The 56,847-nt window shown below is 51.9% G+C and carries 55 protein-coding genes (2 of these 55 running past the window's edge); 31 read left to right on the top strand and 24 right to left on the bottom strand.

Annotated features, from left to right (window positions below; genetic code table 11):
• A protein-coding gene (locus A0G03_RS11675) for a M16 family metallopeptidase (protein WP_048263185.1) crosses the window boundary here: on the top strand, positions 1-674 show its final stretch. 823 nt of this gene lie to the left of the window's left edge; only the last 674 of its 1,497 coding nucleotides appear in the window; the start codon falls outside the window, past its left edge; it ends in the stop codon at positions 672-674.
• Positions 675-746: 72 nt separating this feature from the next.
• Here A0G03_RS11675 and kdgK read toward each other — a convergent pair whose 3' ends face one another.
• Both kdgK and yhjD read right to left on the bottom strand, forming a co-directional pair.
• Positions 747-1,679, bottom strand: coding sequence for a 2-dehydro-3-deoxygluconokinase (gene kdgK, locus A0G03_RS11670; RefSeq protein WP_048263184.1), 933 nt, complete (start codon positions 1,677-1,679; stop codon positions 747-749).
• A 168-nt stretch (positions 1,680-1,847) separates the two neighbouring features.
• Entirely contained in the window at positions 1,848-2,864 is a 1,017-nt protein-coding gene (gene yhjD, locus A0G03_RS11665) for an inner membrane protein YhjD (RefSeq protein WP_048263182.1), read from the bottom strand.
• A 137-nt stretch (positions 2,865-3,001) separates the two neighbouring features.
• Here yhjD and A0G03_RS11660 point away from each other — a divergent pair, with 137 nt between their 5' ends.
• Positions 3,002-4,204, top strand: a complete 1,203-nt coding sequence (locus A0G03_RS11660; protein ID WP_048263180.1) for an MFS transporter — start codon at positions 3,002-3,004, stop codon at positions 4,202-4,204.
• A gap of 35 nt (positions 4,205-4,239) precedes the next feature.
• On the opposite strand, the gene A0G03_RS11655 is transcribed toward A0G03_RS11660, so the two are convergent.
• Both A0G03_RS11655 and A0G03_RS11645 read right to left on the bottom strand, forming a co-directional pair.
• Positions 4,240-4,806, bottom strand: coding sequence for a DcrB family lipoprotein (locus A0G03_RS11655; protein ID WP_011095818.1), 567 nt, complete (start codon positions 4,804-4,806; stop codon positions 4,240-4,242).
• Between the two features lie 300 nt (positions 4,807-5,106).
• Positions 5,107-5,784, bottom strand: a complete 678-nt coding sequence (locus tag A0G03_RS11645; protein WP_048263178.1) for a 7-cyano-7-deazaguanine/7-aminomethyl-7-deazaguanine transporter — start codon at positions 5,782-5,784, stop codon at positions 5,107-5,109.
• Positions 5,785-6,000: 216 nt separating this feature from the next.
• On the opposite strand from A0G03_RS11645, the gene tusA reads away from it, so the two are divergent.
• Positions 6,001-6,246: a sulfurtransferase TusA gene (gene tusA / locus A0G03_RS11640; protein ID WP_011095816.1), complete on the top strand. Its 246-nt coding sequence runs from the start codon at positions 6,001-6,003 to the stop codon at positions 6,244-6,246.
• 201 nt (positions 6,247-6,447) lie between these two features.
• Here the strand turns inward: tusA and A0G03_RS11635 are convergent, their stop codons facing one another.
• Both A0G03_RS11635 and A0G03_RS11630 read right to left on the bottom strand, forming a co-directional pair.
• Positions 6,448-8,814: a zinc/cadmium/mercury/lead-transporting ATPase gene (locus A0G03_RS11635; protein ID WP_048263176.1), complete on the bottom strand. Its 2,367-nt coding sequence runs from the start codon at positions 8,812-8,814 to the stop codon at positions 6,448-6,450.
• 91 nt (positions 8,815-8,905) lie between these two features.
• Complete coding sequence (locus A0G03_RS11630) at positions 8,906-9,535, bottom strand: lysoplasmalogenase (protein WP_048263174.1); 630 nt, start codon at positions 9,533-9,535, stop codon at positions 8,906-8,908.
• A 192-nt stretch (positions 9,536-9,727) separates the two neighbouring features.
• Between A0G03_RS11630 and A0G03_RS11625 the strand changes: the two genes are divergently transcribed.
• On the top strand, positions 9,728-10,048 hold the full coding sequence (locus A0G03_RS11625; protein WP_011095813.1) for a DUF1820 family protein: 321 nt from the start codon (positions 9,728-9,730) through the stop codon (positions 10,046-10,048).
• Positions 10,048-10,407 carry a DUF2500 domain-containing protein gene (locus tag A0G03_RS11620; RefSeq protein ID WP_048263172.1) on the top strand — a complete coding sequence of 120 codons (360 nt, stop codon included), beginning with the start codon at positions 10,048-10,050 and terminating at the stop codon, positions 10,405-10,407. The genes A0G03_RS11625 and A0G03_RS11620 overlap by 1 nt, the downstream gene beginning before the upstream one ends.
• 3 nt (positions 10,408-10,410) lie before the next feature.
• Here A0G03_RS11620 and A0G03_RS11615 read toward each other — a convergent pair whose 3' ends face one another.
• Together A0G03_RS11615 and rsmD are read right to left on the bottom strand one after the other, a co-directional pair.
• Positions 10,411-10,686, bottom strand: a complete 276-nt coding sequence (locus tag A0G03_RS11615) for a DUF1145 family protein (RefSeq protein WP_167389298.1) — start codon at positions 10,684-10,686, stop codon at positions 10,411-10,413.
• A gap of 29 nt (positions 10,687-10,715) precedes the next feature.
• A complete protein-coding gene (gene rsmD / locus A0G03_RS11610; RefSeq protein ID WP_048263168.1) occupies positions 10,716-11,291 on the bottom strand; it encodes a 16S rRNA (guanine(966)-N(2))-methyltransferase in 576 nt (191 codons plus the stop codon).
• 349 nt (positions 11,292-11,640) lie between these two features.
• On the opposite strand from rsmD, the gene ftsY reads away from it, so the two are divergent.
• The 4 genes from ftsY (at position 11,641) to rpoH (ending at position 15,862) form a co-directional block, all read left to right on the top strand.
• On the top strand, positions 11,641-13,038 hold the full coding sequence (gene ftsY, locus A0G03_RS11605; RefSeq protein WP_048263167.1) for a signal recognition particle-docking protein FtsY: 1,398 nt from the start codon (positions 11,641-11,643) through the stop codon (positions 13,036-13,038).
• 5 nt (positions 13,039-13,043) lie between these two features.
• Positions 13,044-13,715, top strand: a complete 672-nt coding sequence (ftsE, locus tag A0G03_RS11600; protein WP_039294328.1) for a cell division ATP-binding protein FtsE — start codon at positions 13,044-13,046, stop codon at positions 13,713-13,715.
• Positions 13,705-14,673: a permease-like cell division protein FtsX gene (ftsX, locus tag A0G03_RS11595; protein WP_011095808.1), complete on the top strand. Its 969-nt coding sequence runs from the start codon at positions 13,705-13,707 to the stop codon at positions 14,671-14,673. Before ftsE ends, ftsX begins: the two co-directional genes overlap by 11 nt.
• A 331-nt stretch (positions 14,674-15,004) precedes the next feature.
• Positions 15,005-15,862, top strand: coding sequence for an RNA polymerase sigma factor RpoH (rpoH, locus tag A0G03_RS11590; RefSeq protein ID WP_048263165.1), 858 nt, complete (start codon positions 15,005-15,007; stop codon positions 15,860-15,862).
• Positions 15,863-15,951: 89 nt separating this feature from the next.
• Here rpoH and panM read toward each other — a convergent pair whose 3' ends face one another.
• A complete protein-coding gene (panM, locus tag A0G03_RS11585) occupies positions 15,952-16,398 on the bottom strand; it encodes an aspartate 1-decarboxylase autocleavage activator PanM (protein WP_011095806.1) in 447 nt (148 codons plus the stop codon).
• Between the two features lie 404 nt (positions 16,399-16,802).
• Here panM and A0G03_RS11580 point away from each other — a divergent pair, with 404 nt between their 5' ends.
• The 6 genes from A0G03_RS11580 to A0G03_RS11555 all read left to right on the top strand — a co-directional run bounded on the left by A0G03_RS11580 (position 16,803) and on the right by A0G03_RS11555 (position 22,963).
• Positions 16,803-17,915, top strand: a complete 1,113-nt coding sequence (locus A0G03_RS11580) for a branched-chain amino acid ABC transporter substrate-binding protein (RefSeq protein ID WP_048263406.1) — start codon at positions 16,803-16,805, stop codon at positions 17,913-17,915.
• Between the two features lie 156 nt (positions 17,916-18,071).
• Positions 18,072-18,998 carry a high-affinity branched-chain amino acid ABC transporter permease LivH gene (gene livH, locus A0G03_RS11575; protein ID WP_011095804.1) on the top strand — a complete coding sequence of 309 codons (927 nt, stop codon included), beginning with the start codon at positions 18,072-18,074 and terminating at the stop codon, positions 18,996-18,998.
• Complete coding sequence (locus A0G03_RS11570) at positions 18,995-20,269, top strand: high-affinity branched-chain amino acid ABC transporter permease LivM (protein ID WP_048263164.1); 1,275 nt, start codon at positions 18,995-18,997, stop codon at positions 20,267-20,269. The genes livH and A0G03_RS11570 overlap by 4 nt, the downstream gene beginning before the upstream one ends.
• Positions 20,266-21,036 (top strand): high-affinity branched-chain amino acid ABC transporter ATP-binding protein LivG, encoded by a 771-nt coding sequence (livG, locus tag A0G03_RS11565; protein ID WP_048263162.1) that lies wholly within the window; start codon positions 20,266-20,268, stop codon positions 21,034-21,036. The genes A0G03_RS11570 and livG overlap by 4 nt, the downstream gene beginning before the upstream one ends.
• Before the next feature lie 5 nt (positions 21,037-21,041).
• Positions 21,042-21,743 (top strand): high-affinity branched-chain amino acid ABC transporter ATP-binding protein LivF, encoded by a 702-nt coding sequence (gene livF, locus A0G03_RS11560; RefSeq protein WP_048263159.1) that lies wholly within the window; start codon positions 21,042-21,044, stop codon positions 21,741-21,743.
• A gap of 29 nt (positions 21,744-21,772) precedes the next feature.
• A complete protein-coding gene (locus A0G03_RS11555; RefSeq protein WP_048263157.1) occupies positions 21,773-22,963 on the top strand; it encodes an aminotransferase-like domain-containing protein in 1,191 nt (396 codons plus the stop codon).
• Positions 22,964-23,052: 89 nt separating this feature from the next.
• On the opposite strand, the gene A0G03_RS11550 is transcribed toward A0G03_RS11555, so the two are convergent.
• The 9 genes from A0G03_RS11550 to ltnD form a co-directional block, all read right to left on the bottom strand.
• Positions 23,053-24,699, bottom strand: a complete 1,647-nt coding sequence (locus A0G03_RS11550) for a methyl-accepting chemotaxis protein (RefSeq protein ID WP_048263156.1) — start codon at positions 24,697-24,699, stop codon at positions 23,053-23,055.
• 595 nt (positions 24,700-25,294) lie between these two features.
• Positions 25,295-26,965 carry a methyl-accepting chemotaxis protein gene (locus tag A0G03_RS11545; RefSeq protein ID WP_048263154.1) on the bottom strand — a complete coding sequence of 557 codons (1,671 nt, stop codon included), beginning with the start codon at positions 26,963-26,965 and terminating at the stop codon, positions 25,295-25,297.
• Positions 26,966-27,681: 716 nt separating this feature from the next.
• Complete coding sequence (locus tag A0G03_RS11540) at positions 27,682-29,352, bottom strand: methyl-accepting chemotaxis protein (protein ID WP_048263152.1); 1,671 nt, start codon at positions 29,350-29,352, stop codon at positions 27,682-27,684.
• A gap of 277 nt (positions 29,353-29,629) precedes the next feature.
• A complete protein-coding gene (locus A0G03_RS11535) occupies positions 29,630-31,309 on the bottom strand; it encodes a methyl-accepting chemotaxis protein (RefSeq protein WP_048263150.1) in 1,680 nt (559 codons plus the stop codon).
• 294 nt (positions 31,310-31,603) lie between these two features.
• Positions 31,604-32,962, bottom strand: coding sequence for a GntP family transporter (locus A0G03_RS11530; RefSeq protein WP_048263148.1), 1,359 nt, complete (start codon positions 32,960-32,962; stop codon positions 31,604-31,606).
• A gap of 191 nt (positions 32,963-33,153) precedes the next feature.
• Positions 33,154-33,942 carry a 2-oxo-tetronate isomerase gene (gene otnI, locus A0G03_RS11525; protein WP_048263147.1) on the bottom strand — a complete coding sequence of 263 codons (789 nt, stop codon included), beginning with the start codon at positions 33,940-33,942 and terminating at the stop codon, positions 33,154-33,156.
• 33 nt (positions 33,943-33,975) lie between these two features.
• Positions 33,976-34,632 carry a 3-oxo-tetronate 4-phosphate decarboxylase gene (gene otnC, locus A0G03_RS11520; RefSeq protein ID WP_048263145.1) on the bottom strand — a complete coding sequence of 219 codons (657 nt, stop codon included), beginning with the start codon at positions 34,630-34,632 and terminating at the stop codon, positions 33,976-33,978.
• Entirely contained in the window at positions 34,629-35,903 is a 1,275-nt protein-coding gene (gene otnK, locus A0G03_RS11515; protein ID WP_048263143.1) for a 3-oxo-tetronate kinase, read from the bottom strand. Before otnK ends, otnC begins: the two co-directional genes overlap by 4 nt.
• Positions 35,900-36,814, bottom strand: a complete 915-nt coding sequence (gene ltnD / locus A0G03_RS11510; protein WP_014917036.1) for an L-threonate dehydrogenase — start codon at positions 36,812-36,814, stop codon at positions 35,900-35,902. Before ltnD ends, otnK begins: the two co-directional genes overlap by 4 nt.
• Positions 36,815-37,150: 336 nt before the next feature.
• Between ltnD and ygbI the strand changes: the two genes are divergently transcribed.
• The 3 genes from ygbI to A0G03_RS11495 all read left to right on the top strand — a co-directional run bounded on the left by ygbI (position 37,151) and on the right by A0G03_RS11495 (position 40,096).
• Positions 37,151-37,912 carry a DNA-binding transcriptional repressor YgbI gene (gene ygbI, locus A0G03_RS11505; protein ID WP_048263139.1) on the top strand — a complete coding sequence of 254 codons (762 nt, stop codon included), beginning with the start codon at positions 37,151-37,153 and terminating at the stop codon, positions 37,910-37,912.
• A 338-nt stretch (positions 37,913-38,250) separates the two neighbouring features.
• Entirely contained in the window at positions 38,251-39,192 is a 942-nt protein-coding gene (locus A0G03_RS11500) for a retron St85 family effector protein (protein WP_048263137.1), read from the top strand.
• On the top strand, positions 39,182-40,096 hold the full coding sequence (locus tag A0G03_RS11495; protein WP_048263135.1) for a retron St85 family RNA-directed DNA polymerase: 915 nt from the start codon (positions 39,182-39,184) through the stop codon (positions 40,094-40,096). The genes A0G03_RS11500 and A0G03_RS11495 overlap by 11 nt, the downstream gene beginning before the upstream one ends.
• Positions 40,097-40,143: 47 nt before the next feature.
• On the opposite strand, the gene A0G03_RS11490 is transcribed toward A0G03_RS11495, so the two are convergent.
• The gene (locus tag A0G03_RS11490; RefSeq protein WP_048263132.1) at positions 40,144-40,335 is read right to left on the bottom strand and encodes a toxin-antitoxin system HicB family antitoxin; all 192 of its coding nucleotides are present in this window, start codon (positions 40,333-40,335) and stop codon (positions 40,144-40,146) included.
• Between the two features lie 130 nt (positions 40,336-40,465).
• Between A0G03_RS11490 and A0G03_RS11485 the strand changes: the two genes are divergently transcribed.
• The 10 genes from A0G03_RS11485 to A0G03_RS11440 all read left to right on the top strand — a co-directional run bounded on the left by A0G03_RS11485 (position 40,466) and on the right by A0G03_RS11440 (position 48,449).
• On the top strand, positions 40,466-40,684 hold the full coding sequence (locus A0G03_RS11485; RefSeq protein WP_053075327.1) for a SymE family type I addiction module toxin: 219 nt from the start codon (positions 40,466-40,468) through the stop codon (positions 40,682-40,684).
• Between the two features lie 103 nt (positions 40,685-40,787).
• Positions 40,788-41,204, top strand: a complete 417-nt coding sequence (locus A0G03_RS11480) for a hypothetical protein (RefSeq protein WP_048263403.1) — start codon at positions 40,788-40,790, stop codon at positions 41,202-41,204.
• 109 nt (positions 41,205-41,313) lie between these two features.
• Positions 41,314-41,592, top strand: a complete 279-nt coding sequence (locus A0G03_RS11475) for a type II toxin-antitoxin system TacA family antitoxin (RefSeq protein WP_039521400.1) — start codon at positions 41,314-41,316, stop codon at positions 41,590-41,592.
• Complete coding sequence (locus A0G03_RS11470) at positions 41,583-42,065, top strand: GNAT family N-acetyltransferase (RefSeq protein WP_048263129.1); 483 nt, start codon at positions 41,583-41,585, stop codon at positions 42,063-42,065. Before A0G03_RS11475 ends, A0G03_RS11470 begins: the two co-directional genes overlap by 10 nt.
• 133 nt (positions 42,066-42,198) lie before the next feature.
• Positions 42,199-43,533: a sn-glycerol-3-phosphate ABC transporter substrate-binding protein UgpB gene (gene ugpB, locus A0G03_RS11465; RefSeq protein ID WP_048263127.1), complete on the top strand. Its 1,335-nt coding sequence runs from the start codon at positions 42,199-42,201 to the stop codon at positions 43,531-43,533.
• 71 nt (positions 43,534-43,604) lie between these two features.
• On the top strand, positions 43,605-44,492 hold the full coding sequence (ugpA, locus tag A0G03_RS11460) for a sn-glycerol-3-phosphate ABC transporter permease UgpA (protein WP_005976454.1): 888 nt from the start codon (positions 43,605-43,607) through the stop codon (positions 44,490-44,492).
• 26 nt (positions 44,493-44,518) lie between these two features.
• Complete coding sequence (ugpE, locus tag A0G03_RS11455; protein WP_048263400.1) at positions 44,519-45,364, top strand: sn-glycerol-3-phosphate ABC transporter permease UgpE; 846 nt, start codon at positions 44,519-44,521, stop codon at positions 45,362-45,364.
• A gap of 25 nt (positions 45,365-45,389) precedes the next feature.
• Positions 45,390-46,463, top strand: coding sequence for a sn-glycerol-3-phosphate import ATP-binding protein UgpC (locus tag A0G03_RS11450; protein ID WP_048263125.1), 1,074 nt, complete (start codon positions 45,390-45,392; stop codon positions 46,461-46,463).
• A complete protein-coding gene (gene ugpQ, locus A0G03_RS11445; RefSeq protein ID WP_048263122.1) occupies positions 46,463-47,212 on the top strand; it encodes a glycerophosphodiester phosphodiesterase in 750 nt (249 codons plus the stop codon). The genes A0G03_RS11450 and ugpQ overlap by 1 nt, the downstream gene beginning before the upstream one ends.
• Positions 47,213-47,492: 280 nt before the next feature.
• Positions 47,493-48,449 carry an AEC family transporter gene (locus tag A0G03_RS11440; RefSeq protein ID WP_048263120.1) on the top strand — a complete coding sequence of 319 codons (957 nt, stop codon included), beginning with the start codon at positions 47,493-47,495 and terminating at the stop codon, positions 48,447-48,449.
• 15 nt (positions 48,450-48,464) lie between these two features.
• Here A0G03_RS11440 and A0G03_RS11435 read toward each other — a convergent pair whose 3' ends face one another.
• The gene (locus A0G03_RS11435; protein ID WP_048263398.1) at positions 48,465-48,761 is read right to left on the bottom strand and encodes a hypothetical protein; all 297 of its coding nucleotides are present in this window, start codon (positions 48,759-48,761) and stop codon (positions 48,465-48,467) included.
• A gap of 309 nt (positions 48,762-49,070) precedes the next feature.
• On the opposite strand from A0G03_RS11435, the gene A0G03_RS11430 reads away from it, so the two are divergent.
• Complete coding sequence (locus A0G03_RS11430) at positions 49,071-49,535, top strand: tRNA (cytidine(34)-2'-O)-methyltransferase (protein ID WP_039307864.1); 465 nt, start codon at positions 49,071-49,073, stop codon at positions 49,533-49,535.
• A 34-nt stretch (positions 49,536-49,569) separates the two neighbouring features.
• On the opposite strand, the gene A0G03_RS11425 is transcribed toward A0G03_RS11430, so the two are convergent.
• From A0G03_RS11425 to cpxR, 4 genes are all read right to left on the bottom strand, one after another.
• On the bottom strand, positions 49,570-50,379 hold the full coding sequence (locus A0G03_RS11425; protein ID WP_048263118.1) for a DUF3142 domain-containing protein: 810 nt from the start codon (positions 50,377-50,379) through the stop codon (positions 49,570-49,572).
• Positions 50,349-52,523, bottom strand: coding sequence for a PA5441 family protein (locus A0G03_RS11420; protein ID WP_048263117.1), 2,175 nt, complete (start codon positions 52,521-52,523; stop codon positions 50,349-50,351). The genes A0G03_RS11425 and A0G03_RS11420 overlap by 31 nt, the downstream gene beginning before the upstream one ends.
• A 164-nt stretch (positions 52,524-52,687) precedes the next feature.
• The gene (cpxA, locus tag A0G03_RS11415) at positions 52,688-54,058 is read right to left on the bottom strand and encodes an envelope stress sensor histidine kinase CpxA (RefSeq protein WP_048263114.1); all 1,371 of its coding nucleotides are present in this window, start codon (positions 54,056-54,058) and stop codon (positions 52,688-52,690) included.
• Positions 54,055-54,753 carry an envelope stress response regulator transcription factor CpxR gene (gene cpxR / locus A0G03_RS11410; protein ID WP_048263111.1) on the bottom strand — a complete coding sequence of 233 codons (699 nt, stop codon included), beginning with the start codon at positions 54,751-54,753 and terminating at the stop codon, positions 54,055-54,057. Before cpxR ends, cpxA begins: the two co-directional genes overlap by 4 nt.
• 153 nt (positions 54,754-54,906) lie before the next feature.
• Here cpxR and cpxP point away from each other — a divergent pair, with 153 nt between their 5' ends.
• Together cpxP and A0G03_RS11400 are read left to right on the top strand one after the other, a co-directional pair.
• Positions 54,907-55,431: a cell-envelope stress modulator CpxP gene (gene cpxP / locus A0G03_RS11405; RefSeq protein WP_048263107.1), complete on the top strand. Its 525-nt coding sequence runs from the start codon at positions 54,907-54,909 to the stop codon at positions 55,429-55,431.
• A gap of 393 nt (positions 55,432-55,824) precedes the next feature.
• Positions 55,825-56,847, top strand: partial view of a sugar transporter gene (locus A0G03_RS11400; RefSeq protein ID WP_011095773.1) — the 5' portion only. 165 nt of this gene lie beyond the right edge of the window; 1,023 of the gene's 1,188 nt are visible here — the first part of the coding sequence; its start codon is at positions 55,825-55,827; its stop codon lies off the right edge, out of view.

Below are 56,847 nucleotides of genomic sequence, written 5' to 3'. Positions count from 1 at the left end.
TGTCGCTGATGTGGGATACGCCATGGCATCCTATTCGTGAATCGCAGGCACTGGTTCGCTACTGGCTGGGCGACATGACGCGGGAAGCGATGTTCTGGCATCTACAGCAGGCGCTGGAGAAGAGCCCGCTGAAGGGCAACAATCTCCGTTTCGACTGCAATGTGTTTTATACCCGTTCTCAGTGCGCGATTCATATGGATGTTCCGGGTAGCGGGGGTGTGGAGCCGGGCGTGACGTTTATGGCGCGTGAGCTGGCGACGCTACGTGAAAAAGGGCTGACACAGCAAGAGTTTGATGCGCTGATTGCGCGCAAGACGGACGAACTGAACAAGCTGTTCGCCACCTATGCACGAACCAGTACGGACATCCTGATGGATCAGCGTTTGCGCTCCCAGCAAAATGGCGTCGTGGACATTGCACCCGAGCAGTATCAGAAACTGCGCCAGACTTATCTGTCCGCGTTGACGCTCGATATGCTGAATCAGGAACTGCACCAGCAACTGGTACAGGATACGACGCTGATGCTGATCCAACAGCCCGGTGAGCCAGAAGCGAATATGAAGGCGTTGCAGGAGACCTACGACCAGATTATGACGCCAACTGCCGAGCCTGTTGCTAGCGCAGCGGCACCTGAAGGAACAAAACCACAGGAAACCGCGCCCGCTGCACAGTAAATCCGTTATCAGTAATAGAAATAGAAAAGGCCGCGATTGCGGCCTTTAACTTATTATCACGCTACGTATGGTTTACGCAGGCATTGCCTCAAGCGGGATAATCGCGCCACGGTATTGAATGACCGTGCTGGCCGTCAAGTGACCGCGCTCTGCGGCTTCCTGCGTGCTGCCGCCATTCAGACGAACAGCCAAGTAGCCTGCGCTGAAAGAGTCGCCTGCTGCGGTGGTATCGACCACTTTCTCTTTTGACAATTTTATCGCTGGAACATCGACCAGCGCTTGTCCGCGTTCTGATACTATGCAGGAATCAGCACCGCGTTTGATGACGACTTCGCTAACGCCCAAACCGTGCGTCCGCTCCAGCACCGCTTCCAGCGGCTTCGTGCCCCACAGCATGTCTTCATCATCCAGCGTCAGGAACGCGATATCCGTACAGGACAAGATGTCGGTGTAGGACTGCTGCGTTTCTTCCTTGCTCTGCCACAAACGTGGACGGTAGTTGTTATCAAAAATCACTTTACCGCCGTTGGCGCGGCAAGCACGCAGCAGTGCAAGGAGACGTTGACGGCTTTCAGCGTTCAGAATCGCCAGACTGATGCCGCTTAGGTAAAGGTAGTCAAACTGTGCCAGCGCCTGACCGATTTTTTCTGCTTCCGGGCTGTCCAGCCAGTAGCGAGCAGCGGCGTCATTGCGCCAATAGTAGAACGTACGCTCGCCGCTATCGTCGGTTTCAATGAAGTATAAACCGGGCAATTTATTGTCCAGTCGCTGGATCAGGTCGGTTTTCACCCCTTCGTTTTGCCAGGCGGCAACCATCTCGGTACTGAAGCTGTCGGTGCCTAGCGCGGTCACATAATGTACGCCCAGCTTATCGGCATTGACCTGACGGGCAATATAAACAGCGGTGTTCAGCGTATCGCCACCAAATCCACGGTTAAGATCCGTGCCCTTCTGCGACAGTTCGATCATGCATTCGCCGATTACGGCAATGTTAGTAGTTGTCATCACTTTTGGCCTGTTTGAAAAGGTACCCTGCACCTGATGTTTGTTGGGTATAAAAAACGCGGAAATTAACGTCAGTCTCAACATTACGTGAGACTGAGTCAATAGTCTTGAAACGATGTTTTATTTTTTCATGACGCAGATCGGAAAACCAGTGCTTTCCCTCTGCTTTTAGCGATTAGGGGATGGTTCTTTCTCCTGATCATTCTTGTCTGTCGAGATGTCGCCTTTATAGTTCGCTGTCGCGATCCAGGCGGCGCAAAAGAGCGTCAGACGGGCGAAGAAATAGAAGAATGCCATCAGGCCAATAACTGAACCGAACGCGGCGCCAGAAGGCGAACTGGCCAGTTTAGGCAGCGCGACAGTCATGGCGAACTTGATGGCTTCAAAACCGACGGCGGCAATCAGCGTGCCGCGAAAGAGCGCTTTACGCTTGGGTTTATGGCGCGGTAAGACGAAAAATATCCACAGGAATAACAAATAGTTGGCGAAGATGGAGATTGACAGCGCAATCAGCGTCAATGCGGGACGCAACCACTCGATGCCATCCAGCCCCAGCGCGGTTACGATCATGTTTTGCGCGGTGCCAGCAACAGAGGTCAGGAAAAGCGTGATAATTAGCGCAATCACCAAGCCCGTCAGCGACAGGAAATCCCGCGTGTACTGAAAGTAAATCTTCTCTTCATCTTTCGGGTTCCTTTCCCAGACGTCGCGCGATTGGGCGCGAATGGCTTCACGCAGGTTTCCCATCCAACTGATGCCGGAATAGAGAGCGATCAGTAACCCAGTAAGCCCGACGGTGGTACGCTGCTGTACGGCGGTGTTGACGGTACTTTTCAACGTATTGGCCAGATTAGGATCGCTGATACTGTTGACGATACGGTTAATCAGCCCCGTCAGCAGGTCGGGGTTTGAGGCCAGCACGAAACCCACGGCGGCAAAAGACACCATGAGAATAGGGATCAGCGACAGAAAGGAAAAATAGGTAATGGCTGCGCCAAACTGATTGCCCATTCGATCGTTGAAACGTTCGCCCGCTCGAATCAGGTGCGCGACGCTGGGGATCGCCTGAATCCGTGCGGCCAGACGTTTGCTCTTACCCAGAAATGAGAGGGATTTTTGCGGTGATTTATTCCCTTCTGGGGTGGACGATGTTGATTGGCGATCCGGGTCTGCCGGTACAGGCATTGCGTTTCTCCTGTGTTCGGGATTAGTTTATTGAGAGACAAGATATAAGTTTGATTATAACCAACAATATAAGAATGTGACTTTTCGATATTTTTTGAACGTACGTCATACACGGACGTTAAGCGAGTGAATTTTCCATGCCAACACCTTCCCCATCCGAACCGGCGCTGAGCGGCCTGCGCCTTAATTTGCGCATCGTTTCCGTTGTGGCGTTCAACTTTGCCAGCTACCTGAATATTGGCCTGCCGTTGGCGGTGCTGCCGGGATATGTACACGATCATCTTGGCTATAGCGCGTTCTGGGCTGGGCTGGTGATCAGCCTGCAATACTTCTCCACGCTATTGAGCCGCCCGCATGCAGGTCGTAGCGCCGATGAAAAAGGGCCGAAAAAGATTGTCGTCTGGGGACTCGCTGGCGTCATGCTGAGTGGGGTGTTTTACCTGCTGGCTGCTTTTAGCGATGCGTCGCCTGCGATCACGCTGCTGCTACTGTGTCTCGGGCGTGTCGTGCTGGGTGCCGGACAGAGCTTTGCTGGTACAGGTGCAACGCTCTGGGGCGTTGGTGTGGTGGGCTCCCGACATATCGGACGCGTGATTTCGTGGAATGGCATTGCGACGTACGGTGCGATGGCGATTGGTGCGCCGCTCGGCGTCTGGCTGAACCATATCGGTGGGCTAAAGCTGCTCTCTGTGTGCATTATTCTGATCGCAGCCGTGGCGATTATCTTCGCGCTGCCGCGTCCGGCAGTGCAGGTCGCGCCCGGTAAAAAGATTCCCTTCCGTGAAGTGCTGGGGAAAGTCTGGGTTTACGGCATTATTCTGGCGATCGCCTCTGCGGGTTTTGGTGTGATCGCTACCTTTATCACGCTGTTTTATGCCGATCACAACTGGGAAGGTGCAGCGCTGACGCTGACCATTTTCAGTTGTGCTTTTGTCGGTGCGCGGCTGGTTTTCCCCAACAGCATTCAGCGGTTTGGCGGGCTGCGCGTAGCCATGGCGTGCTTTGTGGTTGAGATCGTGGGTTTACTGCTGGTGTGGGGCGCGACGCAGCCGCTAATGGCGGAAGTGGGCGCATTCCTCGCGGGGGCAGGTTTCTCTCTGGTATTCCCGGCATTAGGCGTCGTTGCCGTTAAAGCCGTATCACCACAGAATCAGGGCAGTGCGCTGGCAACCTATACGATATTCCTCGATCTGTCGCTAGGCGTCGTCGGGCCGGTGGCTGGCGTACTGATGGGCTATACCGGAATCGCCTCTATTTATTTGGCAGCGGCGTCGCTGGGGCTATGCGGTCTGGCGCTGACATGGCGACTGACTCAGCGTCCTGTCATCGAACAAGAGTAGCCACCGAAGTGGCTACTGTCAGACGATAACGCCGATTATTTCAGCTTCAGCGTGTGGATGATGCCTTCTGCTTCGCTCTGTGCCTGTTGCTGATTGCTGGCTGGCAGCGTGATCTGCAAAGTCAGCAGTTGGTTTTCCACTTTTCCCAACACCACGGATGAATAAGCCTGCTGTCCGCTGCTGGTGATAATGCTGTCGAGCTGTTGCAGCTTCTTGCCGTCAACGTCGATGGTTTTGTTGGTGACAACCTGAAGGTTGGCGTCACGCGTGCGTTGCTGATCTTCCAGACGCTGCGCCAGCACGGTCAGCTCTTCCGTGGTGTTATCGCCCAGAATCACGATGACCGCTTTCTGCCCGTTGTCATTGGCGTAAACGTGCATGTTGTTCGCCTGTGTGCCCACTTTACCGCTTTGGTCACGCATATCGGCTGGCAGAGTAAACGCAACCTTCCCATCCATTAATTCAATGTTCTGGCTCGCGGTGGCTTCTGCGGCAGGTTTATCTTGTGCGCCCGCTTTTGCTGCGTCATCCGTTTTGCCATCACACGCGGCAAGCAGACCGACAAGCAAACCGACACCGAGGTATTTGATTACATTCGACATGGGATCCCTTTCTCTCGTTTTTTAACAGGTAATATTTTTAAACAGGTAATAACAGTATGGCACCCTATTCAGGTAGCAAAAACAAGCATTTTGTTGTTGCAAACCGTTGTTGGAGCCTGCGTTATTTTTACAAAACGATGAGTGTATGCCCTAAATAATTCGAGTGGCGTGAAGGCGGCAACTGCATGAATCCCCAGGAGCTTATATGAGTAAGTGACTGGGGTGAGTAAAGGCAGCCAACGCACAAGCAGCTTGAAGTATGACGGGAAAAAGGCGGTGTGGATCACCGCCCGATAGGCATTAGTGATGGTTGCTGACGGAGTGATAGTCGGCCGCGCCTTTCTGCTCGCTCAGACGTTTGAGCACCATGTTCAGCATGACGCCGTACATCGGCAGGAAGAACGCCAGACTGATCAACAGCTTGAAGGCATAATCCACCATCGCAATTTCGACCCAGTTTGCTGCCATGAAAGCATCGGTACTGCGGTAAAACGCGATGAAGAAAAAGGCCAGCGTGTCGCTGAAATTACCAAACACGGTTGAAACGGCTGGTGCCACCCACCACGCGCGCTTCTGACGCAGTCTATTGAAGACGTGGACATCCAGAATCTGGCCGAGAACATAAGCCATGAAACTGGCGCAGGCTATACGTGCTACGACGATATTCACCTGGCTTAACACCCCGAACGACTGCCACGAGCCCTGATAAAACAGTGACGAAACCAGATAGGAAATCACCAACGCAGGCACCATCACGGTCAGAATGATACGACGCGCCAGCGGCGCACCGAAAACCCGAACCGTCAGGTCAGTCGCCAGAAAAATAAACGGGAAGGTAAACGCGCCCCAGGTGGTATGAAAACCGAAAATCAATACCGGGAGCTGGACCAGATAATTACTCGACGTAATGATCAGGACATGGAACAACGATAGCCAGATCAGCGCCGTAAGCCGCTGTTGGGGAGTAAAACGATACATAATGTGACCTTTTTGGTTATTGGGGTTAGGGAACCCAAGAAATAACGTGCAGATTTATGCTGCAACGCGGCGGCATAATACGCAATTGTTTCGCTAATGCAATGTGTTTTGCCGAGAAAGGATGGTTGTTTTATGCGCAAACGTTGTCGTCGCTTGCGTAGGGGAATCCTCCGCGTAAACTAAGGCAGTTTTTTGATTCCAGCACTGAGAACGTTGATGACCGATCCCTTTACCAACCCAGATAAAACCCTTGATGCTCAGGGGCTGCGCTGCCCTGAGCCTGTTATGATGGTGCGTAAGACAGTACGCCAGATGGAAACCGGGCAAACGCTGCTGATTATTGCCGACGATCCGGCTACCACTCGCGATATTCCCGGTTTTTGCGTGTATATGGAGCATGAGCTTCTGGCGCAAGAGACTGAACAGGTTCCCTATCGGTATCTGCTGCGCAAGGGCCAATGATACTCGTCATACTTCAAGCCGCAGGTGCGTTGGCTTCTCTTACTCACCCCAGTCACTTACTCGTGTAAGCTCCTGGGGATTCGTGCGATTGCCGCCTGCCTGCAACTCGAATTATTTAGAGTATAAGAGTTACTCAGTGCGTTATTCTGCACGCTGTAGTGTGTTTCTCGATCCTTCAACCAACAGCCAGCAACGGTAATGTTAGTCCTGTTTTCTCAGCAGCCGTAGCGCGTTGGCGGTGACTAACGCCGTTGCGCCGGAATCCGCCAGCACCGCCAGCCACAGTCCGGTAATGCCCAGAATACTGGTGACCAGAAATACCGCTTTCAGCCCCAGCGCGATGGTAATGTTCTGACGAATATTACGCTGCGTCGCCCGCGACAAGCTGATCATGGCTGCCAGTCCAGTCAGGCGGCTGTGGGTTAATGCCGCATCGGCGGTTTCCAATGCCACATCCGTACCGCTTCCCATCGCGATGCCGATAGTTGCGGCTTTCATTGCTGGCGCGTCGTTGATGCCGTCGCCCACCATTGCCACGGGATGCTGTTTACCCAATTCGCTGACCGCTGTGACCTTATCGGCAGGGAGCAGGCTGGCTCGGTAATCGATCCCTAATGTTGCTGCAATAGCCGCTGCTGCGCGGGGATTATCACCTGTGAGCATGACGCCACGAATCCCCAACTGCTGCAAGGCATCCAGCGCTTCACGCGCATCGTGGCGCAGCGTATCGCTCAGCGCCAGCAAACCGAGTAGGGTGTCGTCTTCTTGCACCACCACGACGGTTTTCCCTTCGTTTTCCAGCACATCAATTCGTTGCAGCCAGTCGGCGTCAAGCAAACCGGGCGCGACGCGAGTCGGTGCGCTAACCTGAATCCGCTTGCCGCCTATCGTGCCTTCAACGCCGACACCCGCCAGTGCTTTACGGTTTTCTGCCATCGGGAGGAATGTGCTGCTGGATAACGCATGTTGGACGATGGCCTTGGCGAGCGGATGGTGCGAACCCGACTCCACTGCGGCGGTGCGCGTCAGCAACGCCGTTTCGCTAATGCCCGCTACGGGTAACACGTTTGTCACCTGCGGTTTGCCTTCCGTCAGCGTACCCGTCTTATCAAACGCAATAGTCTTGATATTGCCAAGCGACTCCAGCGCTGCACCGCCTTTAATCAGTGCCCCCCGACGCGTTGCCGCAGCCAACCCAGACGTAATCGCCGCAGGCGTTGAGATCACCAGTGCACACGGACAGCCGATTAACAGCAGCGTCAGGCCGCGATAAATCCACTCTTGCCACGGCTGTGCCAGCAGCAATGGTGGAATCAGAATTACCAACAGCGCCAGCAGCATGATGGCTGGCGTGTAATAGCGGCTGAACTTATCGAGGAAGCGTTCTATCGGCGCGCGGCGCTCTTCTGCTTCTTCTATCAGTTGCAGAATGCGGTCGATGGCGCTGTTGCCCGGCAGTGAAACCACCCGCAACTGTACGACCCGATCGACACACAGGCTGCCAGCGGCAATTTTTTCACCGGGCGTGCGTTCAACGGGAACCGATTCGCCGGTCAGGGCGCTTTCATCAAAGCTGGCATCGCTGTTCAATAGCTCTGCATCGGCAGGGAGCCGTCCACCGGGGGCGACTTCAATAACATCGCCGGGAACCAGACTTGCAACGGGAACGAGGCGTCGCTGCCCGTTGCCGATAACCGTTGCGTCTTCAGGAAGCAGCGCCATCAGTGCCGTTACGCCCCGTCGTGCGCGGTTTGCCGCGTAAGACTCGAGATGTTCGCCCAGCATAAACAGCAGCAAAATGACCGTGGCTTCGGTGGTGGCGCCAATCAAGAGCGCGCCGATGGAAGCTACGCTCATCAGTGTTTCAATCGCGAAGGGCGTACCTGTGCGAATGAGCTGCACCGTTTTTTTCAGTATCGGAATCAGCCCGACAATGGTGGTCGCGATAAACGCGATCTGCCCGCCACGCTCGCTTAACAGGGAGAGTCCCCAGCTTGCAGCAGCCAGCAAAGTGAAAAGTATTAAGAAACCATATTCATGCACGAAACGACGTACGGTAGACGTGTCGGATGGTGCGATGGGGAGTGCGGTGTCCTGCAAGGTGAAGCCAGCTTGCTGAACGGCATGTTGAACCTGAGGGCGAATATCTGTGTAGGCGTCAACAACCAGTTTTTCGGTGGCGAACAGCACTTTGGCCTGTTCAATTCCGGTGAGATTTTTTACTGCATTTTCGATTTTACGTGCGCAGCTGGGACAATCCATCCCGCTGACTTTCCAACTGAAACGCTGGTGGGATCGGGGCCTGTCGCTGTCTCCGCCGTCGGGGTCGTCTGAATCAGCGCTACCGCCGCTGTCTGACGAATGTTGCTCTGTGCCACACGCGGTCTGAACCGAGGCATCGGATGTGTGCTTGGTTGAACAGCAGCTGTGGTCTGCGTGGTTCGAATGCTGCGTGTGTTCATTACAGCAGCTTTTCGCGCTGTGCGCGGTACTGCGTGGCGCGTGGTGAACGCCGTTATTGCAGCATGCTGATTTCTCAGCGCTGTGGTGGTTCTGATGAGAGTGCATATCTTCCCCTTATATTAGTGATTGCCATTCTCATCAGAAACTTTACACCGCCGCTCAATGCTTAGCCAGCCTTTCGTAAACGCCGCGAGCGTTAGAAATAGAGGGAGCGAACGATCAGGAAATGGCCGCCAAAATAGCCCGCAGCCACAATCGCCTGATGGGCGCGGAACGGGAAACGATAATGGTGAATAAGCCAGGCTGCATGGGCGATAAACAGTAGTACGGTGCCCGTCAGCAAGGAGAAATTCGCGTTTGTTCCCAGCGCAAAATACCGTTCACCGGCAATCCAGACCATCAGCGTCGTCATGATGATAAGCGCGCAGGCGGGCCAGCGCTGTGCGTCCAATCGTCCCCAGATAATAGCGAGTAGGATCGCGGCCAGAATGACGAGCGTTAGTGCCAGCGGCCAGAAGAACGTGAGCGCGATTTGTCCGGTAAAAAAGCTAATGGTGTACAGCAGATGGGAGATAAAATAGGCACCAAACGCGTAAAGCAGGCGCTGAGTCGGGAGCAACAGTAGCGTGTCTGCCACCAGCGTTGCCAGTAACCCCAGCACAATCAGATAGCCTGGCACACCAAGTAGCGGCATCTGCCAGGCTAGCGCTAGCAGCAATAGCATCGTGACCGGTTTGAACAACCAACGCTGCCATGTCGGGCCACGATAGCTCGCGTCTACATACAACCAACCAGAAAAAAGCACAGCAATAAATGACCAAAGCATAGCGTGTCCTTTTTGTGTTTTTGTTTGTGTCAGGATAAAAATAAACCGTTCTTTATTTAGTGTAGGGGATTGTGAGGAAGTTAAACAACACGGTGCGAGACGGATGCGCCTTTCGTGAGCTTCATGTTATGTTATCGCCTGTTTTTATTGTAGATGGGCGCCGTGAAGTCTCTGAAGGGAGCGTTGTGTTGAATGAGTAATGAATCCGCACTTTATCGTATTCAATTTATAAATAACGGTAAGAATTACCAGCTTTACGTGCGTGAGTTGGTTCAGGGTAATCTGTTCGGTTTTATTGAAATTGCTGACTTTGTGTTTGATAGCCAATCGACGGTGTTGGTTGACCCGTCAACCGAGAAACTGAAAACGGAATTCTCCGGCGTTAGCCGCAGTTTTATCCCTCTACAGGCGATTATTCGTATTGATGCCGTGACGGAAAAAGGCAGTGCCCGTATTTCTGATTTAGGCGATAACGTTACCGCGTTCCCTTATCTTCCCGGCAAGAAACCCTGATGAATGATTTCCCCTGGCTGTTGGCTTTGGTCGTTGGCGCTATTCTGGTGCTGGCGGCGCGGCAGTATCGACGCCAACGTCATCGGGAAGCGCAGAATGATGCGGCTCCGCTGCGTATTGTGGCCGCAGAGGTGAAACACAAACGCGAATTTCCCCGTACTCGTCGGCGTGCGCGTGAGCATCAGGTGATGGTTGTGGAGGATATGCTGTATGAGGCCACGTTCAGGCCAATTGCTGGCGGCGCAAATATCACGCTGCGCCTCGAAAACGCAGATTATCACCTGCTTGATACGGGTATGCAGGGATCGTTGCAGCTAAAGGGCACGCGCTTTATTCGCTTTGTGCCCCAGCAGAGTTAGCGGTTACGGCTTCGGTGGCTTGGGCTGCTTTTTCTGCCACGCCAGTAGTTCAAACACGCCAAAAAGGAAAATACGTGCCTGAAGCGTCCTGTTTAGCGGGGGGCTGTCCTTCGGCTGACTGGATTTTAACAGCAGCAGTTGAAAACCGTGCATCAGGATCATAAACACCATCGCCACAGTCATGAAGATATTCAACGGCTTGGGAAACGGCTGAATCAGGTTAAGCAACAGAAATCCCCACACGCCCAGCATCAATAATCTGCCAAGGTTAATCAAAATCATCTCTTACCCTTACATTGCTGCGAAGATCACTGACGGATGTACAAACGGTAGGCGACCTGACCCGCAATTTTCTCACGGTGCAGTTGCCAATTCTCCGGGATGGTTAGCTGCGTATTTTCCGCCTCGGTTTCCACGTAAATCCACGCATCTGGTGCCAGCCAGCCCTGTTGTTCCAGCAGCGCGAGCGTGTTGTTCAGTAGCTCTTTGCGGAACGGTGGATCGAGAAACACGACGTCAAACGGTGTGCCCGGTTTTGCCAGCCAGCTCAGGGCATCAGTATTGACCACCTCGGCGTTTTCCGCCCGAAGCAGTGCCAAATTCTGCGTTAATTGCTGGGCGACTGCACGTTCCATTTCCAATAATGTGGCGTGCGCAGCATAACGGGATAAGGCTTCCAGTCCGAGCGCGCCGCTGCCGGCAAAGCAGTCCAGACAGCGAGCCTGCTGAATGACGGGGGCGAGCCAGTTAAATAACGTTTCACGTACACGATCGGTAGTGGGACGTAAACCGGGGCTATCAGGAACCGGAAGTTTTCTGCCGCGCCATTGACCACCGATGATTCGGATTTGTCCGGCGGCTGACGATGCATTTTTTTTAGCCATAGCTCACAGGGTTATTGTTGTGCCGCATCATCATGGTGTGGATGCGGGCAGGAAATTTCTGGCGCTATTCTAGCGGCGGTTGCGTGTAGAGGGAATGTTAAGATGGACGTTAAAGTGCTTAAGCCAAAATTTTGTGCTGTCTGCGGCCTTTCTATCACGCGCGGCGTTTGACACACTTCGTAACGGACATTGCCTTTCGTTACGAAGATTGTCGTTAGCACGGAGAATTGTCTGTCATTGCTCCCGTTGGCTGCGTGTTGCTGTCGGCAGGAAAGTGTTAAACTTGTTGTTTAAATATGATTTTCATTGATTGATTCGCTGCGGTGAGCAGCGTGGAGCGCGATTACACATGTCAAAAGAAAAGAAGCGCGGTTTTTTTTCCTGGCTGGGACTTGGGAAACAGGAAGAAAAACAACAAGAGCAGCCGCAGGAGAAGCCGGTCGTTGACGATGCGCCCGCTGCTGAATCGGATGCCGCCGCATCGACTCACCAGACCGTTGAGCCTACGCCGGAGCTCGTAGCGCAACCGCTGCCGGAAGAATCTGTCGTTGAAGAAAAGATAGTAGCTGAAGAAAATATAAAGGTTGAAGCGGAAGAACTGACCCCATCAGTCGCCGAGCATGAGGTTACCGTTGCGGTAGACGATCGTGACCCGATCGATCATGACGTGCTTGATCGGAATATCACCGATCCGATCGTGCAGGTCGAGATCGCAGAGAACGCGACGGTGGTTGACGAGGCGCTGGATGACGCGCAGCAAGAAGAACAGGAAAATGAGCAACTGGACGACGTTCCAGTCGTTGTGCAAGAGCAAGAACGCCCGATGAAAGAAGGTTTCTTCGCTCGCTTGAAGCGCAGTCTAGTAAAAACGCGTGAGAATCTCGGTTCCGGATTTATCGGATTGTTTCGCGGTAAGAAAATCGACGACGATCTGTTTGATGAACTGGAAGAGCAACTGCTGATTGCGGATGTCGGGGTCGAGACCACCCGTAAGATCATCGACAGCCTGACGGAGCACGCCAGTCGCCGCCAACTGAAAGATGCTGATACGCTTTTTGTTAAGCTGAAAGAAGAAATGGCAGAGATTCTTGCTAAGGTGGACGCCCCGCTGAATATCGAAGGCAAAACGCCGTATGTCATTCTGATGGTTGGTGTTAATGGCGTGGGTAAAACCACCACCATCGGTAAAATGGCACGCCAGTTCCAGGCACAGGGCAAATCTGTAATGCTGGCGGCGGGTGATACCTTCCGTGCAGCAGCAGTCGAGCAGCTTCAGGTCTGGGGACAACGCAATAACGTGCCGGTGATAGCGCAGCACACAGGGGCGGATTCGGCATCGGTGATTTTCGATGCAATTCAGGCAGCGAAAGCGCGTGGCGTGGATGTCCTGATCGCGGATACCGCCGGTCGCTTGCAGAACAAAGCGTACCTGATGGAAGAGCTGAAAAAGATTGTGCGCGTGATGAAGAAGCTGGACGAAGACGCGCCGCATGAAGTGATGCTGACGCTGGATGCGAGCACCGGACAGAACGCAGTGAGTCAGGCCAAGCTGTTTAATGAAGCAGTCGGGCTGACAGGCATTACCTTGACTAAGCTGGACGGGACCGCGAAAGGCGGGGTGATTTTCGCCATTGCCGACCAGTTTGCTATTCCTATCCGCTATATTGGGGTAGGTGAAGGCATTGAAGATTTACGGCCATTCAAGGCCGACGATTTTATTGAGGCACTTTTTGCCCGAGAGGATTAAAACGGATGATTCGTTTTGAACAGGTCAGTAAAGCTTACCTCGGTGGGCGTCAGGCATTGCAAGGGGTGGATTTCCATCTGCGCCCAGCGGAAATGGCGTTCCTGACCGGCCATTCCGGCGCAGGGAAGAGCACCCTGCTGAAACTGATTTGTGGTATTGAACGTCCCAGCGCGGGTCAGATTTTGTTTGGCGGTCACAATATTAGCCGCCTGAAAAAACGCGAAGTCCCGTTCTTACGGCGTCAGATCGGCATGATTTTTCAGGATCACCACCTGTTGATGGAGCGCACGGTCTATGACAACGTCGCGATGCCGCTCATTATCGCGGGCGCCAGCAGTGAGGATATTCGTCGTCGGGTATCGGCCGCGCTGGACAAGGTTGGCCTGCTGGATAAAGCGAAGAATTATCCTATCCAGCTGTCCGGTGGTGAACAACAGCGTGTGGGTATTGCACGCGCTGTGGTTAACAAACCCGCCGTGTTGCTGGCGGATGAGCCGACGGGCAATCTGGACGAGGCGTTGTCAGAAGACATTTTGCGCCTGTTTGAAGAGTTCAATCGCGTCGGCGTCACTGTCCTGATGGCGACGCATGATACCGGGCTGATCGCCCGCCGTAATTACCGTGTGCTGACGTTGTCGGATGGCCGCATGGTGGGGGGAAACCACGATGGCAAATAACGTCCGTAATGCGAAAAAGCCTGTCGCAAAAGCGAAAGCACTGCGCGGCGGTTGGCAGGAACAATGGCGCTATGCCTGGACAAATACGCTGGCTGATATGCTGCGCCAGCCGCTGGCCACCTTTCTGACCGTGATGGTTATCGCTATCTCGCTGGCGCTGCCCAGCATCTGCTATCTGGTGTGGAAAAACGTCAGTCAGGCTGCAACACAGTGGTATCCATCGCCTCAACTGACGGTGTATCTGGATAAATCGCTGGATGACAACGCGGCGCAGGCGGTTATCACGCAGCTTCAATCTGAAGATGGCGTCGATAAAGTTAATTACCTGTCGCGCAATGAAGCGATGGGCGAATTCCGCAACTGGTCCGGTTTTGGCGGCGCGCTGGATATGCTGGAAGAAAACCCGTTACCCGCGGTGGCAATCATTACGCCAAAAATGAGTTTTCAGGATTCCACCACGCTGACAACGTTGCGCGATCGCGTGGCATCGACGCAGGGCGTGGATGAAGTTCGAATGGACGACAGCTGGTTTGCTCGTCTGGTGGCGCTAACTAATCTGGTTGGGCAAATTTCCGCGATGATTGGCGTCCTGATGGTCGTTGCTGTATTTTTGGTGATCGGCAACAGCGTGCGTCTGAGTATTTTCAGTCGCCGTGAAACCATCAACGTGATGAAGCTGATTGGTGCGACGGACGGCTTTATTCTGCGTCCGTTCCTGAATGGCGGAGCGGCAATGGGCGTGGGCGGTGCGGTGCTGTCGCTGATTTTATCGCAGGCGCTGGTTTGGAAGCTGGATGCGGTGGTGGCACAGGTTGCTGCTGTTTTCGGTACGACGTTTGCCGTCAAAGGGTTGAGCTGGGACGAGTCCCTGCTGCTACTGCTCATCGCTGGCATGATTGGCTGGCTGGCCGCCTGGCTGGCAACAGTGCAACATTTACGCCGTTTTACACCACAGTAAGCGTTTTCTGGTATAATTATCCCCTGTAATTCAGACCGTATTGCAGGGGAAACCTCCTCAGCGACATCTCTTCTTTGTACTTTCCGCTGCGTTTTCTCCTTGATTTTTCGCGTATTAACGTCTTGTTCGTCTCCTGCTTGATCTCTGGCATCAGGTGAATAAAATGATAGGAACTTGCGAGCGAAATCACAGTCTGAATAAACAGATTTTAAGGTTTCAATAAATACGCTTAAAGGTGCCGCATTTTGCCATTTTCGCGCAAAACGATGCGGCGAAGCAGTGCTAAGATAGCTGACTGCAATATGACGAGTAGAGTAACAGAGAGGGTTGAATGACCAAAGATATGCAAACTTTCACCTTAGTTCCCCAGGGCAGTCTGGAAGGGTATATTCGTGCCGCCAATGCCTATCCGATGCTGACGGCGGAGGAAGAGCGGGCGCTGGCTGAACGACTGCATTATCAGGGCGATCTGGAGGCTGCTAAGCACCTGATTCTTTCACACCTGCGTTTTGTTATTCACGTTGCCCGTAACTATTCCGGCTACGGCCTGCCGCAGGCGGACCTGATTCAGGAAGGGAACATCGGCCTGATGAAAGCGGTACGTCGCTTCAACCCTGAAGTTGGCGTGCGTCTGGTTTCTTTCGCCGTGCATTGGATCAAGGCAGAAATTCATGAATACGTGCTGCGTAACTGGCGTATCGTGAAGGTAGCCACCACTAAAGCACAGCGTAAGTTGTTCTTTAACCTGCGGAAGACGAAAACACGCCTCGGCTGGTTTAACCAGGATGAAGTCGAACTGGTAGCGCGTGAACTTGGTGTGACCACCAAAGACGTGCGCGAGATGGAATCCCGCATGGCGGCGCAGGACATGACCTTCGATCCGACGCCGGAAGAGGACTCGCACGACGGCAAAGCGATGTCGCCAATGCTTTACCTACAGGATAAATCGTCTGACTTTGCCGATGGCATTGAAGAGGACAACTGGGATACGCATGCGGCCGATAAGCTCACCTACGCGCTGGAAGGGCTGGATGAACGTAGCCAGCACATTATTCGCGCCCGCTGGCTGGATGATGACAACAAATCCACCTTGCAGGAACTGGCCGACCAATACGGTGTTTCCGCAGAGCGTGTACGTCAGTTAGAAAAGAATGCGATGAAAAAACTGCGAGCGGCGATAGAAGCGTAATCGCTCTCATCGTCTCTTTCTGTAGCGACCGGGTAATGCCCGGTCGTTTTGTTTTTATCCAACGTGAATGTCAGGCCGTAGAGATGTGTTTATGGTTTCTCTGGGTTGAGTTCGTCAAGAATCAGCGGCGTTTCTTTTCTGCGAATATAGCGCCAGCCGCCGGATACGGGTGAGAAGCCGCAAGACACCATAAATCGCGCCAGCACTTCCTCTTTGATCGAAGCATGATCGGCCGTTGCCAGCCACCATTCTTTAACCTCAGGAAGCTGACGACGTGCTTCATCAATCAAAAGTTGCCCTACGCCACGTCGCCGCGTGACTTCTCGCACCATCAGATCGCTCAGTTCCGCATATTCCCCTTCAATTTCGACCAGCACACCACCTAACAGTCGATCGTTAAAACGGGCGGCGAATAGCCGCTGATCGAGCGTGAGCCCTTCTTCGAGTAAATCAATGTTCTGATGCGGCCAAATTTTCGCCAGATCAATTTTATCCTGAGGGCTGAACTGGGTGAGGCATTCAATGGTTAGTTTCATTTTTATCGGCACTCCATCATGTGAGTGAAGAATAATGTAGTTGTCTTGTAGTGGAACGGTTGTGTAATTTGAGCGTTATGGTTAATAGAGCAAATGTTTTTCTCATTCTTTGTTTTTCGAGTAATCCATCAACAATTAATGCATAAAGTAGAATATCTGACTATATATAAATTGAATGCTGGTTTTTACATCTGGTGTTTTGTGCTGTTTGCTCCGCTTGTTTCTGACAAGGTGAGTTGATTTGCAGCATAAAACTCCTGTTTAATAATATGAAAAATAAAGCCTTATTAGAAAACATTACTAATAATAACCTAAGCCTTTCTTACTTATAAGAAAATAGCAGGTTATGGCAGAAGGCGGTCAGGTTTTCGGCAATATCCATAATGACAGATGGGGTAAAAAAAATGAAATTCAGTAAAGGTAAAGTATTGCTGATGGGTTGTATGGCTGCGGCGTTCAGCCATGCGGTCAACGCTGCCGATATTAAGGTTGCGGTTGTTGGCGCAATGTCTGGACCCGTTGCGCAATATGGCGATATGGAGTTCATTGGCGCACGTCAGGCTATTGCCGATATCAACGCAAAAGGCGGCGTAAACGGCAACAAACTGGTTGGCGTTGAATATGATGACGCGTGCGATCCTAAGCAGGCGGTTGCCGTAGCGAACAAAGTCATCAATGACGGTATCCGTTATGTGATTGGCCATCTGTGTTCCTCCTCCACGCAGCCTGCGTCTGATATCTATGAAGAAGAAGGCGTGATCATGATTACGCCTGCGGCAACCAATGCTGATTTGACCACGCGCGGCTATAAAATGGTGATGCGCACGACGGGGCTGGATTCCGATCAGGGGCCAACCTCAGCAAAATACATTGTCGAAACCATCAAACCTCAGCGTATCGCCGTGGTTCATGACAAGCAGCAATATGGTGAAGGTCTGGCCCGCTCTGTTCAGGATAGCCTGAAAAAAGCTGGTGCGAATGTTGTACTGTTTGAAGGTGTGACGGCGGGTGATAAAGATTTCTCTACGCTGGTTGCGCGTCTGAAGAAAGAGAACGTCGATTTCGTTTATTTCGGCGGCTACTACCCAGAAATGGGACAGATTCTGCGTCAGGCTCGTCAGGCTGGTATGACAACCAAATTCATGGGCCCGGAAGGCGTGGGTAACTCTTCGCTGTCTAACATCGCAGGCGATGCCTCTGAAGGCATGCTGGTGACGTTGCCGAAGCGTTACGATCAGGTTCCTGCTAACCAACCGATTGTGGATGCGCTGAAAGCCAAGAAACTGGATCCAACCGGCCCGTTCGTCTGGACGACCTACGCTGCGCTGCAATCGCTGACCACTGCGATGACACGTACCGGTAGCAATGAGCCGGAAAAACTGGTCGCGGATCTGAAAGCGAACTCCGTGGATACCGTAATGGGACCATTAAGCTGGGATGCAAAAGGCGACCTGAAAGGGTTTGAATTTGGCGTATTTGAGTGGCACAAAGACGGTACTTCCAGCGCAGTGAAATAATCATCATGCAGGGGAGGCAGAAGCGGGTGAATGTACCGCTGTCTGCCTCTTCGGCGTGGAGAACATTTTCCGCTTTCTGAGTGTGTACCACTACTATCCCTCAATACCGAAGCCCCCGTTGCCGCAAGGCGCGGGGGCGGCATTTAAGGTTAAGGTATGTCCGAGCAGTTCCTCTACTTTCTTCAGCAGATGTTCAACGGCCTGACGTTGGGCAGCACCTATGCGCTGATCGCCATTGGCTACACCATGGTTTACGGCATTATCGGCATGATTAACTTCGCGCACGGCGAGGTTTATATGATCGGTAGCTATGTCTCCTTTATTGTTATTGCGGCCCTGATGATGATGGGTATCGATGCTGGCTGGCTCCTGATTAGCGTCGCCTTCGTTGCCGCTGTGGTGATTTCCAGCGCCTACGGCTGGAGTATCGAACGGGTGGCCTATCGCCCCGTGCGAACGTCAAAGCGTCTGATTGCACTGATTTCTGCCATCGGGATGTCGATTTTCCTGCAAAACTACGTCAGCCTGAATCAGGGCTCGCGTGATGTTGCGCTGCCGAGTCTGGTGACTGGCCAGTGGGTGCTGGGCGAAAGCAATGGCTTTGCCGCCACCATCAGCACCATGCAGTTGACCATCTGGATTGTTACGTTCCTTGCCATGCTGGCGCTGACGCTATTTATTCGCTATTCCCGCATGGGACGCGCCTGCCGCGCCTGTGCTGAAGACCTGAAAATGGCGAGCCTGCTGGGTATCAGCACCGATCGCGTCATCTCACTGACCTTCGTCATTGGCGCCCTCATGGCCGCTGTTGCAGGCGTGCTGCTGGGGCAATTTTACGGTGTCATCAACCCCTATATCGGCTTCATGGCTGGGATGAAAGCCTTTACGGCTGCGGTACTGGGCGGGATTGGCAGCATTCCTGGTGCGATGATCGGCGGGCTGGTTTTGGGTGTAGCCGAAGCGCTGACGTCTGCTTACCTGAGCACGGAATACAAAGATGCGGTGTCATTTGCGCTGCTGATTGTTGTGCTGCTGGTGATGCCAACCGGCATTCTGGGTCGCCCGGAGGTTGAGAAGGTATGAAACAGCTCAACCTGCTTAATGCGTTTGTTTCCGCGTTCATGCTGCTAGTGCTGGCCTCGTTTTTAATGGGCATGCAACTGTCGCTGGATGGCACCAAACTGGTAGTGCACGGTGCCGGTGAAGTTCGCTGGTATTGGATTGGTGCGGGCTGCATCGTGGTGTTCTTCTTCCAGTTGATTCGCCCGTTCTTTCAGCAAAGCATCAAGAAGTTTTCCGCTCCGTCACTGGTGTTGCCGAGTTTTGATGGCAGTACGCCACGCCAGAAAATACTCGCTGCGGCGTTGATTATCGCCGCTATCGCCTGGCCGTTTCTGGTCTCGCGCGGAACGGTAGATATCGCTACCCTCACGCTGATTTACGTGATGCTGGGTCTGGGCTTGAACGTCGTAGTGGGTCTGTCTGGTCTGCTGGTTTTGGGCTACGGCGGTTTTTACGCCATCGGCGCGTATACCTATGCGTTGCTAAACCACTATTACGGATTGGGCTTCTGGGAAAGTTTGCCGCTGGCGGGCATGGTGGCGGCGCTGTCCGGCTTCCTGCTGGGGTTCCCAGTGCTGCGTTTACGCGGTGATTATCTGGCGATTGTGACGCTCGGGTTCGGCGAAATTGTCCGTATCCTATTGCTGAATAATACCGAAATTACCGGTGGTCCGAACGGCATCAGCCAGATCCCTAAACCGACCTTCTTTGGCCTGGAGTTTGGCCGCAACGCACGCGATGGCGGTTGGGATACGTTCCATAATTTCTTCGGTCTGCAATACGACCCCAGTGACCGCATTATCTTCCTGTATCTGGTCGCGCTGCTGTTGGTCGTGTTGACTCTGTTTGTGATTAACCGCCTGCTGCGGATGCCGCTGGGACGTGCCTGGGAAGCGCTGCGCGATGACGAAATCGCCTGTCGTTCTCTGGGGCTGAGCCCAACGCGTATCAAGCTGACTGCCTTTACTATCAGCGCCGCGTTTGCTGGGTTTGCGGGTACGCTGTTTGCCGCGCGTCAAGGGTTTGTCAGCCCGGAATCATTCACATTTGCTGAGTCGGCCTTTGTGCTGGCTATTGTTGTGCTGGGCGGAATGGGTTCGCAGTTTGCGGTCATTCTCGCTGCGATTCTGTTGGTCGTGTCTCGTGAGCTGATGCGCGATCTGAATGAATACAGCATGCTGTTGCTGGGTGCATTGATGGTGCTGATGATGATTTGGCGTCCGCAAGGCCTGCTGCCGATGAAGCGTCCTGAGATGAAGTTGAAAGTCGCGAAGAAGGAAGAGCAAGCATGAGCACGCAGCCATTATTATCAGTCAGAGGTCTGATGATGCGTTTTGGCGGCCTGCTGGCGGTCAACAATGTTGAAATGGACATTCATGCTGGCGAAATCGTCTCGCTGATCGGCCCGAACGGGGCGGGGAAAACCACGGTCTTTAACTGCCTGACCGGTTTTTATCGCCCAAGTGGCGGCACCATCATGCTGCGCGATCGCCATCTGGAAGGGTTACCCGGACAGGCTATTGCCCGCATGGGCGTGGTGCGCACGTTCCAGCATGTTCGCCTCTTCCGTGAAATGACGGTGATCGAGAACCTGTTGGTCGCGCAGCACCAGCACCTGAAAAGCGGCGTGTTTGCCGGGCTGTTGAAAACGCCGAGTTTTCGTCGTGCGGAAGCGGATGCGCAAGAGCGTGCGGCCGTGTGGCTGGAACGTATCGGCCTGCTGGATTTAGCCAATCGTCAGGCGGGGAATCTGGCTTACGGCGATCAGCGTCGTCTGGAAATTGCCCGCTGTATGGTGACGCGACCTGAGCTATTGATGCTCGATGAGCCCGCAGCAGGTCTGAACCCGAAAGAAACTGACGAGTTAAATCAGCTGATTGCGGAACTGCGCGATAGCCATCAGGTGTCCGTTTTGTTGATTGAACATGATATGAAGCTGGTCATGGGGATTTCCGACCGGATTTATGTCGTCAATCAGGGAACGCCGCTGGCACAAGGCACTCCCGCTGAAATTCGTAACAACCCGGATGTCATCCGTGCATATCTGGGTGAAGGATAACGTTTATGCTGTCATTACATCAGGTTTCTGCCCACTACGGAAAAATTCAGGCGCTGCATCAGGTTAGCCTGCATATTAATCAGGGCGAGATTGTTACGTTGATCGGTGCCAACGGTGCCGGTAAAACGACGCTGCTGGGCACGCTGTGCGGCGATCCGCGCGCGACGGAAGGCACTATTACGTTTGACGGTAAGGACATCACACACTGGCAGACGGCGCAGATTATGCGCGAAGCGATCGCGATTGTGCCGGAAGGCCGTCGTGTCTTTTCCCGTATGACGGTAGAAGAAAATCTGGCGATGGGTGGATTCTTTGCCGAGCGCGATCAGTATCAGGAGCGCATTGCGCGCGTCTACGATCTGTTTCCACGTCTGTATGAGCGACGCGCCCAGCGTTCCGGCACTATGTCCGGCGGTGAGCAGCAGATGCTGGCGATTGGCCGTGCGCTGATGAGCCAGCCGCGTTTGCTGCTGCTGGACGAGCCGTCGCTGGGGCTGGCACCGATTATCATTCTGCAAATTTTTGATACGATCCAACAATTGCGCGAAGATGGTATGACCATCTTCCTGGTAGAGCAAAATGCCAATCAGGCGCTGAAACTGGCTGACCGGGGTTATGTACTTGAAAATGGTCATATCGTGTTGGAAGATACCGGTGCGGCATTGTTAGCTAATGAAGCGGTACGTTCGGCCTATCTGGGCGGATAATTGAAGTTTTGTTGAAAGGTTAAGAATACATGGCCATTGAAGGGTTGTTAGCGCACCGCATCGCTCAGTTAAAAAGTTCCGCCATCCGTGAACTGCTGAAACACAGCAAGATGGAAAATATTATCTCGCTGGCTGGTGGGATTCCGTCAGATGCATTGTTTGATTTCGAAGGCTTAAGTCAGGCCACGCAGTTAGCAATTACCGAACAGCCAAAAACGGCATTCCAGTATGGCTTAACCGAAGGCAGTAGCGTGTTGCGCGATCGCATTGCTGAGCTGTGTGCTGTGCGTGGCGTAAAAACACGCGGCGACGACATTGTCGTGACGGCAGGTTCGCAGCAGGCGCTGGACTTGATTATGCGCTCGATGATCGATCCCGGTGATGTGTTCGTCGTTGAACGCCCGACTTATCTGGCGGCGCTGCAAACGCTGGAACTGGCACAGGCGAATGTGATGTCTGTATCGTCCGATGCCAACGGCATGGTGGTTGATGAGCTGGAAGAGCTGCTGAAGAAACAGCGCATCAAGGGCGTCTATATTGTCCCGAATTTCGGTAACCCGAGCGGTGTTACGCTGAGTTATGAACGTCGCCTGCAATTGGTTCAACTGGCGGAGCGCTACGGTTTTGTCATTATCGAAGACGATCCCTATGGTGAGTTGCGTTTCACTGATGAGCGTAACCCGACGCTGTTCCAACTGGCGCAGGATAAACTGGGCAGCACGGAATACGTGCTGTATACCTCCACGTTCTCGAAAGTGTTGGCTCCGGGTCTGCGTCTTGGCTGGGCGATTCTGCCGGATTGGCTGTTGCACAAGGTGGCGATTATCAAACAGGCCGCTGACCTGCACGCCAGCGCACTGTCGCAGACTGTCGCAGAGTGCTATCTGGGGCTGGGACGTCTGGAGACGCAGATCGAAAAAATTCGCCACGCCTATAAGCATAAAGGCGAACTGCTGGCACAGCTGGTCGAGAAGGAACTGGGTGATGTGATCACTTTTAACCAGCCGAAAGGTGGGATGTTCCTGTGGGCGAAGTTCCGTCAGGACGATTTCAACACGACGGAATGGCTGAAAAAGACGCTGGAACAGGGCGTTGTCTTCGTGCCGGGTGAATTCTTCTTCCCAGACAATATCGATTATTCAACGCTGCGCCTGTCCTTTGCGACGGCAACAGATGAGCAAATGCATGAAGCGGTGGCTCGCCTGCGTCGGGCGCTGTAATCGCCGATAGCAGGCCACCTGTTGATGTAAAAAACCGCTGATATTTCAGCGGTTTTTATTTTCTAGCGTCGGGTTAATCTGTCACGTGTTTAAAAGGTTTCCCAGTTTGTGTTACTCGAATTACCGGCTAATACCAATTTCGGTCTGGAGAGTGTAGTCACCTGCGGTACGGCTCGCTGTGACTGGATACCGTCGATTTTGAACACGCCCATCAACTCAACCAGATTTCTGGCCTGTTGGCTCAAGCTGCCTGCGGCAGAAGCCGATTCTTCAACCAGCGCTGCGTTCTGCTGGGTTACCTGATCGAGCTGATTCACTGCGTCATTGACCTGAGAAACGCCCTGTTCCTGCTCATGCGTAGTCAGGCCGATCTCATTGATAAGGCTGGCGACGCGCTGCGACTGATCCACAACTTCTGCTATGGTCACCCCTGCTTCGTTAACCAGCAGACCACCCGTTTCGACTTTTCCTACGCTGATGCCAATCAGGTCTTTGATTTCACGCGCAGCAGAAGCGGAACGTTGAGCCAGTGAGCGAACTTCTCCGGCAACGACAGCGAACCCGCGTCCCTGTTCTCCGGCTCGTGCGGCTTCGACGGCGGCGTTGAGTGCCAGAATATTGGTCTGGAAAGCAATGCCGTCTATCACGCCAATAATATCGCCGATTTTACGTGAGCTTGCGGTGATCTCTTCCATGGTCCGTACAACATTGCTGACGACATCGCCTCCTTTACGAGCAGCGACACTGGCCGAGTTGGCGAGCTGTGCAGCCGTGCGCACGGTATCGGCGTTCTGTTTAACCGTGGTGTTCATCTCTTCCATAGAGGCAGCGGTTTCCTGCAGGTTGGCTGCCTGCTCTTCCGTGCGCTGACTGAGATCGGTATTACCCATCGCAATTTGGTTGGCTCCCGTGGCGATAGATTCGCTGCTTTGATGGACTTGTCCGACGATATTGCTCAGGCTTTGGCGCATTTCCTCCATTGCAGCGAGAACGCTGGTGGTATCTCCATCGCGCCGTTCAATGGCGATGGCAAGATTCCCTTGTGCAACCTGACGGGTAATCTCCAGCGTATAAGCGGGTTCCCCACCCAGTTGGCGTTTGATTTTCCGGGTTATCCACCAGGCAACAACGCCTCCCAACAGCGCAGAACATAACGCGATGATCAACATTAGGGTGCCAGCGTGTAACGCATTATTCTCGGATTCATTGGCGAGCGTGACGGTCAGCTGTTTTTGTATTCCAACCATTTTATCCAGAATGTCGAATACGCTTGCTTGCGTGGTACGCACTTCCGTCAGCAGAAAATTGCGAAATGCGTCGTGTTCGTTGGACATAGCCAGGTCGATGGCTTTTTTCATGCTGTTGGTATAGGCCGGGCGAGCCTGATCCAGCGTGGCGAGCAACGTTTTAGCCTCGTCATCTACTGCATTTTTACGTATTTGTACGAGCAAATCGCTATTACGTGCGATGGTTTGCTCAATGCGATCTTTTTCCACCTTCATTTGTTGTTGGTCGGTCAGAAGTGCAATATTTCTGATGGAGCGTGCCGCTATGTTGACGTTGTCTTTAACTTCCTGCATGAGCAGAAGATTGGTAATACGCATTTGTGACAGAATCTGAATGTTTCCCCCAAGTTTTTCTAACTGAACGCGGCCCAATATGGCGACTAAGAATCCAATAACGATAATTAGCGTAAAGCCTGTTCCTAACATTTTTCCCAAACTCATATTCTTCATGATATTCCTTTTTTATTTATTGAAGTCTGACACGGCAGGTGTCGTTATTTTATGTTAGGGGTGATGTACAGACGCGATTTCCCCCACGAACTCCATTGCTTTCATCATTCTGCTTATCTCCCAGTGTTTCTCCGATACAGGAATGCTGGCGACGTTTATGCTCCAATCGCTGCCTTGGCGAAGGGAATGGTCGTCGCTTTCATACCTATCGGGAATGCCTGTTGAGAATATTTACAGGCCAAGGGAATGACAAATGAAGTGTAGACAATAACGTAGTATATTGATGGCGGAATAAACGTAACAAAATCCCTTAATTTATTCATTGCCCGGGTGATTAATATTATTTTCTTATAGCAACTAAGATAGGTAATAAATATTAATCAATAGATAAGTACCCAATAAGAATTAGATCCTTTTCTTATCATTTATTTTTTTTGTAATTTATTATTTTTAATTGTGACATTTATTAATTAATGTCGATTTTTTAACCTTGTTATTTATTTTTTCTACCCCGATATCATAAAAAAGCCGCTGAGAATTCAGCGGCTTTTTTTACGGTAAGAGACCGAAGGATGCTATCGATCGGTCACGCTCGTTAAAAGGTTTCCCAGTTATCACTGCTTGTGCGGCCTGATTTACCTGCCAGAGCTAGCCTTGGCGCTGTCGGCTGCTTCACTTGTGACGTCAGCCGTGGCACTTTCGTCTGAATACCGTTGAGTTTGAAAACACCCATTAATTCCAGCAGCGTTCTGGCCTGTTGGCTCAGACTATCGGCGGCGGAGGCGGATTCTTCAACCAGTGCGGCGTTCTGTTGGGTCACCTGATCAAGCTGATTCACTGCATCATTGACTTGAGCAACGCCCTGTTCTTGCTCGTGCGTGGTCAAACCGATCTCATTGAGCAGGTTAGCAACGTGCTGAGACTTTTCGACGATTTCTTTGATGGTGATACCCGCGTCGTTAACCTGCTTCTCACCCATTTCCACGTTGGCGACGCTCACGCTAATCAGGTCCTTGATTTCACGTGCGGCAGAGGCGGAGCGCTGTGCCAGAGAGCGTACTTCGCCCGCGACCACGGCAAAGCCACGACCTTGTTCACCCGCTCTGGCCGCTTCAACGGCGGCGTTGAGCGCCAGAATGTTAGTCTGAAAGGCAATGCCGTCAATGACACCGATAATATCGCCGATCTTACGCGAACTGGTGGTGATATCTTCCATGGTACGCACAACGTTACTGACCGCATCGCCGCCTTTCTGCGCTGTGGTGCTAGCGGAATGGGCTAACTCCGTTGCGGTGCGCACGGTTGCCGCATTCTGCTTCACCGTGGTATTCATTTGTTCCATTGAGGCGGCGGTTTCCTGAAGATTCGCGGCCTGTTCTTCTGTACGTTGGCTCAGATCGGTGTTGCCCATCGCAATCTGTGTAGCGCCTGTGGCGATCGACTCGCTACTCTGATGCACCTGACCGACAAGGTTACTCAGGTTTTGACGCATATCTTCCATCGCCGCGAGTACGCTGGTGGTGTCTCCGTCGCGCAGTTCAATCGTGAAGGCCAGATTCCCCTGTGCAACCTGACGTGTCACTTCCAGCGTGTAGGCGGGTTCTCCCCCGAGCTGACGTTTAATGGTGCGGGTGATCCACCATGAGATCATCGCTCCCAGCGCCACAGAAAGCAGGGCGATGATGACCATCAGCGAGCCTGCGTTAGTGGCGTTTTTTAAAGACTGGTTGGCGATTTCAACGGTGAGCTTCTCTTGCCAGTTAACCATATCATTCAGAGCGTTGAAGACAGCATCTTGCTTAGCCCGCACGTCTGTTAATAACAGATGTTGAGCTTCACTGTTCTTGTTCGCCATTGCCAGCGTGATGGCGTTTGCCATGCTGCTGCTATAGGCCGGCCGTACGCGCTGCAGTTCGGCGACCAATTCCTGAGCATGTTTCTCGGCGGTACTGTCATGTATTTTCGAGAGTAACGCGTTATTGCGGGAGATCATCTCCTCGATACGCGTTTTCTCTTCCTGCACTAGCCGATCGTCTTCCTGCATCGTCAGGTTTCTGACGGCGATCGCGTTGGTGTTTATGTTGTCTTTAAACTCTTGCATCATCAGGAGGTTGGTAATACGGACTTGCGACAGCACCTGGATGTTTTCCCCGAGCTTGTCTAACTGGATACGACCAAATATCGCTACCAGAAAACCGATGGCGATGACCAGAGTAAAGCCAGTCCCTAGCATTTTACCCAGGCTGCTATTTTTGATGAGATTCATTGTGTCCCTAATTATACGTTGAGAACGAATATGGTGAGTACTGGCATGCTATTTATGTGAAATCGACGTTGCGAAAACGTATTTATTTTGCAAATACCGTAGCGTTACGATTTTAGGTATCTCAGGTAAATCCTTTCCTTCAATCATTGCCCATTTCCTTTAGGCTATAAACGTATTCCGCGTTTACTGGTATCCGTCATGCACTTCGCTAAGTGATGTATGTATCTGGTGCAGAGGAGCATAGAGTAATAAGAGAGAAATGATGGCGCAGGAGTATAAAAGGCGGCAGTAAAAGCCGCAATATCTCTATGGTTTAAAGGGAAAATAAACTGATACTATGCTGTAATGTTAAATTGACAGTCATGCTAATAAACGTTGCAGTTATGATTTTTTGCTTATTTATTCAACCATAAAGAGGGGACTGTTTTTCATTCGTTACTTTTTTTGAACAATATGATGATTTTACCATCATATATTTGATGGTTTTATAATCGTAGATTGCCATTTCTTTTGTGCTTTATTGATTTTATGCTACCTCGCTTAATATAAAGCCAATTGCTAATTTTTATTTTTCATTAATTGTTTTTCCCTATTGAAAACAGTAGCCGGTTTCTTCAATACGTGGCGGAAAAGTGTTGATGTGAGAGATTCCTGTTAGAAAGGAATAAAAAAAACCGCTGATCGATCAGCGGTTTTGCATGTCTTTTTACACCTTGCTAGAAGGTTTCCCAGTTCTGGGTATCGCTTTTTGTTCTGCCTTTAGGGCTTGCGAGAGAGAGCTTCGTGCTGGCGGGTCTTTTCAGCTCAGGTGTATTACGCTGTGACTGCCCGCTTTCAATAATGAAGACTCTCATCAGCTCTACCAGGTGAGCGGCCTGATCGCTCAGACTATCGGCGGCGGACGTAGATTGCTCAACGAGTGCCGCGTTCTGCTGGGTGACCTGATCGAGCTGGTTAATCGCCTCATGAATCTGCGAAACGCCAGACTCTTGTTCCTGCGTGGTGACGCCAATTTCGTTGATCAGATCGGCAACGTTGCGCGCCTGACGGACCAACTCTTCGATTGTCGTTCCCGCGTTGCTGACCAGTACGGAACCCGCCTCGACTTTCTCAACGCTGTGGCCGATCAGCTCTTTAATCTCTTTGGCGGCGGTGGCGGAGCGCTGTGCCAGCGAGCGAACCTCGCCTGCTACCACGGCAAAACCACGCCCTTGTTCACCGGCTCGTGCGGCTTCTACTGCGGCGTTGAGCGCCAGAATGTTGGTCTGGAAGGCAATACCGTCGATGACGCTAATGATGTCGCCAATTTTTTGCGAGCTGTCAGTAATCTCTTTCATGGTGACAACGATATTGCTGACGGCCTCGCCGCCTTTAGCGGCAGTATTACTGGCGGCTTGTGCCAGTTGAGCGGCGTTACGTACGGTATCCGAGTTCTGACGTACGGTTTGGCTCATCTCTTCCATGGACGCTGCGGTTTGTTGCAGGTTGGCGGCCTGTTCTTCCGTACGCTGGCTGAGATCGGTGCTGCCTGCGGCGATCTGTCCTGCTCCGGTCGCGATAGATTCGCTGCTTTCACGTACCTGATCAACAATACCACTCAGGCTTTTGCGCATGTGGTTCATGGCGGACAACAGGCTGCTCGTGTCGCCTGCTGCCAACTCAATCGGTATGGCGAGATTGCCCTGTGCGATCTCCTGCGTCACCTGCGTGGCATAGGCGGGTTCACCGCCCAATTGCTTCTTGATGTGACGAGTAATCAGCCAGGCGATACACACACCAATCAATGAGGCGATGCCAGCCAGTATCAGCAGTGAATTGCCATCATAGTAGGACTCTTCAATCGCATTGGTTGCGATTTGCGTGGTGTAGTCTTTCTGCAACTGAATCATCGTGTTCAGGTTGTTAAAAAGCTTGGTTTGTATCGGCTCAAGCTGGGTTTTGACTAACTCGATGGATTCGGCCTGTTTATTGTTGAGGGACAGGGCGACTGACTGACGGCCCACGGTGGCGAATTCAGTGCGATTTTGCTGAAGTTCGCCCAGAATATTACGAACCTCTTTTGCCTGTACATTTTCTTCCAGTTGAGTGACGAGCTTTGCGTTTCTGGCGCTGGTGGCTTCAATCAGCTTTTGATTGTCCTCCAATACCTTTCTTTCCGTTGTGATAAGCATACGCAAAGTGGCTTTGATCGTGACGTTCAGGTTGTCTTTCAATTCTTGTAGCACGATAAGATTGGCAAGATGGTGTTTGGCAAGGTTGTCAGTCGTATTACCAAGGCCAACCAAATGCGTTCTGCCGAAGATAGCCACTAATAGGCCAATAATAATAACAATGGCAAAACCCGAGCCGACCTGAGTACCCAGTTTCATTTTTTTTGTACGCTGCATGTTATCCCCATGACTTATTGACAATATTTATTGTTATTAAGCAGATTTTCTTTTGCGCTACGGAAGTAATGTGCTGGCGCAGTCTCCGATCCTTTTGATGAATAACTGACCAGTCCATACTGGAATATCGGCATTTTTTGGGAAAACATTGATTTTAATTCTTGCTGCTGCGGCATGGCGCACAATGATAAGAAAAAGCAGAAAGTGTTGTGTGTGGGGGCTAGCGGTGGATAGGTGTGAAAGTAAACAGGGGGATGCATGATCCCCCTGCCTGAAATCAGAACTGTTCCCAGTTTTGGTTACTGCTTCCCGCGCTGCCTTTAGGGTTGGCGAGAGAAAGCTTTGCGCTGGTCGGTCTTTTCAGCTGTGGTGCAATACGCTGTGACGACCCACCTTCAACGATGAAGACTCTCATCAGCTCTACCAGGTGGACAGCCTGATCGCTCAGACTATCGGCAGCGGAAGCGGATTGCTCAACGAGTGCGGCGTTCTGCTGGGTGACCTGATCGAGTTGGTTCACCGCATCATGAATCTGCGAGACGCCAGATTCTTGTTCCTGCGTGGTGACGCCAATTTCGTTGATCAGATCGGCAACGTGGCGTGCCTGACGCACTAATTCTTCGATCGTTGTTCCCGCATCGCTGACCAGCGCGGAACCTACTTCGACTTTCTCGACGCTGTGGCCGATCAGCTCTTTAATCTCTTTGGCGGCAGTAGCGGAGCGCTGTGCCAGCGAGCGAACTTCACCTGCGACTACAGCAAAGCCACGACCTTGCTCACCTGCGCGTGCGGCTTCCACCGCGGCGTTGAGCGCCAGAATGTTGGTCTGGAAGGCGATGCCGTCGATGACGCTGATGATGTCGCCAATTTTCTGCGAGCTGTCGGTAATTTCTTTCATGGTGACAACGATATTGCTGACGGCTTCGCCACCTTTAGCGGCGGTATGACTGGCGGCCTGTGCCAGTTGAGCGGCGTTACGTACGGTATCCGAGTTCTGGCGTACGGTTTGGCTCATTTCTTCCATGGACGCTGCGGTTTGTTGCAGGTTGGCCGCTTGTTCTTCCGTGCGTTGGCTAAGATCGGTGCTGCCTGCGGCGATCTGGCTGGCACCGGTCGCGATAGATTCACTGCTTTCGCGCACCTGTTCAACAATGCTGCTCAGGCTTTTGCGCATACCGTTCATGGCTGCCAGCACACTGCGGTCATCACCGGAATGCAGGTTGACGGCTACCGCCAGATTTCCTTGCGCGACCGCTTGGGCGATCTGTGCGGCGTAGGCCACTTCGCCACCCAACAAGCCTTTGATGGTACGGGTAATCAGCACGGAAACCAGAATACCAACGAGAACCGCAATCGCCGCGTAGAAGATCAGAGTGTTACCATCTGAGCGAGCTTCCTGCATGGCGCTTGCCGTCATATCCAGCGTCCGCTTCTTCTGCAATTCGGTCATGCTGTCCAGCGCGGCGAAAACGGGTGCCTGCGTAATTTGCATTTCATTGACCATGAGCTGCACGGCTCGCGCTCTTTCTTCGGCGTTCTCAGATACGCCAAGTTCTACGGCTTTATTCACCGCGTCCCGATAGGCTGGGCGAGCCTGCGTCAGGCGGTCCAGTGAGTCGCGAGACTCTGCTTCAGACAGGTTAGAATACAGTTTGGTCAGGATTTCGGTATTACGGACAATTTGCTGATCGATCAGGCGCTTTTCTTCCTGAATGCGGCTGCTGTCGCTTGTCAGGCCGATAGTACGCACTGAACGGGCCACGGCATCAAAACCGCTTTTGGCATCCTGTATCAGGATCAGGCTGGTCAGGTTTTTTTCGGACAGCGACTCAATATCTTCGCTCAGATCGAGCAGATGCACACGTCCCAGAACGGCGACCATCAAACCGATGATGATGACAGAGGCGAAGCCAGAACCCAGCATAGTGCCAAGCTTCATTTTTGCTAAAAAATTCATAGTGTTCCTTTATTATTTTTCATCGGCTGATGCAGGCTCATGCCGTATGGATTTGGCATCTTATACTTCCACGAGAGGTCAGGAATAAGGCATATTTCCGATTACATCATGTATTGGCATGCGAACTTGTGTCGTGGTGATAAGGGAACGTGTGGTTTCTTACCCCGTATGGATTATAACGGCAGCGCTTGGATATTCAGATGTGGAATATAAGAATAAAACGGGCGTATTTTCTGGCATAAGGAGGAAAACCGCTGAGTGTCAGCGGTTTTTCGTGGCGGAACGCGATGACGCTTACATTACCAGCCAAAGCGCCCAGGTGAAAAGGAACCCAGACAGTCCGAGGATTGTTGTCAGTACCGTCCAGGTGCGCAGGCCATCGGCGACGGACAGTCCCAGATATTTGGTGACAATCCAGAAGCCGGAGTCATTGACGTGCGACAGGCCTAATCCGCCAAAACAGGCAGCAAGCGTCACCAACACCAACTGCATCTGATTTAGTCCGCTGACGGCTTCACTCAGCAAGCCGCAGGTGGTGAGAATAGCGACGGTGGCAGAGCCTTGTGAGGCACGTAGCGCCAGTGACAGGATAAACGCGGCAGGCACCAGCGGCAGATGAATGCTGGTCAACGTATCCGCCAGCGCTTTACCGATGCCCGATTCCACCAGTACTTTGCCGAATACGCCACCCGCACCGGTCACCATGATGACCATCGCAGCAGCAGGCATCGCATCGCCCATCACACCGCTAGCTTTTTCCAGCGACCAGCCGCGACGCAGGGCAATCAGCCAGAATGCCAGGGCCAGAGCGATCAGCAGCGCGACGGCGGGAGATCCAACCAGCGACATGACGTTACGCACCGGATGTCCGGCAGGCAAAATGGTCGCAGACACGGTGCCGAGCATAATGATGGCGATAGGAATGGCGATCAGCGCGGCAATCAATCCAGCCGAAGGGGCAGACGCGGGTGCCGTGTCCGGCGTGCTGTCTTCCGGTTTCGCCAGCTGTAACTGCTCTAACACTTCGACGGAAAGCGCATACTTACGGCGGTTCATGGCCTTGGCCGCCCAGTAGCTGATGATACCGACAGGAATCGACACCAGCAGGCCAATGATGGTCAGCCAGCCGATATCGGCATTCAACAGGCCAGCAGCGGCAACCGGGCCGGGGTGGGGCGGCAGCGCGACGTGCACCGTCAACATTACGCCTGCGACGGGCAAACCGAATTTAATCGGAGAGACTTTAGCGACTTTCGCGAAGCCGTAAATAATCGGGGCGAGGATAATAAAGCCGACATCAAAAAAGACTGGAATACCCAGAATAAAGGCGGCGATAGTTAATGCTGCCACCATCAATCCCGGTCCCATTAATTGGGCAAAACGGTGCGCTAAGGATTCCGCGCCGCCAGACACTTCGATCATTCTGCCGAGCATGGCACCGAGGCCGATAATAATCGCCACCGAACCGAGAATACCGCCCATACCGGAGGTAATCACCTTCATCACCTCAGCAGTAGGAATACCGGTTGCTAAGGCAACAAGTAAACTGACAACCAGCAGGGCGACGAAAGGCTGAATTTTAAATTTAATGACCATCAGCAGCAGGAGTAATACCCCGGCGATAGCGATGCAGAGCAAGAGCGAGGTGGCCATATTCTTATCCTCATTGACCCATTGTTTTCAATTCAGAGGCTGAAAAGGTATTGGGTTATTGTTTTATTTGAAGAAAAGGGTGACCTGACTCCCGCATTGGAATAATGCGGGAATCTGATCTTTTCTTTTTTATTTATTCGCGTCTAACGAATATGTCTCTGGTGTTAATATTATTTCCTGGAATTAGTGAGTTAGTGTTTTTTCTCCAGCCAGGGTTCAGCCCAGCCCAATCCGTCTTCGGTTTTGCCACGCGGGTTATATTCACAGCCAATCCAGCCGGAATAATTCACGCGATCCAATTCGGCAAAGATGAATGGATAATTAATTTCCCCTTCATCGGGTTCATGCCGTGCCGGAACCGAAGCAATTTGAATATGTCCGATGCGGCCATCTAAATCGTGAATAATTTGCGTCAGGTTGCCATCGACAATTTGTGCGTGGAAGAAGTCCACCTGAATATAGACATTCGGCCGGTCGATCAGATTGGCTAATTCCAGCGCCTGATACTGGCTGGCGAACAGGTAATTCGGTTTCACCTTCGCACTCAGTGCTTCAATCATGATATTGATGCCATGCGGCGCGAATTTATCAGCCGCGTAGCGCAGGTTATTGATGAAGGTTTGCTGATAGGCGTCACGGTCTTCACCGGGCGGAACGACGCCTCCCATCACCAGTACTGAAGGACAATTCAGCGCCAGTGCATATTCCAAGGCGTTATCGATGTCCCGACGAGCATCTTCAATGCGGTCGGGCAGGGCAGACACGCCCCATTCACCCGCGGTGATGTTGCCGGGCGCAGTATTGAACAACACCTGCTTCAGGCCATTTTCCCGCAGCTTTTTCGCCAGCAGCGGTGCCGGATATTCATAAGGAAACAGGTACTCGACCGAGGTAAAACCCGCATCGGCAGCGGCTTTAAAGCGATCGAGAAACGGAACGTCGGTAAACAGCATAGAAAGATTGGCAGCAAACTTAGGCATGGTTAACTCCATCGCTCAGTAAAAGGTGGCCTATCAAGAGAGTTCAGCAATATCGTCAGCGGTGAGGTAGCGAATTTTTCGGTCACCGAGAATAAAAATCAGCTTGGCGGTTTCTTCCAGCTCTTCCATGTTATCCGCCGCCGCCCGCAGATCCTTACCGGTGACGACCGGGCCGTGGTTAGCCAACAAGAAGGCTTTATAACGCGAGGCTAGCTTCGCCAGATCTTCACCGAGTCGCGCATCGCCGGGGCGGTAATAAGGCACTACGGGTACTTTACCGACGCGCATCACCACATAGGGGGTGAACGGCTTGATAGCATCCTTCGTATCCAGTCCTTCCAGACACGAGAGCGCTGTCAGGTAGGTACTGTGCAGGTGAACGATCGCTTTGCATTCGGGATCGTTACGGTAAATCGACAGGTGAAAGCTGACTTCTTTCGAGGGTTTATCGCCGGAAATCCACTCGCCGCTCAGGCTGACTTTGGACAGCCGCTCGGCATCCAGTTCACCGAGGCAGGAGCCGGTTGGCGTTGCCAGCAGTGTACCGTCGTCCAGTAGAAGGGAGAGATTGCCAGCAGAACCGGTGGCGTAGCCGCGTTGGAAAAAGGATGCGCCCAGCTTGACCATTTCCGCGCGTGCTCGCTGCTCGCTGCTCAGTGACGCCTCTGTGCCGTTGTGTTTTTCACTCATGCGGCAAACTCCTTTTGGGCGCGGGCAAAAAAGTCTTCATCGCCGAAATTGCCGGATTTCAACGCCAGCGAGAGCGGATGGTTGGTGGAGCGCACCCACGGCACGCCGGGGGAAATCGATGGGCCGATATGGAACGCGTGAATGCCCAGCGTTTGCACCACGATGCTGGAGGTTTCACCGCCCGCGATGATGAAGCGCTGAAAGCCATCCTGCTGAAGCTGATGGGCGACGGCAGCAAACAGTTTTTCTACCGCCTGACTACTGGCTTCTGCCCCCCAGCGCTGTTGAATCCGCGCCAGTTCGTCGGGTGAAGAGGTGGCGTACAGCAGCGGCGCGAGTGCGTCGTCACGGTGTTCCTTCACCCAGTCGGCCAGCTCCTGCACGTAGGACTGCTGAGCGTCATCGCTTTCTAAGCAGCGGGCGACGTCAATGGCGCGACCCGTCGCCTGTTTCAGATAGTGAGCGACCTGCTTGTTGGTCATCACTGAGCAGGAACCGGACAACACAACGCCTGCGCCGGACTGCGGCTTACCTGCCTCGGTTGCGGAACCGGTTTGTATCGCGGACTCTGCCCACTGGCGTGCCAGCCCAATCGCCAGACCGGAACCCCCGGTGACCAGCTTCATATCGCGCAGTGCTTCTCCCTGCGTCAGCAGGTGCTGTTCGTTCAGCGTATCCAGCACCACATAGCGCATGCTCTGTGCTTTCAACTGTGCCAGCTGCTGTTTGACGGCGTCTGCACCCTGATCCATCACGGCATATGGCACCAGCCCGCAGCGTCCGGCTGCTTGCTGTTCCATGACGCGCATCAGGTTGCCGTCTGTCATCGGCGTAACTGGATGGTGGCGCATTCCTGACTCGGACAGCAGTTGATCCATCACGAACAGGTGGCCCTGATAGACGGTTCTGCCATTCACCGGCAGTGCCGGAGAGATGATAGTTTGCGTTTCGCCAAGCTGCTCTAACAGCGCATCGGTCACCGGGCCGATATTGCCTTTCGCAGTGCTGTCGAAGGTGGAACAATATTTAAAGTAGAACTGCTGGCAGCCCTGTTGTTGCAGCCACGCCAGCGCCTTAAGTGAATCCGCCACGGCCTGTTCCGCCGGGCAGGAGCGTGATTTTAGGCTAATGACGACGGCCTGTGTGTCGACCTTAAAGTCTGACGGCGGCACGCCGTTGAGCTGCACGGTCGGCAGCCCGTTGTTGACCAGAAAGCTGGCGATATCCGTAGCACCGGTAAAATCGTCGGCAATCACACCTAGCTTGATCATGGTGCCTCCTTCTTTTCCGGTAGCGTAATACCGTTGAAAATTTTGATGACCGCACTGTCGTCTTCTTTACCGAACCCGGCGTTGCTGGCGGCGGTGAACATGTTGAACGCGGTAGAAGCCAACGGCAGCGGGAAATGGAGTGATTTGGCGGTATCGGTGACCAACCCCAGATCTTTGACGAAGATATCAACGGCCGATTTCGGCGTGTAATCGCCATCGACAACGTGGCGCATACGGTTCTCAAACATCCAGGAATTCCCGGCGGCGTTGGTTACCACGTCGTACATGATATCCAGCGGGATATCGGCGCGAGCGGCCAGCGCCATCGCTTCTGCACCCGCGGCGATGTGTACGCCTGCCAACAGCTGGTGGATAATTTTAACGGTCGCACCCAGCCCAATTTCTTCACCGATGCGGTAGACCTTGCCCGCGACGGCATCGAGCACCGGCTTCAGTTTCTCAAAAGCCAGATCAGAACCGGATGCCATTACCGTCATATCGCCTGCGGCGGCTTTCACCGCACCGCCGGATACCGGTGCATCCAGCATGATGAGCTGATGTTCGGCCAGGCGTTGCTCGATATTTTTGGCATCCTGCGCGGAGATCGTTGAAGACACCATGACCACGGTGCCGGGCTTGAGCTTAGCTGCGACCTGCGGCTCGCCGAACAGAATCCCGTTCACCTGTGCAGCGTTCACCACCAGCAGTACCACGGCATCCAGCTTGTCAGCGAAAGCATCAATGCGCGTGTCAGCCTGCGCCGCACCCGCCTGACGTAACCTTTCGAGTGCCTGCGGATTGATATCGACGCCGTATGTCGTCAGGCCAGCGTTGATGCAGGACGCCGCAGCGCCAAAGCCCATGGAACCCAGACCGATAACGGCGACAGCATAATCAGAAGTCTTTTTCATCGTGGTTGCCTTGTTAAAATTAGTGATTTTTTGTTCTCTGGTGTTAAATATAAGGACTATCAGAACAAATTGTGGTGACTTTTATCACATGAATTAACATTTATATCGTGATGATTCAGTGTAGTTGAACACCGTTTACTGCGTGATTTTCATTATTATTTTTATTTATCAGGTAATTATGTCTACTTTGGCGCTGGGGGATGATGAAAGTGGTCATGTCTGGCGTGGTTTGTGGCGTGAATTTATGGTAATTATCGTCATTAAACGGAGTGTTTCTCACAATCTTTACCAAACTGATTTTATCAGACCAGCATTATCAAACAGGGAACGGACAGCGTGATACCAGTAGAACGTCATCAACAGATTCTGGCGCTGATCGCCGAGCGCGGCGCGGTAAGCATTAACGAGCTGACTGAGCGGTTGGGTGTGTCGCACATGACGGTGCGGCGCGATGTGCAAAAACTGGAACAAGACGGCCTGCTGCTTAGCGTCTCCGGTGGCGTGCGTTCGCCTGAACGGCTGGCGATTGAGCCATCGCATCAGGATAAGTCCGGGATGTTCAGCCAGCAAAAAGCGGCGATGGGGAAACTGGCCGCGCAACATATCCCGTTGAATAGCTGTATTTATCTGGATGCGGGTACCACCACGCTATCGCTGGCGCGTGAACTGGCCGAGCGTGACGATCTCCTGATTGTCACCAACGATTTTGCGATTGCCGCTTTTCTGATTGAGTCCAGTCAGTGCCGTATGATCCACACGGGTGGCACGCTGTGTCGGGAAAATCAATCCTGCATCGGTGAAGCGGTGGCGCAGGCGCTGCGCAACCTGTTTATCGACATCGCGTTTATTTCTGCATCCTCATGGAGCCTGCGCGGGCTGTCCACGCCGAACGAAGACAAAGTGGTCGTGAAACGTGCGGCGGTAGAAGCCAGCAGAAAACGCGTACTGCTGTGTGATACCTCAAAATATGGCCGCATCGCCACCCATCTCGCCACGCCGCTCAACGTCTTCGACAGCATCATCACCGACGACGGGCTACCCGCCGCTGCCAAAGAAGCGCTGAACAAAATGGGTGTGGAGGTGCTGGTTGCGGGGTGAGGGAGCTGACCTCAGCGTGATTTTTTACGCTAAGGAGGGAGTATTAAGTTTCTTGTAGAACTCGTCATATGAGTAAAAAATTATTTTTATCAATCAAATAGATTTTTTCAATGCTTATCATGTTTTCATAGTAATTATTTGAACATATTTTGAATCGTAGTTGTTACTGTGCTAATTTAGATCAGTCCTTAGTTAGAAGGTGCTTTATAGTGCTTTCTTATGGTTGGTGTACAGCCGACCTGGTATTGTTGTTTGGTTTCTCGCCGTAAGATCGCGATGAGTTGCTGCTGCAACACCTCGCGAGCTCACGTCTCGGGGCCTGTGTAAGGATAATTTAGATGTGGTTTAAGCATCCTAAGTATATTAATGCACGTTCTGATTTTTTGAAAAATTTCTCGGCTAGTGAATTAAATCAATTAAATTATTCTTTGCCGAAAATTCTATTTATTTGTGGTGGAGAAGAAGGGGTATGCAGGAATCGATCTATTCTTGAATTTTATATAAAGAAACATCATAAAGAATATTTGACATTCAGGGCTGAATTTGCATGGGAAGTTATTAGCAAATCAGATAACAGTAAAACTGTAAATGCTTTGGCTTTAGAAGAATGGCTGGCTGATTTTTCTGATATTGTTATTATTCTGGTTGAAAGTTTTGGCACTGTCGCTGAATTAGGTGCTTTTTCTCTGAGCCAAGGGTTAAGGAAAAAATTACTTCCTATTTTAGATAAGAAGTTTGAGCGACATAGTTCTTTTATAAATACAGGGCCTGTAATGTGGGTTAATAATGATTCAAAATATGGCCCTTCAATATATACTGAATTTTCAACAATACTTACATGCATGCCCGATATTAACGAAAGATTAGATAGAAAAGTTCGTACTTTAGTCTCGGATGAAAACTTGTATGGAATATATAAATACTCACCAAAGGTTTTGCTTTTCTTTTTACTTTACGTTATTGCATCTTTGGGGCCTATCAGCTCAAGCGAACTTTCTGAGTTAACAAAAGAAATAATAAATTTTAAAGATAAAAATAAAAATAAAAAAACAATAGAGTTTATGCTTTCTTTAGGTATCGCTCTCGGTTTATTTAAAGTTTCCTTAAGTAATAATATTAATTACTATTCTTGTGTGGATTTTGACAAGTTTTTTAATCATGACTCTACAAAAAAGTTACTCATTAAAATATTAAAAAGTAGGGCAAGAGCTTTATCTGACCTCATTATGATTGATGATTTTAGAGAAGAATTGAAAAGGGTGATGAGAAATGTTGACTGAATATCTTGCATCTAGTTTGATTTTAACAACCGATTTTATCAGAGATGTCGCTGATACGGCTGATGAAAGATATAATAAATTCGGTATTCCTAAAAAAAATGGTGCAACGCGGGTGGTTTATCAGCCCCAAAAAGAATTAAAAATATTACAGAGAGTGCTACACAGCGAGTTTCTCGTGAAGTTAAAAGTTCATTCTTCTTCAACAGCATATAGTGATGGTTCGTCTGTAATAAAAAATGCAAATTTACATAAGAATAAAAAATTCCTCTTACGTCTTGATTTTGTAGATTTTTTTAAATCTATCAGATCTTCAGATATAAGATTATTTTTAAATGAGAGAGGTAGTGAGCTTAGTGATCAATGGACTAATGATGACTCTGATGTTTTTTTAAAATTAGTGTGCTTCAAAGGACGTTTAACAATGGGAGGTGTTACTTCTCCAGCTATATCAAATCTTATTTGTTATAAATTAGACTCTGCGCTGAGCGAGATTTGCCTATCATTAGGTGTGACTTATAGTAGATATGCCGATGATATGTATTTTTCGACAAATGTGCCGAACGTATTATTTAGTATGCCTAATCGATTAATTAAAATATTAAGAAGCATAGATTACCCAAGATCTTTATATATTAATACCGAAAAGACAAAGCATTCATCTAAAAAAAGAAGTATGAAAATAACTGGTTTGACTTTGACAAACAATGGTGAGGTATCTTTAGGTCGAGAGAAAAAGAGACGAATAAGGAGTTTGGTTTTTAATTGGAGTAATCTGACTGTTGACGAGAAAAAATACCTCCAAGGTTATTTGTCTTACTGCGCAAGTGTGGAACCATTATTTATTAACTCATTGTGTGAAAAGTTTAGTTCAAAAATCATTACTAATATACAAAAATATAAATAAAATAATGAATGTATATAAATTAAATATCATGGGAAATATTTAACGAATTATCCCCTCGGCTCTACACCTTTCTTCTTCAATGCCTCACGTGCGAGATTTTTAAACCAATTCGCTAGGCTGATCCCTTCTTCGGTAGCAGCAGCATCAAGTTGCTCACGTAATGCAGGATCTATGCGCATTTTGAATTGTGGGGATTGTCCGCCACCTTTTGGTTTTTTATCGCGCGTCGTGATTGACATGGGGCCACCTATTTATATATTCTGGACTAATAGGAGGCCACCTTAACATGTGATCACCTAAAGTCAACGCCCCGATGTGCGCCAACACAATCGGAGCGTCTAACCACCACCAACTAATATGGAGTTGATTATGGCTGAGAGACATTCTACCTCAACGCAGGGGATTTCAAGAACCGATCGGCAGGTCATTGTGGGATATCGCCCGCAACAAGGGGATACCAGTACGCCGAAGATTATTCTTTGCGGCAAGTGGCTACGTGACGCAGGCTTTGAAACGGGTCAAAATGTGATGGTAAAGATTGCTGATGGCTGTCTGACGCTGTTGCCTGTTATCGAATCGGATGTGTAAATAATCTAGTGATTCCAGCTTTCGTTGTTATGGAAGCTGGAGTTCGCTGATGACTTTTTTCATGTGGCTTCCACAACTTTCTTCCTGCGAATATTTTAGAGATATGAAAAGAAGAATAAGCATACTGTTAAGTATATCGCTCCTAATTGCCTTGCCGCTTATCTATTATTGGCCTGCCATGGTTATTCTGACGGAGGGGAGTTCTCGCTACACGGAACAGGACACCCGACGATATGAAATGCTGACGGACGATATCATTAAAAATTGCCCGCGCATTTCTTCTATCTATGATTTTGGTTATGCCACGGTTGATGGCCCTGCGTTGGAAGTCAGCAATATTACGTTTCAAGACACCGATGATGCGACAAACATACGCAGCTATCTAGTGTCACTTGGTTTTACGCTGGGCTATACAGACACGACGGGTGAGTATTGGAATTCTAAGGATTCAGATAAAACGATACATATAGGAATCATCAACGATCCTAAAACCGTTATCGTTGATGTCATACGAAAATAGCCCTGAATAAAGCAGCAAGCGCGTTTGAATGTATGGTGATGTCCCGGTGTGTAGCATTTTTGTACACATCATGTATAGTTGTATAGATATTCACTACACAGGCATGATGATGAAACCTGAAACTAAAGAAGCGCCAATCAATATTCGAGCCAAAGCCTCCCAGCGGGACTTGATCGATATGGCTGCAAACCTTGTGTCAAAATCACGTACCGATTTTATGCTTGAAGCAGCCTGCCGCGAGGCGCAGGACATTTTGTTGGATCAACGTTTGTTTATTTTGGATAACGAACAGTTTGACGAATTTTTGGCCGAGTTGGATGCGCCTATCACCGCAGAGCGTCAGGCTCGCATTAACGATCTGATGAGCCGTAAATCGCCATGGGAATAACTGCACCAGAGCCATTATCTTCCAGCCATAACCTTGCTGAATTTTGCAGCCAAGAACCGAGCTTGAATGAATGGCTAAAAAAGAAAGCGCTAAAAAATCATAGTGCAGGGATTTCTCGTGTATATGTCATTTGCGCTGAAGGCACCCATCAGGTGATTGGATATTATTGTTTATCAACAGGTAGCGTTCAGAGAAATACAGCGCCTGGTGCATATAGGCGTAATGCCCCCGAATCACTACCGGTCATTGTCCTTGGGCGACTTGCCATTGATCAGGCGTATTCTGGTAAAGGTTTGGGTGTGGCTTTATTAAAAGACGCAATATTTCGGACAGAGAATATTGCTTTGCAAGTGGGAGTGAGAGCATTAGTTGTTCACGCTCTGGATGAGAACGTGCGCAATTTCTACCTTAAATTCGCTTTTGATCCCTCGCCAGTGCAGCCCCTGACACTACTCTATCCAATTAAAATTTAGAACTTCCCTCTCCTTTCCTTGTAATTTTTCCGTCATCTTCCAGTTATTTTTCTGTCATGCGCTCGTGTCATGTTTACCTTCGCATAAAAAACGCCGTGATGATGGCGAACTTAATTGATTGCAGGAGACAGGCATGTTCAACAACACAATTCGTAAAACACATGCTATTCGCACCGCAGCGGCGTGTGTGGCATTCGCGCTGATTAGCGCCGGTGCGCAGGCCGCGACAGACATTCCTTTCTGGCATTCCATGGAAGGCGAGTTAGGGAAAGAAGTAAATTCTCTGGCTGACCGTTTTAATAAAGAACACACCGACGTAAAAATTGTACCGGTCTATAAAGGCAACTACGAACAGAATCTGGCTGCCGGGATTGCGGCCTACCGTGCTGGGAATGCGCCCGCTATTTTGCAGGTCTATGAAGTCGGTACTGCCACCATGATGGCAAGTAAAGCCATCAAGCCAGTCTATGAAGTCTTCAAAGACGCTGGCATTAATTTCGATGAGTCGGTGTTTGTACCGACCGTCTCCGGTTATTACACCGATGCGAAGAGTGGTCACCTGCTGTCGCAGCCGTTTAACAGCTCGACCCCCGTGCTGTACTACAACAAAGATGCCTTCAAGAAAGCCGGTTTAGATCCAGAACAGCCGCCGAAAACCTGGCAGCAAATGGCTGACTACACCGCCAAATTGCGTGCTGCTGGTATGAAGTGTGGCTACGCCAGCGGCTGGCAGGGCTGGATTCAGATTGAAAACTTCAGCGCCTGGAACGGTCTGCCTGTGGCGACCAGGAATAACGGTTTTGACGGCACCGATGCGGTACTGGAATTCAATAAACCTACGCAGGTCAAACACATCCAGCTGTTGCAGGACATGAACAAGAAGGGTGATTTCACCTACTTCGGGCGTAAGGATGAGCCGACCGAGAAGTTCTATAACGGTGAATGTGCCATGACGACCGCGTCTTCCGGTTCGCTGGCGAACATTCGGGAGCATGCCAAGTTCAACTATGGCGTCGGTATGATGCCGTATGACGCCGATGCGAAAGGCGCGCCGCAGAATGCCATTATTGGCGGAGCCAGCCTGTGGGTGATGGGCGGTAAAGATGCCGCGACCTACAAGGGTGTTGCTGAGTTTATGCAGTTCCTAGCGAAGCCAGAAAATGCCGCTGAATGGCACCAGAAAACCGGTTACCTGCCGATCACCACGGCGGCGTATGAGCTGACGCAGAAGCAAGGCTTCTATGAGAAAAACCCTGGTGCGGATATCGCTACGCGTCAGATGCTGAACAAGCCACCGCTGCCATTCACCAAAGGTATGCGTTTGGGCAATATGCCGCAAATTCGTACCGTCGTGGATGAAGAATTAGAAAGCGTATGGACAGGTAAGAAGACGCCACAACAGGCGTTGGATAGCGCGGTAGAACGCGGTAACGCGCTGCTGCGTCGCTTCGAGCAGTCAACAAAGTAATACGCTGCTGTTGAGTCATACCGGGCCGAAGGGAATCGGCCTGTTTCTTTTCTGTTTGCAATGAGTTACGCATGACATCATCCCGCCCCGTTTTTCGCAGCAGTTGGTTGCCCTACGTGCTGGTGTTGCCTCAACTGCTGATTACCGTGATTTTCTTTATCTGGCCTGCCGGTCAGGCGCTGTGGTATTCGGTGCAGAATCTGGATCCGTTTGGGCTATCCAGTGAATTCGTCGGCATGGAAAACTTCAGACAGCTGTTCAATAACCCTTACTACCTCGATTCGTTTTACACCACGCTGATATTCAGCTTTCTGGTAGCCGGGTTTGGCATGCTGATTTCACTCTTTCTGGCCGCGCTGGTGGACTATGTGATCCGTGCCAGCCGTCTGTATCAGACCTTGATTATTCTGCCTTATGCCGTGGCCCCCGCCGTCGCCGCCGTGCTGTGGATGTTTCTGTTTAACCCTGGACTCGGGCTGATTACCCATTTTCTCGGGCTGCTTGGCTATACGTGGAACCACGCGCAGAACAGTGGGCAGGCGATGTTTTTAGTCGTACTGGCATCGGTGTGGAAACAGATTAGCTATAACTTTTTATTCTTCCTTGCCGCGCTGCAATCGATCCCCCGTTCGCTGGTGGAAGCGGGTGCGATCGATGGAGCAGGGCCGGTGCGGCGGTTTTTCAATTTGGTGCTGCCGATGATCTCGCCGGTGAGCTTCTTCCTGTTAGTCGTCAATCTGGTGTATGCCTTTTTCGATACCTTCCCAATCATCGATGCCGCGACGGCCGGCGGGCCGGTGCAGTCGACAACTACGCTGATCTACAAGATTTATCGCGAAGGCTTTGCAGGGTTGGATCTGTCCAGTTCTGCGGCGCAGTCGGTGATACTGATGCTACTGGTGATCGGGTTGACCGTTATTCAGTTCCGTTTTGTTGAACGGAAGGTGAATTATCAATGAAGGTGAATCTATGAAGGTCAATGGCAATGATTGAGAATCGTCGCGGGTTAGATATTTTCAGCCACGTCATGCTGATCGTCGGCATTCTCGCCGTATTGTTCCCCCTGTACGTGGGGTTTGTCGCCGCCACGCTGGATAATCAGGAAGTCTTTCAGGCCCCGATGACGCTCATCCCCGGTTCACACCTGTGGGAAAACCTGCGTGATATCTGGTTGCACGGTGCGGGCAATAACACCACGCCGTTCGGACTGATGCTGCTCAATAGCTTCGTCATGGCACTGGCGATCACGGTAGGCAAAATTACCGTATCGATCCTATCCGCTTACGCCATCGTTTATTTTCGTTTTCCGCTGCGCAACCTGTTCTTCTGGATGATTTTCCTGACGCTGATGTTGCCGGTGGAAGTACGTATTTTCCCAACAGTGGAAGTGATCGCGCGGCTGGACATGATGGACAGCTACACGGGTTTAACGCTGCCGCTGATGGCGTCGGCGACTGCAACTTTCCTGTTCCGCCAGTTCTTTATGACGCTGCCGGATGAACTGATGGAAGCGGCACGTATCGATGGCGCGAGCCCGATGCGTTTCTTCTTCGACATGGTGTTACCGCTGTCGAAGACCAATCTGGCGGCGCTGTTCGTGATCACGTTCATCTACGGCTGGAACCAGTATCTGTGGCCGCTGCTGATCGTCAGCGATGCCAATCTGGGCACTGCGGTTGCGGGGATTAAAAGCATGATTGCCTCCGGTGATGGTGCGACCCAGTGGAATCAGGTGATGGCCGCGATGCTGCTGACCATGCTGCCGCCGCTGCTGGTGGTGCTATTGATGCAGCGCTGGTTCGTTCGCGGTCTGGTCGACAGCGAAAAATAAATCGAGACGAATTTCGGAAACGCTTATGGCATGTTTAAAACTTCAGGCCGTCACCAAGTCTTACGATGGCAAAACACAGATTATCCAACCCATCGATCTGGACGTCGCGGATGGCGAATTCGTCGTGATGGTGGGACCGTCGGGCTGTGGTAAATCGACGCTATTGCGTATGGTGGCGGGCCTCGAACGCACCACCAGCGGCGATATCTATATTGATAACCAGCGGGTCACCGATCTGGAACCGAAAGATCGCGGAATTGCGATGGTGTTCCAGAATTATGCGCTTTATCCGCACATGAACGTGTTCGACAATATGGCTTACGGCCTGAAAATCCGTGGCTTCGGCAAGACGCAAATTCGTGAGCGTGTGGAAGAGGCGGCACGTATTCTGGAACTGATGCCGCTGCTGCAACGTAAACCGCGTGAGCTATCGGGCGGCCAGCGTCAGCGCGTGGCGATGGGACGGGCGATTGTGCGTGAACCCGCGGTGTTCCTGTTTGATGAGCCGCTATCGAATCTGGATGCCAAACTGCGCGTACAGATGCGGCTGGAATTGCAGCAACTGCATCAGCGTCTGAAAACCACCAGCCTGTACGTCACGCACGATCAGGTCGAAGCCATGACGTTGGCGCAGCGCGTCATCGTGATGAATAAAGGTATCGCTGAACAAATCGGCGCACCGGCTGATATTTACCGCCGTCCAGCATCGCTGTTCGTTGCCAGCTTTATTGGTTCACCGGCGATGAACTTGTGGGCAGGACGCATTAGCGATGATGGCTGCCGTTTTGAAATCGGTGAAGACATCGCGCTGGCGCTGCCTGAACCGAAGCCGCAATGGCGCGGTAAAGCATTGACGCTTGGGGTACGGCCGGAGCATATTCAGCTGGCAACGCATGAAGCTGGCGGTATCCCGTTGCAGATCTCAACACTCGAACTGCTGGGCGCGGACAATTTAGCGCACGGCAAGTGGGGCGGGCAAAACGTGATTGTGCGGCTATCTTATGAGCACTGTCCCGCCATCGGTTCGACGCTCTGGCTGCATTTGCCGACGTCATCATGGCACCTGTTTGATTCGCAAAGCGGATTACGGATGGAATAATGGAAACAATCTGGCCTTACCCAGCCATTGTCGCTCATCGCGGCGGCGGTTCACTGGCTCCGGAAAACACGCTGGCTGCGATTGATGTCGGTGCCAGCCTCGGTCACAAGATGATCGAGTTTGACGCCAAGCTGTCGCAAGACGGCCAGATTTTCCTCTTACACGACGACACACTTGAGCGTACCAGCAACGGCTGGGGTATCGCGGGAGCGTTGTCGTGGGACAAACTGGTCGGGCTGGATGTCGGCGGCTGGTTCGGTCACAAATTTGTCGGAGAACGTCTGCCGCTGCTATCGGAAGTGGCAAAACGCTGTGTGCAGTACGGCATGGCGGCCAATATTGAGATTAAACCCACCACTGGATATGAAACTGAAACTGGGCGCGTGATTGCGCTGGCAGCACGCCAGCTATGGGCCGACCATCCCGCCGCGCCGCTGCTGTCCTCATTCTCTATCGACGCCTTGGAAGCGGCACAGCAGGCAGCACCGGAACTGCCGCGTGGGCTGTTGTTGGATGAATGGGAAGAGGACTGGTTGGCGTTAACGCAGCGTCTAGGCTGTGTGTCCATCCACCTGAATCACAAACTGCTGACGGCAGAACGTGTTGCGGCGCTGAAAGCCGCGGGTTTGCGCATTCTGGTTTATACCGTTAACCAACCTGATCGCGCGCAAACTTTGCTGGATTGGGGCGTTGACTGCATCTGTACTGACCGGATAGATTTAATCGGGGCACACTTCGCGACCGGCTGAGGTCTGCCTTTATACCCGTCATACTTCAAGCTGCTTGTGCGTTGTCTTCTCTTGCTCACCCCAGTCACTTACCTGAGTAAGCTCCTGGGGATTCACGCGATTGCCGCATTACAAGGCCATAAATGAGCCTTGCCCTAGCGGGCCAACGCATAACGTTGTTCAAAACGCTAACGTTTTGTCACGCAACTCGAATTATTTAGGGTATACCCCGCATTATCTTTAATCTTTATTGCGGCGGACCTTCTTTCTGACTCGGTGCCGGTAATAAGGAAGTGGCTTCATGCCCGCATTTATTGTTTCGCTTTGGCACCAGATTTTTCTGTCGTTACCCCTTTTTGTTCTCATTGCACTCGGCTATAGCCTGATTCGCTACGGTAAATGGCCGACCACCGTCACCGACGGCATGACGCGCTTTGTCTTCTCTGTGGCAATGCCCGCGATGCTGTTCCGCCTGATGTCGGATTTCTCCAAACGCCCGGTGGTGGATGCCCGGCTGCTGATCGCCTTTTTCGGCGGCTGCTTGCTGGTGTTTGTCCTCGGTCGCATTGTGGCGCGTAAAGTCTTTCATCTCGACGGTGTCTCCGGCTCGCTTTTCGCGCTGAGCGGCATCTTCTCCAACAACGTAATGCTGGGGCTGCCGATTGCCACGCTGATGCTAGGTGAAGAGGCGATCCCGTCCGTCGCGCTGGTCGTGGTGTTTAATGGGCTTATTCTGTGGACGCTGGTAACGGTGTCAGTGGAATGGGCGCGTAACGGCGCGCTGTCGCTACAGGGCTTTACCAAAACCGCGCTGGGTGTGCTGAAGAACCCGCTGATTATCGGCATTCTGTCCGGTACGGTATTCAGCCTGACGGGTCTACCGCTGCCGTCGTATGTTGACCAGCCGCTTGCCATGCTGGGGCAGATTGCCGCACCGCTGTCGCTGGTGGCGCTGGGAATGGGGCTGGCAGAATACCGCGTGCGTGATGGTTGGCAGATCAGCACCGCGATTTGCACCATCAAACTGCTGGTCCAGCCGCTGGTGATCTGGGGGATTGCGGTTGCACTCGGCCTGCCGGAAATGGAGACGCGTGCGGTCGTGCTGCTGGGGTCGATGGCGGTGGGCGTCAACGTCTACCTGATGTCACGCCAGTTTAATGTGCTGGGCGGCCCGGTGGCATCAAGCCTATTGCTATCAACGGCGATGGCGGCATTAACCACGCCGTTGATTCTGACGCTGATGGGTGTGCGGTTATAGGCCGCCACTGTGGTATCAAGGATTCGGCTTAATCGGCGGTGGCGGTGTGGTTCTCTGCGACCGCTGTAAATCCTTCTGTAGCTGCTGTTGGCGTTGTTGCTGCAACTGCTGGTTACGCTGATTTAGCTGCTGATTCAACTGTTGTTGCTGCAATTTTTGGCTCTGCTGCATACTTTGCTGTAACTGTTTCTGACTGCTGATGCCACTTTCAAACTGCTGTTGAGGCGTTGGCGCTTGCGTTGCGTTGGCGCTCGCCAGAGGCTGCAGGCAGAACAGTGCGGTACAGGCTAATAATGTCTTAGGGTGTTTCATTAAACCTCCACGCAGGCTATATACCTGCATCGTGTTTTCATCAGCACATTATCCTGATGTTTTTCCTTAAGTGTAATCGCTGCGGATGGAAACGTCGTGCAAAGTAAGCTGTAAGCTCATTTTTAGGAGAAACACGGGGATGAGGTTCTCGCAGGGATACCTCGCCACGTGGTCGCTCCGTGTATCTCGGTTCTTAAACGATCGACCTGAGTGCAGAATCATCCGCATTCCTGTGCGCCTTGCTTTTGGGCACGTGATGGGAATGCGTTATACTGCGGCGGAATTTTTCTTCGTGGTTGACGCTATCTCATGTTCCATATCGCGCTCTATGAGCCTCAAATTGCACCGAACACCGGCAATATTATCCGATTGTCTGCCAACAACGGCTGTACGCTTCATTTGATTGAACCGCTAGGGTTTGATTTTGAAGAGAAGAAATTGCGCCGCGCAGGGTTGGATTACCACGATCTGGCGAACGTCAGTCGTCATAAAAACTATCAGGATTTTCTGGCCGCGGTTCCTGGCAAACGTATCTTTGCCTGTACGACCAAAGGCAGCCGTCCCTATGATCAGCCGACTTACCAACCGGGCGATGTGCTGCTGTTTGGATCGGAAACGTCCGGCCTGCCAGACGAAATTCGTAACGGCTTTGAGTCAGATTTCCGTATCCGCATTCCCATGCAGTCCGACAGCCGCAGCCTGAATCTGTCCAATGCGGTGGCGATCATCAGCTATGAAGCCTGGCGGCAAAATGGCTTCGGCGGTTGCCTGTAGTGATCGGTAGTTACAGATCGGTAGCTACATATCGTCACTCAGCTAGACGGCTGCGTGATGGCGATGCCTTCGACGGCGGATTTACTAAAAACACCACTTCCCCACGATAATACGGTGAAGTGGCAAGGCGCTGCTGCCAGTGCTTTTCCCATTTGCCGTTTTGCACCAGCCCTATCCGGAAAGGGAGCGTTAGCTTCATCAAGGCGGGTAGGTATGCGGCGTAGTTGGTAATGGTGCTGCGCCCCTGATAGGTCTGCACTACCACTTCATCCAGTTTGCCCTGCAAGCGGTTCAGTGTGGAGACATCTCCGGTTTTCGACCAATCGAGCAACCCTGTAATGCTGAGCTGACAATCTTCGGGTAAACGCTCGCGCAACTGCGTCAGAAACGCGACGTAGCCAGCTAACTGATAGCTTTTCGCGTCAAAATCGATCTGAATCCCGACAACCTGATTACCGTGGCGCTGCCACTTTTCCCGTAACTTTAGCATCCGGTTCAGGTGACGATCGGAAAGCTCCAGCGTGGTCATCCGGAAAGCCAGCCAGACGCGGTTAACGCGCAGCTGGCTGGGTGGGATCCCTTGACGCAGGAAAACGGCCTTGCCCTGACGGCGGGCGATTTCTCCCTGATGCAGATACAGCGTCTGTGCCTGATGCAGAATCGGCTGTGGTCGCACGGCTGCCCACAGCCAGAAATCCTGATAGCGTGTCGCGTCGACGATGGGATGCGCAGCGTTGACGGTTGAAGGCTCAGCGTTAGCGGAAGTGGCCTGCGTACAGAACGAGAGCAGGCAGGCCAGCACAATTAACGGTGTTACCAGTAATAATCGAGCTTTTCTGCCCACTCGCTGCCTTTGTACTTGGTTTTCAATTGGGTAAACCAGGCTTTGCGAGTTGCCTTACTGATTTCCTGTGGGCCACAGTCGTTATAGCCGCTTGGCGCATAGCAGTAGACCGCGCGGTACAGGGCATAGGTTTTGTCTTCCGGCGGCGCTTTTGGATCGGCGATCACCCGCACATAACCATCCAGACGATTATATTCGGTGCCAGCGAACTGGGCGGGTGCATTGGTGAGTCCGCTCAGCATATTGCTTTCACCCCAGTCGAAGCCCACGCTGTTATTGGTGCGCAGGAAAAACTCGCCGAGGCAGTTAATCGCTCGGGCATCATTGGGGCGTTGGTTGAGCGTCGTGACCACATTATCCAGTGCCGGACATTGGTAGCCTTCCTCGGTGTCGCTGCCGTCCCAGTCAAATGCCGTCAAATCTTCCTGATTCCAACTCTGGTTTTCGCTGCTAACCAGCGGCGCGATGTCTTTTCTTAACTGAATATCGTTGAGATAGCTGGCGTAATCACCGTGGGTCAGGGATTTGGTTAACAGCGTATGTAGCGCGATAGCCCGTTCTTCATGGGTTTGCTGTGGACCCGTTTGCTGACGGAGCAGATCGGCGTTGGCGCTGATTTTCAGCACTGCAGAACGAAAACGCAGATTCTTCACCGGACTGTCAGCGGTAAAGACGCGCTCCGGATGTCCCGCTTTGACCAGCGTTTCCGCGAGTGCCAGCTGTAGGAACTGGTTTTGGCTATATCCCATATTACGCGTTAACAGCTGACGCCAATGCGCTTCAGCCTCGTCCCAACGCTCCAGACGCACCAGCGCCCGACCACGTAATACTTGCAGGCTAAAACGCACGGTATCTGTGAGATCGCCCGCCTGTGTCGCGGGAACGCTGTTAACCACGGCAGCGTAATCTTTTTGACCATAAAACAGCTGTGATGCCTGAAGGTAGCTGAATGCTTCCTGCATATTGTCTTGCTCAAACAGCGGTTTCTGCGCGGCCAGCTCATCGGTGGATAACGCGGGCAATGCCATCCATCCCTCATCTGAACGCAAGCGCTTGAGATCTTGCACCATCGTCAACGGCGCGCTGCCCGGGGCGCTGGTGAACTGCCTGTTTTCCAGCAGCTTGTTGTCGATCTCGTCACTCAATTCAAGGAGAGTTTCGATGTCGGAGGTGTTATTCAACTCGTGTTGGTACGTTTTTGCTAAGGCATTCACATCGTCGATTATCCAGTAAGCGCGGCGGTATAACCCGTTAGCGGATTCGATGTATTGCCCGTCCGGATACTGTTTCAGATAGTCGCCAATATGCTGAATAGCCAGTTGTGCAGCGGCTTTATCGGCTTTACTGGCATCGAACATGTTGTATTCATCTAACGCGTTTTCCATGGCTTTATTGATTGCCACGCGAATCAACATATAGCGCGAAGTTTCCGCAACCCACGGCTGCGACGAAGACGTTAACGCCTGAAAGCTGCTTTCAGCCTCATCAAAGTGACCCTGATAAAACGCCAGAATTGCGGACAGATACTGCTTGAGTGCGCCGGCATGGCCTTCATCCGGCAGGCTTGCAAGCCCCTCACCCAGTGCCTCTTTGGTATACTGCGCATTGAGGAGATTCACCCGCTGATGTGCCAGCAACGTGCGCTGTTCCTCGGTGAGCGTTGTGTCAGCCAGCAGGACGTCGAAAAATGCTTCCAGCGTGGAGAGCTCATTGGAAATATGTCGTCCTTCGTTATCGTCAGGCGAAAACGTGGAGAGCGTACCCTGAACGGACAAGGGAAGATTCAGTCGCTTCGCTTTGTTGAGCGTCGAGAGATAAGGAGCATCCGCCGTGACATCCTCTCCTGACTCTGCCGTCTGAGGTGTTTCCGTAGCCGCAATCCCCATGACCCGGTAGGCAGTGAAAGGATCGATACGTGAACGCGTTTGATCGGGCAACGGATGGGGTAACGGAAGCGACATGTTGTGGAGGCGGCTTTGCAGCAGCATCAGGTTAGCGCGTGTATCATTGCCCGGCTGCAAATAAGGCAGGGCGGATACGCCACATTCCGAGTCGGAAAAGCCGCAAACTCCATCGCTGGAACTGAATGCCTGACTGCTCATTAACGCGCTCAGTACGCCAGCCAGCAGCGTTACTCCTTTCATGGTTAGTATCCTTCATTCAACACGGTCTTGCCTGTTTTCGGCATGAGTGACGATTACTCTACGCAATCGCGTAAAAAACTCAATGCAGAGAAGATAAACAGAACGTGACAGGTGCCCGTGCGGGCACCTGAGAGGATGTTGTGATAGGAAGGATTTTGCCTGACTTACCGTTGATGCAACGGCAGCCAGATGATTAAGCGCAACCCACCTAGCGGGCTGTCCTCCGCTTTTACCCAGCCTTTGTGTTGCGTAATGGCGGTTTCCACGATGGCAAGCCCTAAACCGCTTCCGCCAGATGCGCGGTCACGTGCTTCATCCGTACGGTAGAAGGGGCGGAAAATCTGTTCACGATCTTCCGGGCTGACGCCGGGGCCATCGTCATCCACTTTAATGGTGATGCCCTGATTATCCACTGAGAAAGCCACTTCGATGTGGTTGTGGGAATAACGTAGCGCGTTGCGCACGATATTTTCCAACGCACTGTCGAGCGAGGCAGGGTTGCCAAAGAGTGTCCACGGTCCCGGAGGATAAGGTACTTCCAGCGTTTTCCCCATTTGCTCGGCTTCAAAGGCGGCATCATCTAGCACATTGCCCCACAGTTCATCGGCACGCAGGAACTCACGGGTCAGTTCGTTCTTGTGTTGATTACGTGAGAGCACCAGCAGATCGTTAATCATGCTGTCGAGCCGCTGAGTCTCCATCTCAATGCGGTTCAGCTCATTGCCTTCACCTTGACGCCGACGCAGCAGCGCCGTTGCCAGCTGTAAGCGCGTCAGCGGCGTGCGCAGCTCATGAGAGATATCCGACAGCAGCCGTTGCTGTGCGGTAACCATCCGCTCCAGCGCGCTAACCATCTGGTTAAAGCTGACGCCCGTCGCCAGAAACTCCTGCGGTCCAGACTCTAACTCAGGGTGTTGTCGTAAGTTGCCTTTGGCGACTTCGTCGGCAGCGTGTTTGAGCTTACGTGCGGGTTTCGCCAGACTCCAGGCGAGCCAAAGCAACAGCGGTGAACTGATCAGCATGGTGAAGATCAGCAGCAGTAAAGGACGGTCAAACAGCAGACTAATGAAATCTGACTGCGGACTGCTGGCAGGACGAATCAGGTAAAGCTGGTAGTTGTCATCACCATCGCGGATCGCAAAAGGACCGAGAAGCTCAATGCGGCCGTAATTTTTCTTTTGCGGGTGGTCGGCGTTATCCGACAGCCCGATAAAATTACGCACAATCGGTGTTTCATGCTTTTCTGCGCCGAAAATACGACCTTCGCTGGTGACCAGAAAAAGACGTTGCCCCGGGGGAGCCCACTTCTCCAGCACCCAGAACAGCCGCAACCACCAGCGCAGATCGTTGGCTGGTGTGTTGGCGAGGTCTGCTTCAATGTGCTGTTCCAGCATGATGCCCTGCCGCTGCTCGTTTTCCAGCAAGGCGGTAAGCTGGCGCGAGTCCAGCTTGGGCACCATCAGAACCAGCATGAGTACCAGCGCCAGCGTTAACCAAAAAATGGCAAAGATACGGGCGGTCAAACTATTGATCATGCAGCCGATACCATCAAATAGCCTCGTCCACGCAGCGTTTTAAACCAGGGTAAGCCATCCTTACGTTCTGGCAATTTACGCCGCAGGTTCGAGATATGCATGTCGATCGCACGGTCAAACGGCGTCAGTCGTTTCCCCAGCACTTCCTGACTTAAATGCTCGCGCGAAACCACCTGTCCCAGCCGCTGTGCCAGCAGATAGAGCAGCGTGAATTCCGTGCCCGTCAGGTCCAGCACGATATCGTCAAAGCTGGCTTCCTGCCGTCCGGGGTTCAGACGCAGGCCATCGACTTCCAGCGTCGGCGCACTGTTATCACCCGCCTGCTGTTGATCGGTCCAATTAGAACGGCGGAGAATCGCGCGAATCCGCGCCACCAGCTCCCTGTCGTTAAAAGGCTTCGGCAGATAATCATCTGCACCCAGTTCCAGACCAAGAACGCGGTCCAGTTCGCTGCCGCGGGCGGTCAACATGATGACCGGTGTTTGATGCTGCTGTCGTAGTTCTTTTAATGTGTCGATACCGTTTTTCTTCGGCATCATCACATCCAGTAATAACAGATCAATGGTGTTATCTAATATCTGTAACGCCTGTTCGCCGTCGTAGGCGACAACGACGTTAAAACCTTCCATTTCGAGCAATTCTTTCAATAAAGATGTCAGCTCTCTATCGTCATCAACCAGCAGAATTTTATTCATGTTTTCTCTACCTCCAAGGGCAAAATACGACATAGATTAGCGCTATTCCATGACTTTACGTAGTTTTACATCCTCTGACGCATGTTTGCAGCAAGATGCGTAGACTCATGCTCATTGATTCACAAAATGACGTACCGCTCTGGAGAGTTATTGATGCAACAGTTCGCAACCTTATCTCTTGCTTCACTGCTTATGTTAGGCACTTTTACCGCCTTTGCAGCAGAAAGTGGAGACGCTCCGGCGAGCGGCTGGCATATCGATGATTCCGCCACAAAAGGCGCATCCGGCCAGCAAGGTATGTTCGATGGCGTGAGGCTGACTGAGCAACAGCGCCAGCAAATGCGCGATTTGATGCACCAGAGCCGTCAGGACAAGCCGGCGTTTAACACCGAAGATGTTAAAGCCATGCATAAGCTGGTGACGGCGGAAACGTTTGATGAAGCGGCGGTGCGAGCGCAGATAACCCGAATGATGAGTGTGCAGATTGAGCGTCAGATTCAGATGACCCGAGTGCGCAACCAAATGTATAACCTGCTGACGCCAGCGCAGAAAGAGATCTTAGAACTGAAGCATAAGCAACGCATGAAAGAGATGCAGCAACAGATATCCATGTTTAATCAGATGGTTGCGCCGTCATCAGGTATGACAAACCATACTGAGACAGATAGTCCCGAGTAGTAGTGCGAGTGTAGTAAGTCGTAACGTAGTGCAGTCCGAGTAGTAATGTGTAGTAGGTACACACCCTGTTTTTCCTTGCCATAGACACCATCCCTGTCTTTTCGCCCTCCATGATGGAGGGCTTTTTTTTATCTAAAATTCGGCACGAAAAAAGACAGCGTAAGGGAGTGGTAACGCGTAGAATATGAGCATCAAAAATGATGCTCATGAATGTTCCCTGACCTGTCTTCAGGCTTTTGGCTGACATCCTCATAAAAGCACGCTGAAACACTGTTGGCCGCTCGCCGTTACATGGCGATGTCATACTTTCCCTGTACCATTGCTTCACCGCGTTAGCCTCTGCCATGACAGTGGGCGGCGCATTCTTTTATTTTAACTTTTGATATCAATACCATGACCCGTTCTCCCCGTTCGACCGCCTGGTTACGCGTCGTCAGCCTTTCTCTGGCGGCATTCATTTTTAACACCGCTGAATTTGCCCCTGTTGCGTTACTGTCAGACATAGCTGCCAGCTTTTCCATGAGCGCTGCGCAGGTTGGGCTGATCATCACGATTTATGCCTGGGTCGTTGGGCTGATGTCGCTGCCCTGCATGCTGCTGTCCAGCGATATGGAACGACGTAGCCTACTGATCAAAATCTTTATCCTGTTCGCCATCAGTAATGTGCTGTCCGGCCTCGCCTGGAATTATTGGGTGCTGATCATGGCCCGTATCGGCGTGGCGCTGTCTCATGCGGTGTTCTGGTCGATTACGGCATCGTTGGTGGTGCGACTGGCGCCTGCGGATAAAAAAGCACAGGCGTTGAGTCTGCTGGCGACCGGAACGGCGCTGGCGCTGGTGCTAGGGTTACCGCTGGGGCGTGTGGTTGGGCAGTATCTGGGCTGGCGCGTGACGTTTGTCCTTATTGGCCTGATCGCTGCGGTGATTATGGTGGGCCTGATGAAGCTCCTGCCTGTGTTGCCGAGCAGCAACTCTGGGTCGTTGAAGAGTTTGCCTCTCCTGCTTAAACGCCCCGCGTTGCTGTGTGTGTACGGCCTGACGGTCATGATCGTGACGGCGCATTTTACCGCCTACAGTTACATCGAGCCGTTTATCCTGAAAGTGGCGTTGTTGAGTGAAAACTTCACGACCATCCTGTTACTGATTTTTGGCGGTGCCGGAATCATTGGCAGCATGTTGTTTAGCCGCTACAGCAGCAAGTATCCTGCCGGCTTCCTGATTGTGTCGTTCGCGTTTCTGGCGGTGTGTTTGCTGCTATTGCTACCTTTGTCATTCAGCGGATGGAGCTTGTCGACGCTGTGCATCGTCTGGGGGATCGCCATTATGGCGCTAAGTCTGGGCATGCAGGTCAAGGTATTGACGTTGGCATCGGATGCAACTGATGTAGCGATGGCACTTTATTCGGGGATCTATAAC

This window comes from Pectobacterium peruviense, from assembly GCF_002847345.1.
Taxonomy (GTDB): domain Bacteria; phylum Pseudomonadota; class Gammaproteobacteria; order Enterobacterales; family Enterobacteriaceae; genus Pectobacterium; species Pectobacterium peruviense.
Note: the sequence above shows the minus strand (reverse complement) of the source record. Positions and strands in the feature narration are given on the sequence as shown.

Bases quoted from the DNA above. Each gene is read 5' to 3' on its own strand.
- kdgK (WP_048263184.1), bottom strand. From the start codon at position 1,679: ATGACAACTACTAACATTGCCGTAATCGGCGAATGCATGATCGAACTG.
- yhjD (WP_048263182.1), bottom strand. From the start codon at position 2,864: ATGCCTGTACCGGCAGACCCGGATCGCCAATCAACATCGTCCACCCCA.
- A0G03_RS11660 (WP_048263180.1), top strand. From the start codon at position 3,002: ATGCCAACACCTTCCCCATCCGAACCGGCGCTGAGCGGCCTGCGCCTT.
- A0G03_RS11655 (WP_011095818.1), bottom strand. From the start codon at position 4,806: ATGTCGAATGTAATCAAATACCTCGGTGTCGGTTTGCTTGTCGGTCTG.
- A0G03_RS11645 (WP_048263178.1), bottom strand. From the start codon at position 5,784: ATGTATCGTTTTACTCCCCAACAGCGGCTTACGGCGCTGATCTGGCTA.
- tusA (WP_011095816.1), top strand. From the start codon at position 6,001: ATGACCGATCCCTTTACCAACCCAGATAAAACCCTTGATGCTCAGGGG.
- A0G03_RS11635 (WP_048263176.1), bottom strand. From the start codon at position 8,814: ATGCACTCTCATCAGAACCACCACAGCGCTGAGAAATCAGCATGCTGC.
- A0G03_RS11630 (WP_048263174.1), bottom strand. From the start codon at position 9,535: ATGCTTTGGTCATTTATTGCTGTGCTTTTTTCTGGTTGGTTGTATGTA.
- A0G03_RS11625 (WP_011095813.1), top strand. From the start codon at position 9,728: ATGAGTAATGAATCCGCACTTTATCGTATTCAATTTATAAATAACGGT.
- A0G03_RS11620 (WP_048263172.1), top strand. From the start codon at position 10,048: ATGAATGATTTCCCCTGGCTGTTGGCTTTGGTCGTTGGCGCTATTCTG.
- rsmD (WP_048263168.1), bottom strand. From the start codon at position 11,291: ATGGCTAAAAAAAATGCATCGTCAGCCGCCGGACAAATCCGAATCATC.
- ftsY (WP_048263167.1), top strand. From the start codon at position 11,641: ATGTCAAAAGAAAAGAAGCGCGGTTTTTTTTCCTGGCTGGGACTTGGG.
- ftsE (WP_039294328.1), top strand. From the start codon at position 13,044: ATGATTCGTTTTGAACAGGTCAGTAAAGCTTACCTCGGTGGGCGTCAG.
- ftsX (WP_011095808.1), top strand. From the start codon at position 13,705: ATGGCAAATAACGTCCGTAATGCGAAAAAGCCTGTCGCAAAAGCGAAA.
- rpoH (WP_048263165.1), top strand. From the start codon at position 15,005: ATGACCAAAGATATGCAAACTTTCACCTTAGTTCCCCAGGGCAGTCTG.
- panM (WP_011095806.1), bottom strand. From the start codon at position 16,398: ATGAAACTAACCATTGAATGCCTCACCCAGTTCAGCCCTCAGGATAAA.
- A0G03_RS11580 (WP_048263406.1), top strand. From the start codon at position 16,803: ATGAAATTCAGTAAAGGTAAAGTATTGCTGATGGGTTGTATGGCTGCG.
- livH (WP_011095804.1), top strand. From the start codon at position 18,072: ATGTCCGAGCAGTTCCTCTACTTTCTTCAGCAGATGTTCAACGGCCTG.
- A0G03_RS11570 (WP_048263164.1), top strand. From the start codon at position 18,995: ATGAAACAGCTCAACCTGCTTAATGCGTTTGTTTCCGCGTTCATGCTG.
- livG (WP_048263162.1), top strand. From the start codon at position 20,266: ATGAGCACGCAGCCATTATTATCAGTCAGAGGTCTGATGATGCGTTTT.
- livF (WP_048263159.1), top strand. From the start codon at position 21,042: ATGCTGTCATTACATCAGGTTTCTGCCCACTACGGAAAAATTCAGGCG.
- A0G03_RS11555 (WP_048263157.1), top strand. From the start codon at position 21,773: ATGGCCATTGAAGGGTTGTTAGCGCACCGCATCGCTCAGTTAAAAAGT.
- A0G03_RS11550 (WP_048263156.1), bottom strand. From the start codon at position 24,699: ATGAAGAATATGAGTTTGGGAAAAATGTTAGGAACAGGCTTTACGCTA.
- A0G03_RS11545 (WP_048263154.1), bottom strand. From the start codon at position 26,965: ATGAATCTCATCAAAAATAGCAGCCTGGGTAAAATGCTAGGGACTGGC.
- A0G03_RS11540 (WP_048263152.1), bottom strand. From the start codon at position 29,352: ATGCAGCGTACAAAAAAAATGAAACTGGGTACTCAGGTCGGCTCGGGT.
- A0G03_RS11535 (WP_048263150.1), bottom strand. From the start codon at position 31,309: ATGAATTTTTTAGCAAAAATGAAGCTTGGCACTATGCTGGGTTCTGGC.
- A0G03_RS11530 (WP_048263148.1), bottom strand. From the start codon at position 32,962: ATGGCCACCTCGCTCTTGCTCTGCATCGCTATCGCCGGGGTATTACTC.
- otnI (WP_048263147.1), bottom strand. From the start codon at position 33,942: ATGCCTAAGTTTGCTGCCAATCTTTCTATGCTGTTTACCGACGTTCCG.
- otnC (WP_048263145.1), bottom strand. From the start codon at position 34,632: ATGAGTGAAAAACACAACGGCACAGAGGCGTCACTGAGCAGCGAGCAG.
- otnK (WP_048263143.1), bottom strand. From the start codon at position 35,903: ATGATCAAGCTAGGTGTGATTGCCGACGATTTTACCGGTGCTACGGAT.
- ltnD (WP_014917036.1), bottom strand. From the start codon at position 36,814: ATGAAAAAGACTTCTGATTATGCTGTCGCCGTTATCGGTCTGGGTTCC.
- A0G03_RS11500 (WP_048263137.1), top strand. From the start codon at position 38,251: ATGTGGTTTAAGCATCCTAAGTATATTAATGCACGTTCTGATTTTTTG.
- A0G03_RS11495 (WP_048263135.1), top strand. From the start codon at position 39,182: ATGTTGACTGAATATCTTGCATCTAGTTTGATTTTAACAACCGATTTT.
- A0G03_RS11490 (WP_048263132.1), bottom strand. From the start codon at position 40,335: ATGTCAATCACGACGCGCGATAAAAAACCAAAAGGTGGCGGACAATCC.
- A0G03_RS11485 (WP_053075327.1), top strand. From the start codon at position 40,466: ATGGCTGAGAGACATTCTACCTCAACGCAGGGGATTTCAAGAACCGAT.
- A0G03_RS11480 (WP_048263403.1), top strand. From the start codon at position 40,788: ATGAAAAGAAGAATAAGCATACTGTTAAGTATATCGCTCCTAATTGCC.
- A0G03_RS11475 (WP_039521400.1), top strand. From the start codon at position 41,314: ATGAAACCTGAAACTAAAGAAGCGCCAATCAATATTCGAGCCAAAGCC.
- A0G03_RS11470 (WP_048263129.1), top strand. From the start codon at position 41,583: ATGGGAATAACTGCACCAGAGCCATTATCTTCCAGCCATAACCTTGCT.
- ugpB (WP_048263127.1), top strand. From the start codon at position 42,199: ATGTTCAACAACACAATTCGTAAAACACATGCTATTCGCACCGCAGCG.
- ugpA (WP_005976454.1), top strand. From the start codon at position 43,605: ATGACATCATCCCGCCCCGTTTTTCGCAGCAGTTGGTTGCCCTACGTG.
- ugpE (WP_048263400.1), top strand. From the start codon at position 44,519: ATGATTGAGAATCGTCGCGGGTTAGATATTTTCAGCCACGTCATGCTG.
- A0G03_RS11450 (WP_048263125.1), top strand. From the start codon at position 45,390: ATGGCATGTTTAAAACTTCAGGCCGTCACCAAGTCTTACGATGGCAAA.
- ugpQ (WP_048263122.1), top strand. From the start codon at position 46,463: ATGGAAACAATCTGGCCTTACCCAGCCATTGTCGCTCATCGCGGCGGC.
- A0G03_RS11440 (WP_048263120.1), top strand. From the start codon at position 47,493: ATGCCCGCATTTATTGTTTCGCTTTGGCACCAGATTTTTCTGTCGTTA.
- A0G03_RS11435 (WP_048263398.1), bottom strand. From the start codon at position 48,761: ATGAAACACCCTAAGACATTATTAGCCTGTACCGCACTGTTCTGCCTG.
- A0G03_RS11430 (WP_039307864.1), top strand. From the start codon at position 49,071: ATGTTCCATATCGCGCTCTATGAGCCTCAAATTGCACCGAACACCGGC.
- A0G03_RS11420 (WP_048263117.1), bottom strand. From the start codon at position 52,523: ATGAAAGGAGTAACGCTGCTGGCTGGCGTACTGAGCGCGTTAATGAGC.
- cpxA (WP_048263114.1), bottom strand. From the start codon at position 54,058: ATGATCAATAGTTTGACCGCCCGTATCTTTGCCATTTTTTGGTTAACG.
- cpxR (WP_048263111.1), bottom strand. From the start codon at position 54,753: ATGAATAAAATTCTGCTGGTTGATGACGATAGAGAGCTGACATCTTTA.
- cpxP (WP_048263107.1), top strand. From the start codon at position 54,907: ATGCAACAGTTCGCAACCTTATCTCTTGCTTCACTGCTTATGTTAGGC.